Source organism: Methanobrevibacter arboriphilus JCM 13429 = DSM 1125 (assembly GCF_002072215.1).
GTDB lineage: Archaea > Methanobacteriota > Methanobacteria > Methanobacteriales > Methanobacteriaceae > Methanobinarius > Methanobinarius arboriphilicus.
The window spans coordinates 1-57671 of the sequence record NZ_JXMW01000005.1 but is presented as its reverse complement, the minus strand read 5'-3'; the positions used below and the strand labels follow the sequence as shown (position 1 = coordinate 57671).

The window sequence follows — 57671 nt, the reverse complement described above, 5'->3', positions numbered from 1 at the left end:
TTGGAGAAAAAGAAGTTAGCTATGTCTTTAAAGATACTGTATTTAAAAAGTTAATTATCTATTTCTTGAATAAAATAATAGTCTATTATAATAATGATTATAAAATAATAATCTAATTATAAAATAATAATTTATTTATTAAATATAATAATAATTTTAATTAAGGGGTGATTCTTATCACTAATAATGGTAAAAGGGATGATGGGCGAGCATATGATGAAATCCGTCCTTTAAAAATTGAAGCAGGAGTACTTGAAAGAGCAGATGGATCTGCTTATTTGGAAGTTGGTGGAAATAAGGTATTGGTGGCTGTTTATGGTCCACGTGAATCTTATATCAGAAGATTATTGAAACCTAACACAGGTGTTATTAGGTGCAGATATAATATGGCACCTTTTTCAGTTGATGATAGGAAAAGACCAGGACCTGATAGAAGGTCAACAGAAATATCAAAAATAACTGCTGAAGCACTCAGACCATCTTTAATGTTAGAAGGATTTCCAAGATCTATGGTTGATGTTTTCATAGAAATTATTGAGGCTGAAGGTGGAACTAGGTGTGCAGGTATTACTGCTGCTTCTGTTGCTTTAGCTGATGCTGGAATTCCTATGAAAGATTTAGTAGTTGGTTGTGCTGCAGGTAAAGTCAATGATGAAATTGTATTAGATTTATCTGAAAAAGAGGATAAAGAAGGTCAAGCTGATGTTCCTATAGCTATGATGCCAAGAACTGAGGAAATTACATTACTACAGAGTGATGGTGACTTATCTGAGGAAGAATTTGGAAAAGCACTTGATTTAGCTATGGAAGGATGTAGACAAGTGAATAAAGTTCAAATTGAAGCTCTTAAAACAAGGTATGCTCAAGATGCTGGATCTGATAGCTAATTTTAATGTGAGGGATTACTATGAATATTATACCTGAAATTACAAGAGAATGTATTACTGATCTAATTAATAGTAACAAAAGAGAAGATGGGAGAGATCTTGAGGAATACAGAGATATTCTTATTGAAACAGGAGTTATATCTAAAGCAGAAGGTTCTGCAAGGGTTAAAATTGGCAATAGTCAAGTCATTGTTGGTATAAAGCCTCAATTAGGTGAACCATTTCCAGATACTCCTGATGTAGGAGTTTTAATGACAAATGGTGAAATGTTACCTATGGCTGATCCGACTTTTGAACCAGGTCCTCCAAGTGAAACATCGGTTGAACTTGCTCGTGTTGTAGATAGAGGAATTCGTGAAAGTGAAATGGTAGATCTTGAAAAATTGTGTATTGTGCCTGGTAAAAAAGTATGGATGCTTTTCATTGATTTACATATAATTGATTTTGATGGAAATCTATTTGATACTGCTACCTTAGCTGTAATGAGTGCTCTTTTGAATACTAAATTACCTGTAGCTAAAATTGTTGATGATGAAGTTGTAATTGATGAAGAATCTACAACTGATTTGCCTTTGAGGGATAAAGAAGCTATGTGTACTTTCGTTAAAATAGGAGAAAAAATGGTTTTAGATCCTTCTTTAGATGAAGAAGCAATTTTAGATGCTAGACTTTCAATTGGTATAACTGAATCTGGTAGTATTTGTGCTATGCAGAAAGGTGGGGATCATCCATTAACTAAAGAAGATATTTTAGGGGCTGTTAAAACAGCTTATTCTAAGGTACCTGATTTATTAGAAAAAGTTAATAATGCTTAATAGCTTTTTTAGCTATTTCATTTTTATTTTTTCATCGAATATTATTGTTTATTTTAAAATTTAATTTTTAGCTTTATTTGATTTTTCTTTAACTTATTAACATTCTTATTTATTGATTTCTATTGAAATTTTTATTGTTTTGTTAAATAAAATATTAATAGTCTTATTAATACTCATTTGATGAAAAAAATTACTGAAAAACATTAACTTTATATACTATTTAAGACCAATTTATTATATCATATGAATTTTACTAATTAAGGAAAAATCAAAAATTTTTCATATTTATAATTTATACATATTCATAATGGTTATTTTAAAAAATAATTAATTTTAAGTTTATAAAAGTGATATTATGGCAAGAACAAAAAAAGTGGGAATTACAGGAAGATTTGGAGCAAGATATGGAAGAAAAGCTAAAAGAACTGTAAAATCCATTGAAGAAAACATGAAAAAGAAGCATGTTTGTCCTAAATGTGATAGACCAGCTGTTAAAAGACAAGCTGTAGGAATTTGGAAATGTAGTAAATGTGATACAGTATTTACTGGTGGAGCTTATGTTCCTCAAACTCCAATGCTTAAAACAGCTAACAGAAATATTAAAAGAGTAGTTGGAGGGGACTAATTGTATAAATGTTCTGAATGTGGAACAGAAATTGATCCAAAAAGTTATATGGAAAATAAATGTCCTAAATGTAGATATAGGATTCTTTTCAAAAAAGTTCCAGCTGTTAAAAGAACTATTAAATCAAGATAGCTCTTTTTATTTTTTTATCTTTTTACTACTAATTTAATTAGCTATTAAATAAGATATAAATAGTTTTATTATAATTTATTAATTATTACAAAATACATTAATTATTAGAATAATTTATTAATTATTACATCAATTATTACAATATTCTATTATTAGAATAATTTATTATTTCTATTTTTAATTATGTTTATAGTATTTTTGTAATTTTATTTTAGAGTAACTTTATTTTAGAATTTTTTAAAAATTCTTTAAATTCTCTTACTTAGATTTATATTTAAATTTATATTTAGATTTATTTTCATTGTTAAGGAATTTATTTTCATTATTAAAAAATATTTATTAAGGAATATTATTAAAAATATTTACTAAGGATTTTTTTCATGTTAATTTCAACTTCAAGAAAACCATCATCAAAAACTCGTGCTTTTTGTAAAAATCTTTCTCATGCTCTGGATACTGATTATGTTAATCGTGGAAAGATGAGTATGAGAGAACTACAGTTAAAATCTAATAGTCTTGGTTTAGATAATATAGTTCTTGTTTATGAAATGAAGGGAAACCCAAGTAAAATTACTTTTTTTTCTAATGATGGTGAAGAATTATTAGTTATTCTTGGTTCAGTTAATACAACTAATCAACGTTTGCATATAAAGACTTCTGAGTTATCTTTTAAGTCTGAAATTCCTGAATTAGATGTCCTTGGTGATATATTTCCTATAAATAATTCTAATAATGATTCTAATCAAAATCATATATATGTTGAAAAATTAGAAGACTATGATGATGAATATGATGATATTGAAGATTTCAATAAAAGGATAGGTATTATTCATTTTTATAATAGAGACGGGAATGATACTGGTCTTAAAATTAATATTAGAAAAATCATTGGTTAATGTTATTATAGTGGTTAATATTGTTATATTGGTTAATGTTCTTGTATTGGTTAATATATTGGTTAATGTTGTTCTATTGATTACACTATTATTCTTGATTAAATATTGCTATTATTAAATAGGTATTATTAAATAGGTATCATTAGATATTTATGTTTAATTTTTAGATGTTTTAATACATACTTTTTCTTAATATATATTATAATGGGTTTTAGTGGAGGTTTTTATATTTCTGAAATTTCTTTCAATGCTTTAAAGTCAGTTAAAAGTAATATTTTAATAGATTTAGAAGATGAAAAATTAGCTAAAATTGTCTTTGATTCTGTTTTATTGGAATTTGAATCTTCTCCAGATTATAGATCTAACATGTATATTAACCTAGATAATTCTAAACTTATTATAAGTATTGATTCTGAGGATGCTACTTCGTTTCGTGCTTCTATCAACTCTGCTATTAAATGGATTATTGTATCATTAGATGTTAATGATTTAATTAAATGAATATTATTATAATAAGATTATTTATAAATATAATGTAGATAATAATAAATACTATAATAAACATATTTTGTTATTATATATTTTTGTTATATTTTTTATTAAGTCTTTTATTATCTGTAAAAGTTAATTAAGATTAAATAATATTAAATATAAAGTTTATTTGTTAATAGTATTATTAAATAAAGCTAGTATTATTAAATAAAAAAATAATATTATTAATTAAACTAATAATAGACTAAAATTACAATTATTAAAACTACAATATATATTATATAAAAAACTAATATTATATATAGAACTTTTATTAAAGATAAATATGATTAGATAAAGTAATAACAATTAAATTCTTTAAACTAATTTTATTTTATTATCCTAGATTAATTTAATTATTATTCAATTATTCTAGATTAATTTCATTGTTTAATTAAACTAAAAGGTGAAAATATGGAAGTACCTCAAAATATACAACATCAATTAAATCAATTTCAACAATTACAACAGCAAGCTCAAGCTGTAACTGTACAGAAACAAAATGTAGATATTCAGATTCAAGAAACTGAAAGTGCTCTTGAAGAATTAAAGAAGAGTGACGAAAATGCAGAAGTTTTTAAAACAGCTGGAAACTTGTTAATTAAAGTAAATCGTGATGAAATTAATGAAGAGCTTGAAGAAAAACTAGAAACTCTTAAATTAAGAGAAAAAACTATGGCTCGTCAAGAAGAAAGAGTTATGAAAAAGCTTCAAGAGATGCAATCTTCAATCCAAGAAGCTATGCAAAATCAAGCTCCTCAATAAATAGTTTAAATTTTTAAATTTTAATAAAATTGTTATTTTTATTGTTATTTAAATATTTTATATTTAAATACTTAAAATATTCTTATATTTAAAAACAAATTTTTTAATAAATTTTCATTATTTATTAGCTATTTTCATTATTTATTGATTGTTTTTAATTTTTATTACTTATTTTTTATTTATATAACTTTATTTATGTAATTTTAGTTATATATCTTTATTTACATATTTTTTATTTATTAAATCTTTAATTTAATATTTTATTAGGGTGTTTTAATTTGAATAAGCTTAAAAAATTATCCCAAGAGGATTTAGACGTTATTTCACAGTATTTTTCAGATAAAGCTAATGAGATTATATTATCTAAAGTTCCATCAAAAGAAGTTTTAGACTTTGATCTTCAAATAGATGCTAGTTATGATGATGAAGAGTTGGATGTTAATATTGATGTTAATATTGCTCTTGATGAACTTTCTAAAATCAAAAATGATGATATTGAGTTAGCTATTGAGGAAGCCTATAATCAGTTAGATGTTTTTATTGATGAAAATTATAGAGAATAAAATTATAGGTAATAATAGTTAGATGGTAGCTATTCTTATTATGCAATAACGATATTATGGTTTTTATATGGGCTTAAAAATTGTTTTTACTGATGAAAATAATGAAAATTTCATTAAAATTGATCAAGAACAATCTGATTATTATAATAATCTTCTAGGATCTATTGCAATTGACTATAGGAATACTTGTCTAGATTATAAAGATCATTTTGTTGTTTTAGTTTTTGATGATGATTTGCCAATTGCATGTGGATCTTTTGTAGAATATTGTAAAGATACTGTTGAAATTAAGAACCTTTTTGTAAAAGAAGGTTATAGAAATCAAGGATTAGGAAATACTATTGTTAAAAAGTTAGAAGAAGAGAGTAAAAATAGAGGATATGATTTCATTATTTTAGAAACAAATATCCATATGCCAATAGCTATTTCTTTTTATTCTAAATTAAATTATAATTTAATTGAAAATTATCCTCCTTTTGTTGGCAATGAACTTTATGTTTGCATGAAGAAAAAATTGTGATATATTACATTATTATTGTAATTTAATCCATTTTATATATAGTTTGATTTTTAACTTGATTAACTTAGTTAAATTAATCATTAACTTATTTAGCTTAATCATTTCATTACTTAACTTAATTTTATTTTAATTTTATCAATTTCATTTTATAAAATTTCAAGTAAACTTTAAATAGTATAAAGTTTATATTATATTTATGGGTCCAACTCCTTAGTTTATCATACATGAACTGTTATATTAGATTTGGGGTTTTCCCTTATCTATTATTAATGGAGTTTTTTATTTTTTATTTATATTTTTTATTAATATTTTTTTATATTTGTACTAATTTTATTTTAATTTTCATCTATTGTTTTTATTCGTGTTTTTTATTTAATTGTATTTTTATTTATTTGTATTTTTTGTTTAGTTATAGTCATTTTTAAGCTATTTTTAAATTTTTATCTATTTTTATCTATTTTTATTTATTTTTATTTATTTATTTAATTTATTTATTGTTGTTTATTAATAAACTGTAAATTATCCAATAAATTGTAATTCATTCAATAATTATAAATCATTCATTTATTATAGAAATTATTATATAAATCTATATTATAAAAAACCTATATTATAAAAATCTAAAATTTTTTATAGTAGAACTTACAAAACTTCTATAACAGTATATTTATATTTTATACTACTAATTTTTGACGATAACTATTTTTTGTGATAAAATGAAAAGGTCAACTTTGATTACAATTATTATAGCTCTTATATTAATTTTTGGAGCATATTTATGGGGGATGACTCAACTTAGTCTTGTTGAGCCAGTTGGACGTCTTACAGTAACAAAATTAGGAAATCCCGATATGTTCCCAAATCATGGTAATGCTGAAGTACTTGGTGAGTATGCAGCTAAAACTGGTTCAAAATGTGTTTTGGTTGTTCATTATGGGGGAGATTCTAATTATCGTCAGTTTGTTCAGGAAAGTCCTTTATCTTCATCTGGAGAAGTAAAAGTTTTAGAATTAGCATTTGTTGATCCTTCGACTTATAAAACTTATGTTGATTGGGGAGAAGTTCTTTACACATTTTTATTTGGAATTCCAGAAGACAGATATACTTATAGGGCTGATGGAATATCATTCCAAACTCTTGATGAAGCTTTAGCTTATGTTGATCAAGAAGCTAAAAATTATGGTCAAGAAGGACCTATTCCTATGTTTTATCATGGAACTGTTCGAGCTGAAGGTCCTTATCTTAATCCTGGCTGTGGATTTCCACTTTATACTCAAATTTCTTGGAAACAATATGGTCGTTTCGGTGCATATTATTATGTTGCAAAAGGATTGATTTGGCCTTATTTATCTAATAGGTATTATCCTTATGAAATTAGTCATTTATCTGACTTACAAAGATTATATAATGAGGGTAATCTTGATTATACGGTTACTTAATACTTTCAGGATTAATATATCACTTTAATTGATTTTTAATAATCTTTTATAATCTTTTATAATCTTTTATAATCTTTTTTAATTTTTTATTATTTTTATATTTTTAATATTTTTTAATTTTAATATTTTTTAATTTTTTATATTTTTAATTTTTAGTATAACCTAAACATTTATATATGAGGAGATAATAATATATTATTTGTTTAGGCTTACCTAAATTTAATAGATTTTATAATACAATTTTTGTTCACCTAACTTTACCTAAAAATTTATATACTAAATACTAGAAATATAAGATTGTCTTTAGGTATTCCTAAATAAGAACTTTTATTTAGGCATTCCTAAATATAAATAAATTTAGGTATTATTAAATATATTTATTCTAAGTATGAAGATTAATTGAAATTTAATTGAAATAATAAAAATATAATGTTTAAAAATCGATTTCTAGAAATATCGATTATCATTTAGGCATTCCTAAATTTTTATTATATTGAGTAAATTAAGTAAATTTATTTTATGCTTAGACTTATTTATAATATTTTTAGATTATTTATAAATTTTTAGATAAATTTAAATCTTTAAATTATTTTTAATTAATTTAAATCAAAGTGTAAAGGTGAAAAGATGGAGGAAAAAAATATTAATTCAATAAAAACATTAAATGAACTTAAAAATGGTGAAAGAGGAACTATTGTTTCTTTTTCTGATAGAGGAGATGTTGAATTAAAAAGGCATCTTTTAGGTATGGGGTTTGTTAAAGGTTCTGAAATTACTCTAGAAAAAGTAGCTCCTTTAGGAGATCCTATTAAATTTAGATTAAAAGGATATTCAATTTGCCTTCGTAAAAATGAGGCAGAGAATATCAAAGTTCAAGTGGTGAACTGATTTTTTAATTTTTAAAAATAAAAATATATTAATTTTTTAAATAATTTAGAATAATATTTAAAATAATATTTAATAAAAAATATTTAAAAAATATTTAATAAAGAATAATATTTAAGAATATTTAAGGTAATTATTTAAAATAATTTTTAGTTCATACTTGATTTTTCCATAAATTTATCATTTTTAGTAAGGTGGAAATTAATGAATAGTATAAAGATAGGATTAGCTGGAAATCCTAATGTGGGTAAAACAACTTTATTTAATCAATTAACTGGTCTTAGACAGCATGTTGGAAATTGGCCTGGTAAAACAGTAGAAAAAGCTGAAGGTCATCTAAATTTCAATGATTCGAGAATTGATGTAATTGATCTTCCAGGAAACTATGCTCTTAGTGCTCATTCTATTGAAGAGATAGTTTCTAGGGATTTTATTGTTGATGAAAATTCAGATGTTATAGTTAATATTATTGATGCAACTAATATCGAGAGAAATTTATATTTAACTACTCAAATGATGGAACTTGGTGCAAATTTAGTCATTGCACTTAATATGAATAAATTTGCTAAAAAGAAAGATTATGATATTGATACAAATATGTTATCTGAACTTTTAGGAGTTCCTGTTGTAGAAATTGAGGCTATTGATAATACTGGAAAAGAACAATTATTAGAAGCGGTTCAAAATGCTGCTAAAAACCCTATTGATAGTAGTAAAAAATTAGTTTATGGTACAGAGTTAACTGAACATCTTAATGATCTTAAAGATCTTATTGAAAAGAATAAAGAGTTATCTGATGTTCCATCATCATGGACAGCTATAAAACTGTTAGAAGATGATGATATAATTGTTGAGAAAGTTAAAACTGCTTCAAATTTTATTGAAATATTCAATGAAGTTGAAAAATTAAAAAAACATTTTAAAAATGTTTTTGGTGAAAGTAGTGAAGAAGTAGTTGCTAATTATAGATATTCTTATATTGATGGTTTGATTAAAGAATCTGTTATTAAACCAGAAATAGAAAAACAGACAATCACTGAAAAGATTGATAGAGTAGTTACTAATAGAATATTAGGACTTCCAATATTTTTAGTTATAATGTGGATTATATTTCAAATTACTTTTACTGTTGGAGCACCATTCCAAGATCTTCTTGATAATGGATTTGTAATGCTTGGAGATGGTATATTAGCATTGATTGGTGAATCTTGGTTTTCTTCACTACTTGTTGATGGTATTATAGGTGGTGTTGGTGGAGTACTTGTATTTTTACCTCAAATATTTTTGATGTTTTTGATGATTAGTATTCTTGAAGATTCAGGATACCTTGCAAGAGCTGCTTTTGTTATGGATAGAATTATGCATAAATTTGTAGGTCTTCATGGAAAAGCATTTATTCCAATGATTTTAGGATTCGGATGTGGTGTTCCAGGAATTATGGCTACTAGGACAATGGAACATGAAAGAGATAGGATATTAACAATGATGATAATTCCTTTCATGTCTTGTACTGCTAGATTGCCGGTTTATGTTTTATTTGTCGCTGCTTTCTTTACTGCTTTCCAAGGTGAAGTTATATTCTCATTATATCTTCTTGGAATAGCTGTAGCTATTATAATCGCCGCAATTCTTAAAAATACTGCATTTAAGGGAATTACAACTCCTTTTGTTATGGAACTACCTTCTTATAAGTTACCTTCTCTAAAAGGTGTACTTATTCATACTTGGGAAAAAGGTTATGGTTTCATTAGAAAAGCAGGTACAATTATCCTTGCAGCTTCTATTGTAGTGTGGGTTTTAAGTAGTGTACCAGTTGGAGTTGATTATGGATCTCAAGAATCTGTAATTGGGCAATTGGGTACTGTTGTAGCTCCAATTTTTGGACCATTAGGATTTGGTGAATGGCAACCTGCTGTAGCTTTAATATTTGGTGTAGTAGCTAAGGAGGTGGTTGTAGGAACTTTCAGTTCCCTGTTTGGAGTTGCTGAGGAAGGATCGGGCATTGAATCGGCAATGCATGAGATTTTCACACCGCTTTCTGCATATGCATTCCTAGTATTTGTATTGTTATATGTCCCATGTTTTGCAGCTTTGGGTACTATAAAGCAAGAAACAAACTCTTGGAGATGGCCATTAGCCATGGTAGGTGTTACTACAGTAACTGCATATATTGTATCATTCATTGTATATCAAGGTGGAACCCTTTTAGGTTTTGGTTGATATAACTGGTGATATATCTTTAAAAGTTTTATAAAGGATTTATATCCTTTATTTTTATTTTAATATAAACTTATATTTTAATAAAACTTTTATTTTAATATAAATTTTTATTTTTATTTTAAAATTTTATTTTAACCAAAATTTTATTTTTATTGAAATTTTTATTTAATTTTATACTTATATTCAAATTAATTTGTGTAGATTTTTTCTTTAGTTTTAGTATATTTAAAAAATTTAATTATTATAAGTAACTTATATATTATTTAAGTGGTGGTGAGAATATGCAATGTAGAATGTGTGGCTATGAATTTGATGAGAAAATTATTGGTAGAAGCTGTCAAGGTTGTGGAAAAAGAGAATGTCAGACAGTACATTGTCCTAATTGTGGATATGGTAATTCACCAGAATACGAGACAGAATTTAAATTTATTGATTCTTTAAAAGATAAACTTAGTTTTAAAAAGAAGAAAGAATAATTTATAAACAATATCAACATCTATCATAATGTTAAAATTATATGTAATAGTAATATTATATATTGTATTATTAATAATACAATATTATAGAATTATTACAATATTATAATATATATTTTAATAATTACAATATTTATATAGTCTTTATTACTATTCATATTATATTAATAAAACTTATTTGTAAAATTCTAAAATTCAATGATATCTTTAAAATAATATAATTTACTTCAACCGATAATATGAATGTTTTAGAAAAATTTCAATCCATTATAATACTTGTTGCTATAATATTTGGACTAGTTTTTGGACAACTCACAATAATTAATAATAGTGCAGGCTATTTTATAATACCTTTTTTATTTTTGATGTTATTTGGTATATTTGGATCTATATCTCTTAAAGATTTTAAGAAGAGTTTCTCTAATTTTAAATTTGCAAAAGTTACTATTTTAATGAACTTTATTTGGACTCCTTTATTTGCTTATATCCTTGGAGCTATCTTTTTAAATCAACATATTGATATTTGGATTGGTTTTATAATGTTGATGGTAACTCCTTGTACTGATTGGTACCTAATTTTTACAGATATTGCTAAAGGAAATCTTCCTCTTTCAACTTCAATTCTTCCTTTAAATTTAATATTACAATTAATACTTCTTCCAATATATTTATTATTATTTTTTGGTGTTTTTGGTTCATTTGATTATGGAATTTTACTTGAAAGCATATTACTTATGGTTTTTTTACCATTTATTTTAGCTCAAATAGCTAGATATCTTTTTACAAATATGAAATCATTAAATAGTTTTAAAGATAATTTTTTTAGTTTTTTTGAGTCTTCCCAAATCATTTTTTTGAGTTTAGCTATTTTTTGTATGTTTGCTTCAAATGGTTATTTATTGGTTAATAATTTGTGGGTTATTTTACTTTTACTTATTCCAATGTTTTTATTTTTCATTTTAAACTTTTTTATAGGTAGACTGTTGACTAACAAATTAAATTTTTGTTATGCAGATTCAGTTAGCCTATCTATGACTACTCTTGCAAGAAATTCTCCAATTGCTTTAGCTATAGCTGTAATAGCTTTTCCAAATCAACCTTTAGTTGCTTTAGCATTAGTTATAGGGCCTTTAATAGAATTACCTGTTTTAGCTATTATATCTCAAGTTTTGCTGTTTATCAAAAGAAAAAATTTTTTATAATTTCTTAATTTTTTAACTTTCTAATATTTTTCCAATTATTCTTATTATCTTTTATTTTTAGAAATATTCATATATTAATAGCTCTAATAAAAATATATAAATGACTTGATTAACAATAAAATTTTAATGTAATCTTTAAATCTAAATTTAAATTCAATATTTAAATCTAAATTTTATGTAATTTTTAAATTTAATTTAAATTTAATGTCCTTATTCGATTATAAATATTTTAAGAAGTTTAGTAACATTGGGTGGGTGTTTATAATTAATTATCAGCTTAAAAATACTATAGGAAACATTTTTCAAGCATTATTAACAATATTTTTGTTTTTGATTATTGCAGACATAATTATTTTAGTTTTGGAGTCAATATTTCCTTTTCAACATTATAATCAACGTATTGTTGCTAGCTTTGATTTAATTGTTTCAATACTCTTAATATTCTTTTTAAGTATTAATTTTTTATTTTTTGAAAATATTAAAAAGTATTTTCCTAAATTATTAATAATTATTCTTGCAGTTATCCCATTTGAATTTATTTTTCTCTCTATTTGGGGGTATGATATGGGTGCAGGAGTTTATACAGTATTGTATGTTTTTAGAATTTTACATTTATTTGCTTTAATTTATATTTTGAAACTTTTAGGATCTAATTTTATTTCATTTTCAAAACAAAATGGACTTGGCTACGGTATAATCGCTATTACCGCTATATTTATTATAGGGTCTGTTTTATTTTATATTTTTGAGTTTAATCTTAATCCAAGTATAGGTGTATTTGAAGATGCAATTTGGTTCTCATTAGTTTCAGTAACCACTACTGGATATGGGGATATTGTGCCTTTTACCTTAGCTGGAAGAGTTACTGCTGCTTTTTTAATTGTTAGTGGAGTTTCTTTTGCTACATTTGCTACTGCATCTTTAGCAAGTTCTATATTTCAAAAATTCCGTGAAGAAAAAGTTACAAGAGATAAAAAACTTGATGAGCAAAATAAATTGTTAATAGAAAAGTTTGAAAAAACTCAGGATGAATTAAATGAAATTAAAGGTATGATTAAAAAATTAGAAAAATAGCTTTTAAATTATGTAATAATAGTTTTTAAATTATGTAATTTTCTAGAAAATTTATGTTTGGAGGGTTTTAATGTTAGAAGTAATACCTGTATTAGATTTGATGAATTCTATGGCTGTTTCTGGAAAATCAGGAAATAGGGATACTTATACTCCTCTTAATTCTATTTTTGCTTCAGATAGTGATCCTATTTCAATTGCCAATAATCTTAAAATTAATGGTGCAAAACAGGTTTATATTGCGGATTTGGATTTAATTGAAAAAAAAGGGCATAATCTTAATAAAATTAAAATGATAAATACAGTTCTTCCTGTTATGTTGGATAGTGGAATAAGGAATCTAGAATCATTTGATTTTTTCTTAGAATTTGCAAATAAGTTAATTGTTGCTAGTGAAACTCTTGAATCTATTGAAGAGTTGTATAAAGTTTTTGATAAGTATCCAAAAGAGAGGGTTGTTGTTAGTGTAGATATTAAAAATGGAGAGTTACTTTCTAAAAATTTTGAAGTTAGTTTAAATGATTTTAAAAAAGATTTGATTGAAATTGATCCTAATGAAATTATATTGTTGGATATATCTAATGTTGGAACAAAAAAGGGTTTTAATACTGAATTATTAAATAGCTTTTCTGAGTTTAAAGATAAATTAATTCTTGGTGGTGGTATAAACAAGGAAGAGATTCCTAATATAGAAAAGTTTGGTATTAATAAAGCATTAGTTGGGTCTGCATTACATAATGGAGAAATAAGAATTATTTAATTTTATATTTATTTTATATTTACTTTAAATTTATTTTTACATTCATTTATTGTATATTCATAGAACCAATATATTCATAGAACTAATATATTTATAAAATTAATATTGGTATTAAAATAATATTGGTATTATTTGCAATATTTTTATATTTTATTAAATAACAAAGTTTAGTACTATAAATGGACTTATAGCTGCTACTATAAATAATAAAGCTCCTATAATTGTTATTTTTTTCTCATTATCCATTATTCCGGATATTAAAAGTAATACTCCGAAAAATCCTAAAACTGCGGGAATTATATGTGAGAATATAAGTGTTCCTGTTGCCATTTTATCACACTATTGATTATTATCATGAAAATTTGTAATAATTATATAATTAAATGATTATTTAATATTTATTGCTTATTTAATATTTATTGATTATTTAGTAATTAATTTTAACTTTTATTTTATTCTAAAAGTTTATTTCTTATCATTATTAAACCTTTTTCTAACTATTATTTTTTATCTCTTTTTTAGAAAGTTTTATTATTAATAAGGAAAAAACTCTATATTGATTAAAGATATTTAATATTTTTAATATTTTTAATTATTTTATGACTTTTATGAAAGTTAATAATAATAAAATTAATAATAATATTAATAACAATATTAACAATAATATTAACAATAATATTAATAACAATATTTTTAATAATGTTTTTAATAATAATATTTTTATTATGATGATACGATATTGGTAATTTAAGGAGAATATTTATGAAAAAAGGAACTGATGTTTTAAAAGAAGGATTCGCAAAAATGACTAAAGGTGGAGTCATTATGGATGTTGTTAATGCTACAGAAGCAGGTATTGCTGAAGATGCTGGTGCAGTTGCAGTAATGGCTTTAGAAAAGGTACCTGCAGATATTCGTGCTAGTGGTGGAGTAGCTAGAATGGCTGATCCAAATAAAGTTAAGGAAATTGTTGAGGCAGTTTCAATACCTGTTATGGCTAAAGCACGAATTGGTCATATAGCTGAAGCTCAGATTTTAGAAACTTTAGGTGTAGATATGATTGATGAAAGTGAAGTACTTACACCTGCTGATGAAGAATATCATATTAATAAGAAAGAATTCACTATTCCATTTGTATGTGGAGCAAGAAACTTAGGGGAAGCTTTACGTAGAATTGATGAAGGTGCAGCTATGATCAGAACTAAAGGTGAACCTGGTACTGGAAACATTGTTGAAGCTGTTCGCCATATGAGAATGGTTACTTCTGAAATCCGTGAAATTCAAGGTAAAAACGAAGAAGAATTAAGAAATTTCGCTAGAATTATCGAAGCTCCTTTCCCACTTGTAAAAGAAGTTGCAGAAATTGGTAAGTTGCCTGTTGTTAATTTTGCTGCTGGTGGTGTAGCTACTCCTGCTGATGCTTCTCTTATGATGCAATTGGGTTCTGATGGTATTTTTGTTGGTTCTGGTATTTTCAAATCTGAAAACCCTGAAGAATTTGCAAAAGCTATTGTTGAAGCTACAGCAAATTATGATAAACCTGAAGTTTTAGCTGATGTTTCAAAAGGTTTAGGTGAAGCTATGAAAGGGGTTGAAATCTCTGAAATAGCTGAAAATGAGCGTATGCAAGAAAGAGGATGGTAATTACTCATTAACTAATTTTTCTTTCTTATTTTTTAAATCTTATTTTTCAGTGTTGTTTTTCAGTGGTTTTTAATTATATTCATTATTTTTTTATTCATACTTTTTTATTATTTATTTTTTCATTAAATATTGATTTATTTTTTATATTATTTAATTTATAGTTTATTTAATTCATAGGTTGTCAATCTATTTGTTATCTAATTATATTTATCTTATAGCTGAAAGAATACTGAATGAATCTTAATTATAGTAAAATATATTGTTATTTAAATATTAGATAAGTATATATGTTAATTTGATTATACTAGTTAATGCATATTTATGCAAATTAATATCTTATAGTTCAATGCTTATAGATGCCAAGAAAAAAATAAAGTAACAATCCAGTAACAATTATGATTAAAGCATTTGAACATATAATTCGATATTTAACAAAATTGAAAGGTTTGAGGAGGATATAATTTAAGAATTGATTTATGAACTTTTTGTTCATTTTCAATCATTTTTATCCTCTGAAAACTGAGATAAATTAATAAAATAGGGGTTGACCCATAATTTTTGTGTTTTTTTTCTTATATTTTTTCAATTATCTTTAATAATCCTTTATTTTTAATTTTAAGGCGGGGGGGGGGGATAGCTATTGTTTTTTATTTTTAAGGGGTAATATTTATATAGGAGTATTTTTATATTATTATCCTTGTAACATAGTGAGTATTCATTTTCATTATAGTTACATATTTTATATTTATATCTGATTGATTGGATCAGGAGGTGAAAAAACGAAAATGTTTATAATAAATAGACTTTTTAAGCCAATTATTTTTGTTGTGTGTGTTTTATTTATCTTTTTAGCTTTATCTAGTGCTAGTGCAGCTAGTTATGATTTTAATAATGCTAATAATACTGAACAGTTTCAAAGTGTTATTGATAATGATTTTGATAATGATTTGGTGATTAGTTTTGATGATGGTGATTATGATGATTGGGGTCAGCTTAATATTAGTCGTAATGCTTCTATTATTGGTAAAAGTCGTGGTGGTGCTAAATTCACAACATCTAGTGTTGATACTTTGTTTAATATTAATGCTACTAATGTAAAGATTATTAATTTAACTATTAGTGGTTATACTACAGCTATAAAATCTAATTGTAGTGATTTGACTGTTAGTGATAATAATATTACTACTTCTGGTGTTAGTATTAATTTAAATAGTAGTGGTAGTGCTAATCCTATAACGGGCGTTGCTATTAAGGATAATATTATTAAATCCAGTATATCTACTAGTTATCGTGGTGCTGTTTCTTTATTCGGTAAATCTGCTGATAAGACTGTTTTTGATGTTTTATTTAGTGGTAATAATATAACTGGTGGTTATTCTGGTGTATACTTAGGTGATAGTAGTTATGCTAGTCCTATTTCGTCTGCTAATTTGGTTTTTGAAAACAACAACATCACAGGAACAGACTATGGTGTTGATCTGTATGCAGACAGCAGCAACAACACCAATATAACCTTCACCAACAACAACATCACAGGAACACACGGCCTTGGTGTTGATCTGTCTGCATCCAGCAGCAACAACACCAATATAACCTTCGCCAACAACAACATCACAGGAACATCTGGCAGTGGTGTTTCTCTGTATGCATCCAGCAGCAACAACACCAATATAACCTTCGCCAACAACAAAATCACAGTAACATCCGGCAATGGTATTTATCTGTATGCATACAGTAGCAACAACACCAATATAATCTTAGCCAACAACAACATCTCAGGAACATCACGTGGTGTTTATCTGGAGGCGTACAGTAGCAACAACATCAATATATCCTTCGTCAATAACAATATTACTGGTGTTAGTTATTGTGTTTCTCTGTATGCATACAGTAGCAACAACACCAATATAACCTTCGCCAACAACAATATTACTGGTGTTAGTTATGGTGTTTATGTTTATTTGTCTAATGGTAATGTTAAGGGTGTTAATTTCTTGAATAATACTATTAATGTTACTAATGGTGATGGTTTTTATTTCTATACTAGTGGTGCTGGTGTTACTAATGTGACTGATTTTGTTGTTAGTGGTAATACTATTTTTGCTACTAAGGCTGGTTTGAATTTTACTGGTTTAAGTTCTGGTTCATTGGTTAATGTTACTGTTGAGTATAATCGTATTATTGCTTCTGTTGGTGTTAATATTACTGGTCATAATGATAATAGTAGTTTTGATCGTAATTGGTGGGGTCTTAATAATATAACTGGTAAAATTTTGGGCATTGATACTCTTAATCATTTTATTTTGAATATTACTAATACTTCTAGTTTGGATGGTGTTCATTTTGGTGATAATGTTAGTTTTATGTTGTTAGTTTTGAATACTACGCTTAGTAATGATGGTGTTGAATTTTTACCTGATTTTGTTGTTAATGGAACTTTCAATGGTGATGATTTTAATAGTAGTCGTGTTGATGGTTTTGTTTATAATGCAACAGCTACAGCTGGTGTTCAAACTTTAGCTGCTACTTTAGATAGTCAGAATGTGATTCTAAATTTTAACATTAATTCTAGTATAATTGTTATTAATGATCCAGTGAGTATTGGTGAGAATGTTACTATTTCTGGTCATTTAGCTGATTATGCTGGTATAGCTGGTGTTAATGTTACTGTTGATGGTAATATTTACACAGACGTCCCTGTTAATGATACTGGTGGTTGGAGTCTTAATTACAGAACTAACAAGACAGGTAATATAAAAGTTATTGTTAGTTTTAGTGGTAATGATAATTGCACTGGTTTTACTAATATTACTAGTTTTGAAGTGTTGAGGAATAGTACTAATTCTACTATTATTGTAGGTAATGTTCAAATTGGTACTAATGCTAATATTACTGGTCAGCTTGTTGGTTATGTTGGTAATGGCTCTGACACTTTGACTGTTAGTGTTGATGGTAATGTTTATGATGATGTTATTATTAATTCTACTGGTGGTTGGAGTCTTAATTACACAACTAACCGCACAGGAAACATAAATCTTAGTGTTACTTATGATGGTAATGAGAATTATACTAGTTTTACTAATAGTACTAGTTTTACTGTGAGTTTGAATGATACTAATTCTAGTATTGTTGTTAATCCTGAAACTGTGAATATTGGTGATAATATTACTATTTCTGGTCAGTTTGTTGGTTATGTTGGTAATGGCTCTGACATTTTAACTGTTAGTGTTGATGGTAATGTTTATGATAATGTTATTATTAATTCTACTGGTGGTTGGAGTCTTAATTACACAACTAATCGTACAGGAAATATAACTGTTAGTGTTATTTATGTTGGTAATGAGAATTATACTGCTTTTAGTAATAGTACTAGTTTTGAAGTTGTTAAGAATAGTACTAATTCTACTCTCATTGTTGTTCCTTCTAGTGTTAATATTGGTGAGAATGTTACTATTTCTGGTCAGTTGGATAATTTTACTGGTATGTCTGGTGTTAATGTTACTGTTGATGGTAATCATTATACAGACGTCCCTGTTGATGGTACTGGTGGTTGGAATTTTAATTACACAACTAACAAGACAGGTAATATAACTGTTAGTGTTAATTTTAGTGGTAATGATAATTATACTGCTTTTAGTAATAGTACTAGTTTTGAAGTTGAAAGGAATAGTACTAATTCTAGTATTATTGTAGCTAGTGTTCAAATTGGTGATAATGTTACTATTTTTGGTGAGCTTGAGGGTTATGTTGGTTATGGTTCTGATTTTTTGACTGTTATTGTTGATGGTAATGTTTATAATGATGTTACTATTAATTCTACTGGTGGTTGGAGTCTTAATTATACAACTAATCGTACAGGTACTATTGATGTTATTGTTATTTATATTGGTAATGAGAATTATACTAGTTTTAATAATGCAAGTAGTTTTACTGTGAATTTGAATGATACTAATTCTAGTATTGTTGTTAATCCAGATTCAGTGAGTATTGGTGAGAATGTTACTATTTTTGGTGAGCTTGTTGGTTATGTTGGTTATGGTTCTGATTTTTTGACTGTTAGTGTTGATGGTAATGTTTATGATGATGTTATTATTAATTCTACTGGTGGTTGGAGTCTTAATTATACAACTAATCGTACAGGTACTATTGATGTTATTGTTACTTATGTTGGTAATGAGAATTATACTGCTTTTACTAATATTACAAGTTTCAATGTTACTAAGTTATCTAGTAGATCTACTATTGATATTCTCGAGACTGTTAAGTTTAATCAAACAGTTTTAATTTCTGGTCTTTTAACTGATCAGAACAATAATACAATAAAAAATGCTAATTTAGAACTCATTATTGAGAATGAATCATATAACATAGTTACTGATTCTGATGGTAATTGGAATTTAAATTATACTCCAAAAAAGCCTGGAGTACTTGATTTATCTTTGATTTATCAAGGTGATAACCATTACGAAGGTTTTATTGAAAATAAGACTTTCAATGTTAGTAAATTAGCTACTAATTCCACTATAAAACTTCCTAGTATTATTAAAGTAGGTGAAACTATAACAATTAATGGTAATGCCTATGATGAAAACGGTAATCCATTAGCTAATATTACTATTACTGTTATACTTGATGGTCGTGTTTATAATTTAAGAACTGATTCTAGTGGTTTTTGGAGTTTAAAATATAAACCAACTCATAATGGTAAAACCAATATTAAATTAACTTTTAATGGAAATGAAATATATTTAGGTTTCATTAACGATTCTAGTTTTAATGTAAAAAACAGCAACACTAATAACACTAACAACACTAACAACACTAATAATACTAACAATACTAATAATACTAAACATACTAATACTAATAATAATAGTACTAGTGATTTAGTTTATGCTTCTATGAAAAAAACAGGAATTCCAATAATAGCTGTTGTTTTATTATTAGTAGGTATTTTCACAGTTACTTTTGCAAGAAAACGAAGTTAAAAATACATTTAAAATTATATTTTATTTGGGGAGAATTGATTATTTTTCTCTTTTTATTTATTTTTTTTTATAAATTTATGAATACATTTATATGTTTATATATTAATATTTAATGATAAATATTTATTATATTTATTTATAAAAATTTTTTATTTTTATAAGTTTAAAATGAAGCTTTTATTTTCATGAAAATTTAAATTGTTAGGAGAGGTTCGAATGAGGTTTAGTAGGTTTTTATTGATTGTTGGTGTAGTTGCTCTTGTGTCTGTTTTTGCAATGAGTACAAGTTTTGCAGTTAGTGCTAATAGTGAGAAATTGACTCAATATAAAGGTTCTTTTTCTTCTAATATCAATAAAAAGATTTCGAATATTGAACAAGTTTATGCATTTAAAAATAATAATTCTAAAGAATATTATAAGATTAATATTAAAAAAAATTATCAAAATAAATATAAAATCAGATCAGTAAATGTAAGATATGCTGTTGTTGATAATGAAACACATAAAATTAGGAATTTTCTTTATAAGAATTATACTGGGAAAAATAAGAAATCTTTGAAAATAGATATCTTAAATAAAGATGATACTTTCATTGATAAAGTTACCATTAATTATTTTACTAAAGGAAAGATTAAAAATGAAAGTTTCTATTCTTACTATTATACTAATAATTTTACATTAGTTAATTATTTGGCTAGTGGAAAAGCTAATGCTAAAGCAGTACAAAAAGGTGATTATAAGATTACACAACTTGGCAATATACCAATAATTAAATATCAAAATGTTAAAATCATAACTAAAAGTAAAAAATACAAAATTAAGGCAGTTAAATTAATTTTAACTAATTTTAAAGGCACTAAAACTTCTTATAAAACTTTTAAAGGATATGGAAAAAACAGTTTAAAAATTCAATTGTATGAAAATATATTTATTCGAGATATCAAAGTTTATTATTATTAATTTTTTATAGTTTTGTCTGTGTTTTTATATATTTTTAATATATTTTTAGTTAGCAAAAGATTAAAATTTTTTATTCTTTTGCTAGTTTAACTCCGAAATAATCACCATATTTATTATTTGTTGTTCCATTTTCATTAATTACTTTTTCCACTGATAATATATTAGGAAAACCACTATTAAATCCATTTCTCCACCCATAATATTTAATTTTATAGGTTCCATTAATTTTTAAGTCATTGAAAATGTCTCTTGTGTTAAATTTTTGGAATAAGAAGTTTTCTTCATTTAAAAATCCTTCTCCTTCTGTTGTAATTAACATTAATTGATCAGCATTGTCTATTGTCATAACACCTTCAGTATTGTATTTGATACCTGCTTTAGGTTGCCATTCTTGAACTGTGATTATCTTTTCTTGAACCGATGGTACTTCATAAGTATAATGCCAAAATACACTACCTACTGGCATCATAATAAGAAGTACTATAATAAAAGATATTCCTAAACTAATAAGACCTAATCCCTTACTGTCTTTTTTTCTCTTAATTATTAATCCTATGATTATTGCTACAATTAATGGTATTACTATAAATATTCCAAATTGTATTAACCATCCTTCAAACCAATTAGGCGCTACAAACATATTATCTAATTCTCCTAATAATTTTATTTTTGATTTTGTTATATGAATTTTTTGTTTATTTTATTATAGTTTTGTTTTTTATTTTAATAATATTCTCTAAAGATTTAATATTTAAATTTAACTATAACTCCTATTTAATAGATTGAAAACCAATAAAAAATAATAGAAATAATTATATACTAAATTTATAAAGGTTTATATTAGGTATTATTAAAATAATACTAAATATTTTTATCTTATTTAATAAAAATCTTATTTAATAAAAAAAGTATTTTAAAACTATCTAATGATATATAAATAATAAACATTTAATACATAACAAAAAAATATTATTACTAATAGTTTTTAGCAAAGTGTACTAATAGTTTTTAGCAAAATGTTTTAATATTCTTTTATTTTAAAAATAAATAATAATTAAAAAAATTTAAATAGAGTTGAAAAATAATTTTAATTGTTTATATTTCTCTTTTAAATTTTCTTGTTTTTATGCTTTGTTTTTTTTATGGGATGATGTGGATGATGTATATTCCAGTTTTTGCATATTTTTCTTTTATATTGTTTTTTCTCTTTTGATGGTTAGTTATTTTCATTTTTTCATTTAATATTAATAATATTACTAAAATTAGATTATTATATGTAAAAAACTTTTTAAAATTCATTTCAATAAGTTTTAATGAAAAATAGTCGATATGTAAAAGTATATATATTGATTAAATAAATATTTATCAATAGATACAAATTATATTATATAAATTATATTATACAAATTATATTATACAAATCGTATTATACAAATCCTATTATATAATTCATATTAGTATAATATTATTATAATATTAGTATATTCATACAGTAAATCTATTGAATATTTATATAAAATGTGTATTAGCTTTGAAATATAATATTATAACTCATTTCCAAAATATAAAATTCTTAAGGGTTAAAATGTTAAATTATAAAAAAAACATTATTTTAATGGTATTTATCATTTTTATATTCTTTTTCTCTTTTTCCCAAGTTTCTGCTGAAGAAAACAGTCTTCATAATAATATATCTATAAATAATAATTCATCTATTCAAAAAACTATTAATAATTCTTTAGAAAATGGTATTATAATATTGGAGCCAGGATTGTATTCAGAATCAGGAATAATTATTGATAAAAATATAACTATTATGGGCAATAGTAGTCGTGAAAATATTATCATTGATGGAAATTATTCTAATAATATTTTTATAATAAAATCTAATAGAGCTTATGTAAATTTTATTAATATTACATTCATTAATGGTAGAGTTGATGGACATGGTGGAGCTATACATAGTGAAGCTGGAAATGTATTTGTGGATAATTGTGCTTTTATTAATAATACTGCTTCTGTAAATGGTGGTGCAATTGATAACTATGGTACAGAAACAGCAGGATATTTATTTGTCAATAATTCATTATTTATAGGAAATTATGCAGGTCATGATGGAGGGGCAATAACCACATACAGAGGAAATACAGATATTTACAACTCAATTTTCGTAAATAACCATGCAAAACGTGATGGTGGCGCTATCAGGGGAGAAATCTATACTAATACAAACATATACAATTGTTCATTTGATAATAATTATGCTGATGAGTGGGGCGGTGCATTATATATTTGGACAAGCAATTCAACTATACAAAATTCGACTTTTACTAATAATAATGCAGGTACCTATGGGGGAGCGATTTTCACATCAGCTAAAACAATTGTAAAAGATTCCATATTCTTCAATAATTCTGCAGAATTTGGAGGTTTAATTTACATTGTTCAAAAACTTGAAGCTATTCCATTAAACATAATATTTAATAATAATCTTATAATTAATAACTCTGCAGCACATGGAGATGATGTTTATATGGGAAATGCTATTTATGTAGAATATTCAGCTTCAAATATCATTAACTTTGAGAATAATGATTGGGGAACTGATAATCCTGAATGGGAAAAACGTTTTTTCACAAACAATTTTACTAATTTCCCAAAAAATTGGATTAAAACAGTGAAAGATATTTTAAATCCAAGTAACAATACTACTCCATATCAAGAAAAGATAAATCAAACAAATAATCCTATCTTTAAACCATTAAGTGATATTTTTAATTTTATTACTCAAAATTATTTAAATGAGAATATTAATATAGTATCTAATAATACAAATTCAAAATCTGTTGGTTTTGATTCTTTAAAAGCTCAAAAACAAAATAGTTATGAATTAAATATAAATAAAGAAGCTAAAAAAATTTATAATAATGATTTTATTAAATATTTAATTATTTTTGTATTAATAGTAGTACTTATTGTAATTGGATATAAGCGATTTTAATAAGCTAAATATAATTGATAAATTAGATATAAATAATATAGGTAAGGATAAATAATATAGGTGGTTAAAACAGTGCAATTTAAAACAATATTCAGTATTTTAACACTTTTTTTTATTATGATTGGAGGAGTTTCAGCCGAAGAAAATCCTAATGTGACTTTTAATATTGTAGAATTTAATTTACAGAGCTTATATGCTGATTTCATTAATCAAATAAGTTTTATATTCAATAATGTTTTCATGTTTCTTTTTCCTGGAAATGGATCTCAAATAGGGTCTGTATCAGGAGATGAATCTCAAATAGGATATTAAATAGGATATTAAATAGGATATCAAATAAAATCTCAAATAGAATCTCAAATAGAATCTCAAATAGAATCTCAAATAAAATCTGGATATGGATATGGAAGTGAATGGGGCATATTAGATGCTGAAGGTGATAATCCAAAAGAATTGGAGAAGCACTTTAAAAATAGAGAAAATGTTGAAAATCTCACAAATATTATTTCTATTAATGGGATAGTGAAATAAAGAATTACGTTACTAAATTAGCTTCATCAAGAGGATATGAAATTAGTGATATATCTTCTCAAATAAATGATTTTCAGATATGGTATGCTGTAAATGATACTACATCTTTTGAAAATGTTATACAAATATTAATCCAAAACAAAACAGGGAAAGTTGTTATTTATAAGTTATATTAAGAAAAAACTCATATAAAAAATATTAATTATAAATAACATTCGTTTTACATTAATAATTCATATTTAACTTAATATTTGAAATAAATAATATTTTAGTCTTAAAATGGAAAAACCAAAAGATTTATATATTATTTTAACCAATATTAATCTGTTTAGAATGTTTTTTGTGTTTATTTTTTCACATTTTTCCCGTTCTAAATGGGGGCGTTAATATTAGGAAAAAAATATTTTCTTTAGTATTTATTTTTTTCATAGCTTATTCTTTAGTATCTGTAAGTGCAATTGATGTTGTAAAAGAGGCTAAAGAAAATAATTTAATAGCTAGTTTAGGACATTTAGAAAAAGGTAGCTATGGTCAAGAGGTTATTGATCTTCAGAATTGGCTTAAGACAAATAAATACTATAAGGGAGAAATAGATGGATATTTTGGAGTAGATACAGAAACTGCTCTTAAAATGTTTGAAAAAGACAATAATACGTTTAGTGGAGGAAAAATTAGTATTCCAACTAAACTGTCTATGGTTGAAAAAAATATAAGAAATAATGGAAGCCATGTAACTGAATCTAATAATATAAAAGATTCTATAGATGGATATCCTCGTAAAAATAGTTTAACTATAAAGATTTAAAATCTTTATATATTATTTTTTTATAGTTTCATTTTGTTTGTTTTATATACTTTTTTGAGTATTTATTTCATTGATCATTGTTTTTTTCTTGTTTTTTGTGTATTTGAGTAAAGGCTATTATTTTAATGTTTGTTTTTGTTTTTCTAATATATTTTCCTTTTAAATTTAAGAATTTTGCTGATTGTCAGTAACTTTCCTATTATACTATCTATTAGCTATTTTTTAATATGAAAATAAAAAATAAAATTATTCATCATTGTTTAGCTGTTTAAGTGTTGCTTTAATAAAAGCAGGAATATCATCTGGACTTCTACTTGAAATTATGTTGTCATCTTTAACAACTTCTGCATCAACAAAAGTAGCTCCCGCATTTTTAATATCTTGTATAATTGATTTCCATCCTGTGATTTTACGACCTTTTATAGCTTGGGCAGTGATTAAAAGTTGTGGTGCATGACATATTGCAAAAACTGGTTTACCACTTTCAACAAATTTTTTTGTAAAAAGTACAGCATCCTCATCTACTCTTAATTCATCTGGAGAATATCCCCCTGGTATAAAAAGAGCATCAAAATCATTTATTAATACATCTTTAACAGATCTCTCAATTATTGCTGATGAATTTCCCCGCTTACCTTTAACTTTTTCTCCTTTTTTAACTCCTATGATTGTCAATTCATGTCCATTTTCTTTAAAAGCTTTTGCAGGTTCTGTGTATTCTACATCTTCATACATATTTCCTAAAATAACTGCAATTTTACTCATTTAATTCCCCTCTATTTTTATCTATAAATTGACTTGTGGACAAAATTTTTCATTTATTTTGTTTAAGAATTTATTAATATCTTTTTCTTATTAATCATTTTTTAATCAAGAGATTTTTGAATATATAAAGTTCTAATATAGAAATCTATATAATAAATATAAATATATTAACCAAATTTTAGAAATCTTAGCAAAATTTTAGAAATTTAAATTTTGACCACTTATCAACATTGATAATATATTTATATTTAAAAATATTTAATTTTTTTTATAATAATTTAAAAATTTTTAAAAATTTTTAAATATTTTTCTATTTTTTTATTAAATTATTTTTTAGCTCTTCTTTTGCCTATTTTCAATAATTTTTGAAGATAAAAATATATGAGTTTATAAATTACTTATTGAATGAAGAAGTTTAACAAGAAAGCTATCAATTAACCTATAAAGAAAAAAGAAGTTTTGAAATTTATTGAATAGATTATTATTGAAAAATAAAAAATAATAAAAGATAAAAAAGTAAATTTATCTCTCAAAAATGTTTAGATTATTATTTTTTTCTAGTAATTAGTCCTAAACTAGCTAAAAGCACTAAAATTATGGTAATTATTGGTATTCCTGTTTCTTTCATAGTAGCATTAGCTACTGGATTATTACTTGTATTATTAGTATTATTATTAGGTTCAGGAGGCTCAGGCAGTACTGGTGGTACTGGTGGTACTGGTGGTACTGGTGGTACTGGTGGTACTGGTGGTATTGGTTCAGTAGCTAGTATAGTAAAACCTTGAGTTTCATAATCTAACGTAGTTGAGAAGTTTGAAACTTTAGAATCCAACTCAGTAGTTAAAGACTGGCTATTTCTACCATCAATAGTATCAATCAAAACACCATTTTTAAATATATCTACTTCAAAGTATGGGAAATATAAGCCTGCATTGGCGTTATTGTTTGTACCATTAAGTACAAAATAATAATTATAATGTAATATATCTCCAATTTCTAAAGTATTATTCAAAACACTAGTATTTAAAATCATAGTGAAATAATTACCTAGATCAAAATTGGTTACATTAACAGGATTATTAGAACCCCACCAATTATAATCAGCAGTAGAATTACCATAATTAGAAATAGTAAAATTCTGACTATCCTTATTATCAACTAATATAGAATAACTTATATCCAATGTACTATTTAGACCTGAAGCTATAGCTCCACCAATTTGAGCAGTATTATTCCTAAATATAGATCCTATAATAGAAAGTCTCCATTGAGATATTATAGCTCCTCCATAATCAGCAGTATTATTAATGAATGTTGAATTTATAATACTCATATTCCCAAAGTTAGCAATTGCTCCACCATCATCAGCAATTCCATTTGTAAAAATTGAATTACTGATATAGCTTCTTCCAAATATGTGATTGAAAATAGATCCTCCTTGAGAAGCATAGTTTTCATCGAACACACAATTGTTTACATTGAGTATACCATTATTATAAATAGCTCCTCCATAAAATCCTGCTTGATTACCAGTTAAAACACAATCACTCATAGTGACTGTACCTAGACTAGAAATAGCCCCTCCCAATCCAGTTACGCCTGAAAAACCATCTTTTAATGTGATGTTGATTAATATTAAAGTTCCAGTGCCTGTAACATTGAATAATCTATTTATATTATCTCCATCAATTATAACAGTATTTGATGGGCCGTTTCCTTTAATTGTAACTGATTTGTTAATAATTATCTGAGTATTGTTATTTCCAGAATAGACACCTGGATCAAGAATTATTGTGTCACTTGAATCGTTTGTTATTGCTCCATTAATTCCTCCAGCAGTAGAATTATTAATTGTAGTTTCAGCTGCTGAAACTGAAGTCAAACAAAAACAAAAAACAAATAAAATTATCAAGAATAAGTTTAATTTTTTAAATATCACTCTTTTTCACCTCCATTATAATAAATTATATGGATATTGGTTGTTACTAATATATAAAGTTTTTATTACAAAAAATAGGATTATATAAACTATAAACATATTTAAATATAGTTTAAATGATTAATAAATAATAATATTATACTTTTTTCATATACTCATAACTATAAAAGTATTATCAAAAATTCTTAATAAAAAGAAAATAAAATTTAAAGAGTTAATTTATTGTTTGTTTTATAGCTTCAAGATTAGCATCTATAATCTCATCTACATCACTATCAGATAGAGTCATCCATAAGTTTATAAATCCTTTAATATTGGTAAAAAGAAATAAAGCCATCTTATTTGGACTAATGTTAATATCTAATTCTTTTTTATATATAAATTCATCAACTTACTCTTTAAAAATTTTAATTACAGTATGAGTCATATTATCAAATAAATCTCTATATTCTGGATGTTGATGATAAATACTATTAAGCATTAAATAGTATTTTTTATAATCAATTGTTTCACCATTTATTTTTCTAATAGGTTTTTCATTATTCTGAATATCAATACCTATTGATCGATAATATATAAATCTTAATTTTTCAATAAATGAACCTTCAAATTCATAACAAAGATTTTTTAATTCTGTGATTTTTTCTACAAAGTATCTTTGTATCATATAGGATAAAATAGCGTCCTTATTTTTGTAATGATGATAAATAGAACTAGCTGCGATTTCAGATTTTTCTTTAATTATAAATTTAATATTCGTTTTAATATTCGTTTTTAAAATTTTTACAAAATAATTGAAATGTTAAAGTATTTTAGGGTTTTTTAGCTGCTCTTATCTAATGATATTTATTTATTAATATTTTTTTAAAATTAATTAGATAAAGAAACTTTAGATATGTCTACATACTATTGTTGGATAGTAGGTAAAATTATTGAGCTATGGTTTCTTATTCCATGATTCTATAAATACTATAAAAAAATTTATATTTAATGAAGACTTATTAAGTATTGTAAGTAATATTCAAATATAATTAAATCATATTTTAAATTACTTACTTATTCAATAATTACTTTTTAAATAGTTTATTTTTAAAAATATTAGGATAAAATTATGTTATTTGTCCTATGAAGCAATTTCTTTTATTGTAATCTGATATAATAAGAGAAATCATTCTGAAAAAGCAAATTAAAAATAAAAAAATAAAAAATAAATAAACAAAAGAAAGCGATTTTTAAATTTACTATTTTTAGGTAGGTAAGGTAACATGGAAAGGAAAAATAAGCTTATTATAGCAATTGCAATTGTAAGTGCTATTGGAATATTAGCTGTAGCATGGGGTACCTTTTTAAGTGGTCCTGATTTGTCTTTAGGCAATAAAAATATATTGGTATTGGCTAGTGACAAAGATGAACAGCCAGGTGGCGGTGTAGACATGGCGTTTATGGTTAAATTGGAAAATGGAAGTATAAAAAATTATACTCCTATATATCCTGGAGGAAAGGAGCATCCTACACAGCCGGCACCAGGTAATCTTCAAGGAAAAATGCTTCTTCATGATTCTCTGTGGAATGACCCAGAACAAGGTATGGAGTATGCAAAAGAAATTGTAGAATCAAATACTGGAATGCATGCTGATGCTGTAGTAGTCATCTATGATAAAGGATTAGATTCAGTTATAGATTCTATTAGACCACTTAAAATTGATGGAGTAGAAACCAATCTCAGTGCAACAGATATTGTGAGAGAAAACGACAACTATGCAGGTTATAATGGTAGGAGTAGTGAAATTACAGGAACTATGTCAAGAGGAGATTCGGTGATGGTACTAGTTAAAGCGCTTTCACAAGCTGCTACAGATCCAGATAAAAGAAATACAATGATTCAAACAGCTTTAAGTGAATATTCTAAAGGAAATATTTTGATGACTCCTAAAGGATCTTTCATTGGTTTAATGGGTACAAAAGGTATTGAAAACGTTATATGAGCTAAAAAACTAAAACTTTTACAAATGAGTTAGTTTTCAATAGGCTAACTTCATTTGTATATAAGTTTTAATAAAAAGTTTTATATTCTTTTAAATTAGACTATAATCCTCAAAATATCTTTTTCATGAAAAATACTGATTTTTGTAGAAAATAAATTTGTTAAAAATTAAAACAATAACTAAATGCTAAATTTTTACTATTTAAACTTATAATTATAGCTTTATTTTATGAAAACAGATTTAAATTATTTAATTTAAGTAAAAAAATATAAAATAAAGGGTTTGGAGGTATTTAAAACCATTGATCTTAAGATTAGAAATATTGAGTATTGTCTTTAATGTTTACAAGATTTTATTGTAGGTGTTTTTGTGCTGTTTATATTCATATAATCTTTATTTCTAACTTTTTAGCTGATTTTACTCTATTCTATCTTTAACTCCTTATTTTATCTTAGTTTCCTTTTTTTTCATTGATCTATTTTGTTTTCATTTTTTATTAGATCTATATAGAGATGATTCATTACAAATATTTATATACTAGTTTTATTATATTATTTATTATATTCTTATCCTCTCTCAATCCTTTTTATTAATTTTTTTGCTGTTTCAAGAGGTTTTTTCTGTGAATATGCATTAGCTATTCTTTCAATAGCTTCTAAATTTCTCACAAAATTATCTAACCATGAGAATATATCTCCAGGGTATGTTTGGATTTGATAAGTTCTTAATAATTTCCTTGAAATATCAGTAGGATCCTTTTGTTTTAGTCTTTCATTGATAATAAAATTAGAGATTTCTTTTTGTAAACAATCACAAAACGGTTTATCTTTACATTCACATCTTAAAAAATCTACTTGAATTTTTAAAAGTGCTTCTTGAAACTTTTTATCTAATTTATCTATGGTTTCTCCAGAGGAGATTATATCTAAAGTTGAATCTGAAAATAATCTTGTTGAAAAGTTTGTTTTTATTGCATTTACAATCTGTTTATGAACAACTGGTGAAAGATAAGCGTTTTCAAAATATTCTAATTGAATAGCTATATTAATTATTTCTTTATTAATATCTATTTTTTTGTTTTGTTTATTTTTAGATATTCCATTTTTATATCTTTCATTTTTAGCTTTTTCATTTTCAGATTTTTTACTATTCTTTGAACTATTAATTTTAATTATATTCTTATTTTCTTTTTTCAAGGTTTGATTTAATTTTTGTAATGATTTTTTTATAATACTCCCTTCTTGTACTGATAAGAAGGACATTGAAACAGCTTTTCCATATTTAGTAGGAATTACTTCTTCTTTATTATTTTTATTTATTATTCTAATCAGCTTTTTATCATATAGCTCATTAATAGTCATTTCTAAATCAATTGGTATTTTTATATTTTTATAGAAGCTGTGAATAGTTTCAATATCTTTTAAAGAATGAGAGCATACGTCTGCTAATACTTGTTCTAATAACTCTTCTTCACTATATTCTATATGTACATTTTCAACATCACTTTCTAAAAGTGAAATAGCTACTGATTCTTCACTTTCATTATCAAACTTATTAGCTATTTCTGGTAGTAAATATACTACTCCTCTATCATGATAAGTTGGTCTACCTGCTCTTCCAATCATTTGTGAAAATTCATTTGGTGAAATCCACTTGTTTCCCATTATTAATGTTTCAAATATTACTTGGGAAGCAGGAAAATCAACTCCTGCTGCAAGTGCTGCTGTTGTTACAACTGTTGATATTTTTCCATTTGCAAAATCTTTTTCAATTCTTTCTTTTTTAAAGTATGATAATCCTCCATGATATGCTGCTGATTTAATCCTTTTTTTTGTTAAATAATCAGAAATTTGATGAGTTTTCCTTCTGGAGTTTGTAAATACTATTGTTTGACCTGGAAATCCTTTTGAAGATTTATTATTATATTCTCTTAAAATTAGCTTTCTAATTAGGTTTCTTTTTTCTATATCACTTCTTACATAAATAAGATGTCTTTTAAGTGGAACAGGGCGTTGGTCATATTCTACCAAATCCATATTAAATTCACTTGCTAGTTGTTTTGGGTTTTTAATAGTAGCAGATAAACCTATAATTTGAGATTTAGGGTAAATATTTTCTATTCTTTTTATCATCCCATTTAATCTTATTCCCCTTTCTTCATCATCTAAAGTGTGAATTTCATCGATCAATACAGTTCCTAACTCTTTTAAAGTTGATGATTTTCCAGAGCGAAGTAAAAAGTCTATTCCTTCATAGGTTCCAACGATAATATCTGCATCATTTACTTTTGATTTTGGAAGCTTAATTTCTTCTTTTGCTTTTACTCGATTCATTCCAACTTTTATTGAAACTTTAAGTCCAAGAGGCTCATATTTCTTTTTAAAATCTCGATATTTCTGATTAGCTAATGCAACAAGAGGTGTTAAGAATATAAATTTTTTACCATTCATTGCTTTTGGAATTCCAGCTAATTCTCCTACAAGTGTTTTTCCACTTGCTGTAGCTGAAACAACAAGCAAGTTTTTATCCTTCATTAACCCATTTTTTATAGCTAAATATTGTATTGGTAATAGATAATTGTTATTATTCTCATCCAATATTTTTTTAAACTTTTTTGGAATTTTAAGTCTAAATATGGGTATTTTTGGAATTTTTGTTTTTTTAACCTTGATTTCATCAAATAAGGTTAAATTAGGATTTGATAAAGGATCGAATTTATGGTCTATTATTTTTAAAACTTCATTTAAGCTTCCAGTTTTATTTAGAATCTTTTTGAAGTTTTTATAAGATTTTTTATCATATCCTTGTAACTTTAACTCTCTTTTTATAGTATCTTCTGCACAAACTTTACAAATCAATTGATTATGATAATCATAACTAAATTTACTGTTTATTATGGTTATGTTTCCTTCATATGTGCAGTGTGAACATATTTTTGTAAAACGAGTTTTTATGCCATGGGATTTAAGGAAATTTTCTATCTCTTCATCTTTTGATGCTAGAAATACTACTTGTGTTTTAAGTAATTTCATAGCTTCTCCTGGAGGAAGTAATTTATCTTCATCATTAGGATATTTAGCTATAAACTTGTTTATTGATAATCCTTTGGAAGTTTCTTTAAATTTAAGTGTTCCTATAAATTCAGGAGTTCTTTTTGTGTTTAATGCTCCTTTAGGACTTCCAATTGGGTATATTTCCCATGATTTTTTTGCTTTTTTGAGAATTATCATTAAGTGTATCTTTTATTTTGAGATTATATATAATTAATCAAACTATTTTATAATTAGTAATATTATTTCTAAATTTTTAAAATAATGTTTTAATAAAATAATGGTTTAATTTATAGTTTTAATTTGATATAATTTTAGAAAGAATATTACTAATTTTTATTAGAATTAGTTATTTTATAATAAAATGTTATTTTTTAATATTTAATTTTTTAATAGGTAAAAATAAAAAGTAGATGAAAAATTCTTTTTATTAATAATATTAATAAAATATTAATCTTAATACTAATAATAAGAACTAAATAAGTTTTAATTTTTTAAATTAGTTTTAATTAATTTTATTAGTTTTATTAATTATTAATTTTTATTATTATCAACAGAATTTTTCTCATGTATATTAATAATATTAATAATAATTGCTGTAATTACAGAAACTATTAATAATATTATAATGTTTGTATAGATAGGCTCCAAAACTTTATTCAGCTCCATTTAGCTTTTATATTTGTCAAAATATTAATTTCAAATTTTTCATTTTTGTTTTTCATTTTTTAAACAGCTTCTCTACCATTCTCACCAGTTCTTATTCTTACAACTTCTTCTACAGGTGAAACAAATATTTTACCATCACCTATTTCACCAGTTCGAGCTGATTCTTGAATTGTTTTTAAAACTTCTTCTAGGTCTTCTTTTTTTATTACAAGTTCAATTCGTGTTTTTGGTATTAAATCTATGCAATAATTTGAGCCCCTATAACTTTCTTTGATTCCGAGCTGTTTTCCACGACCTTTAACTTCATTTACAGTCATACCTTCACAGCCAGCAGAAACAAGAGCACTTTTAACATCTTCTAGCTTTTCTTGTCTAATTATAGCTATAACTCTTTTCATATTTTATCCTCTTAATATCATTTTATATACCTTTACTTAGCCTTTGATTTACTTAACTTTACTTAGACTTTGGTTTACTTATAATTATCACTTAACTATCTTTTAATCATCAATTAAGCAAAATCTATTACTTAATTTACCATTGTGTTATAACATATACCCAGATTCTTCATGAAGGTTTGTATCTAATCCTTCAACTTCATCTTTTTCTTTTACTCTTAATCCTATGGTTAGATCAATAATTTTTGCAATTATGATAGTTACTACAAAGGCATAAGCTATGGTTGCTATGACTGCAATTATCTGGATAGATATTTGTCCGGGGTTACCATATAATAATCCTGCTGCTTCATTAATAAACGGTGCAGCAAATATTCCAGTAGCTATTGCTCCCCAAATACCAGACATTCCGTGAATTCCGAATACATCTAATGCATCGTCATATCCTAAACGTGGTTTGAGGTATGTGATTGCGAAATATGAAGCAATTGAAGCTCCAATACCAATAACTATAGCTCCACTTACATCTACAAATCCTGCTGCTGGGGTAATAGCAACAAGACCGGCTATTGCACCAGATATTGCACCAAGTACAGTTGGTTTTCCTTCTTTAATTGTATCAATACATACCCATGTAACCAGTGCAACTGCAGCTGCTATATTACTTACGAGTAATGCTGATGCTGCAAGTCCTCCTGCAGTTAAAGCAGATCCTCCATTGAATCCCATCCAACCGAACCAAAGGAATGCTGCACCAAGAACTGAGTATCCTAAGTTATGAGGTAATAATGTTTTGCTTTTTCTACTTTTAAGTATTAATACCAGAGCTAATGCAGAGATACCTGATGATATATGAACTACGGTTCCACCTGCAAAATCAAGTGCTCCCATTTGCATTAACCATCCTCCACCCCATACCCAGTGGGCAATTGGGATGTATACAGCACTAATCCATACAACAATGAATGCTATCCATGCAGAGAATTTCATTCTTCCAATTACAGCTCCTGAAATAAGTGCAGCTGTAAGTCCTGCAAAGGTTAATTGGAATGCAACAAACAGTATTGAAGGAATTGATCCATTTACATCATTTATACCAATTCCACTCATCAGTAAGTTTGCTGGATATCCTATCAATCCATTAATATCTGCACCAAATGCAAATTGGTAACCATAGATTACCCATATTATACTTACAATTGCAAATGCAATCAGAGTTAAAAACATTGTATTTAAAACATTTTTCTTCTTTGCTAATCCACCATAAAAAAAGGCAATACCTGGAATACTCATTAAAAGTACTAAAACTGTGGAAATAAGTATCCAAGCAGTATCTCCTGTGTTCAATATATCTACCATATTATCTATTTCTCTTTATCTATTTATTTTATTATTTTTAGGTTATTTTTAGGTATTAAATACCTTATTAAGTAAATACCTTATTAAATTTATTTTTAAATTTATTTTTTTTTATAGTGAAAGTTAATCATGAAGCTATGAGAAAAGAGATAATTTAATTTTATTAAATTTAATGTGAGATTTTATTAGGGTCTTAAAATATAATTTATTGATTTTTCTCTATTTTTATCTAGAAAACAATGAGGAATGATTTTATTAGTTTCTTTATTAAAAATATTTAATTTAGTTTTTTAATATTCACTTAATCTCAATATTCATTTTGATTCTAAATATTCATTTAATTCTCAATATTCATTTTGATTCTCAATATTTATCATAATTTAATAAAATTTTATCTCTTTTTCATATACTTTCACTATAGGAAATAGGAAACCCTTTTCCTATATAATTAAATTGAATCTTTTTGTATATAAATTTTTTGGTGTTTTGCCTATAAGTTATTTAAAAATAAGTATAATTGTTATAATGATTTTATGATAAATTTTTAATAATAATTAAAATTTTTAGATATTATATAAAAATAATAAGGCTTTATTAAATATTTTAATAATTTTTGTTAAATTTTGATATAATTATACTAAATTTAAGAAAATTTATTAAAATTTATTTTAAAATTACTATTTTTTTATTTTATTTAAGATTATTTTGAATTTTTTGAAAATCAGTATATTAAATTTATTAATAGTATTTATATTATTATTATTATTATTATTTGATTAATTAACTTTTTTAATAATATTATATTAGATTAATTAAATTAATTAATAATATTATAATTTTATAGTATTTACGATTTAATTTTAGATTTAAGGTTTAATGTAATAAATATAAATATTAATAAGAATAAAATTAAAGATAATAGTTAAATATTATATAAATAAAATTAGTATATTTTAATATTATTAAATTAGTAATATATATCAAAATTTAACAAAAAAAATACATCTTAACAATATACATCTTATGTAATGGTGATAAATTGACTCCAATTAAAAAAGGAAATTTTATGGTTATATTCTTAATAGCTCTTTTAGCATTTGGTTTAAGTACTGTTGCAGCATCATTTACTAATGGTGATTTGGTTTTAGGAATGTTAAATATTACTAAAAATAATGAGAGTAATGAATTAATAGCAGTAGCTGATGGAGATTTCACAGCATTAACAGCAAATCAAGTAATTATTCAAGTTAATAATAGTACTAATATTACTAATAAAACTAATAGTACAAATAATACAAATAATACAAATGTTACTAATATAACAAATGTAACTAATTTTTCTTTAGATTAGTAGTAATATTATGATTTATTATTATGATTTATTTGATTTAATGGTATTATATATTATATTTATATTATATTTATAGTATATAGTATATTTATAATATATTGGATATTAATTATGTCATATATTCATTATATTCAATTTATTGTATTAATATACTTTGACTTATTTAATTAAACTAATTTATTTTGATGAGATGATAAGATGGTTGATAAAAATGAAATCGGGGCTAAAATAAAGAATTTAAGAGAGTCTCAAGAAATTAAAAAAGAAGAATTATCTAAAGAAACTAATGTAAGCCTAGATCTTATAAACAGCATAGAAAATGGAGATGTTGTACCTTCTTTAACTCCAATTACTAAGATTGCTAAAGCTTTAGGAGTTCGTTTAGGAACATTCCTTGATGATGCTCCTCAAAATGGTCCATTAATTGTTAAAAATGGTGAAACTAATAGTGTTGTTTATTTTTCTGGTGAAGAAAATCAGACTGATGTAAGTGCTTTAGAATTTCATTCTTTAGGTGCAGGTAAAAATGATAGATATATGGAGCCATTTATTATAGATGTTCATACAGAAGATGGAGAATTTAATTTATCTTCCCATGAAGGTGAAGAGTTTATCTATGTTCTTGAAGGAGAAATCGAAGTTAAATATGGTCAAGATTCTTTTATTGTATCTAAAGGTGATAGTATTTACTATGATTCAATAATTCCTCATCATTTACATTCTTATAATGGTGAAGTCTCTAAGATTTTAGCTGTTGTTTATTCTCCTTTTTAATTATAATTAATTATAATAAATATACTAATTAATATACTAATTAATTACTAATTAATGTATTAATTAATGTACTAATTATGTATTAATTAATATATAATAGTTAATATACTAATTAATATTAATTAATGTACCTAAGTATAAGTATAATTACTAAGTAATTAAACATAATAATCTTATTTAATATGATTTTAATATAATTTTAATATGATTATGATATTTTTAATAATCATGATATTTTTAATGAATTTACCCTATATTTTAGATATAGAAGCTGACATATGGCAACTGATAAATATGGTAATAATAAAATAACTTACAATAACTAGTGATAATAATGTTTAAAGATTGTGTAACACCTAGATTTGGCAATATAGATGGATTAAAGCATGTTAATAATACTGTTGTAGCTGACTGGTTTGAAATTGGAAGAAATGGCATTTTTAGATATTTTACTCCTGATTTGGATCTTAGTTATGAGAAATGGAAATTAATAATGGTTCGTACTGAATTTGATTTTGTTTCTCAAATGTATTTTGGAGAAGATGTTGAAATTAGAACTTATGTTTTAAAAATTGGAAACTCTTCATTTACTACAGGACATGAGGCTTGGCAAAATGGTGAACTTAAATCTAAAGGTAAAGCAGTTATTGTTCATTATGATTTTATTGAGAAGAAATCTGTACCTATTCCTAATGAAATTAAAGGAAAATTAAGAAATCATTTAATTGATGAAACAGAAATTGGAAAACCTTGATATAATAATACTTTGAATAATACTTTGAGAATAATTAAATTAATTTAATAATAAAAATTAAACTAAACAAAAAAACTGTGTGATTTTATGGTATTTTCTGAAGAAACTATAGGGGGATTCTTTGAGAAACAGGTTGAAGCTCAAGGAGATCGTGAATTTTTAGTTTATCCTGATAGGGATTTAAAATTCACATACAAAGAATTTAATGAAAGAGTTGATATGTTAGCTAAAGGCCTACTTTCAATTGGTATTGAAAAAGGTGATCATGTTGGTATTTGGGCTAAAAATGTCCCTGATTGGCTAACTTTTCTCTTTGCAACAGCTAAAATTGGAGCAGTTCTTGTAACTGTTAATACTGCTTATAAAAGCCATGAATTGGATTATATATTGAAACAATCTGATATGAAAGCTTTAGCTATAATCGATGGTTTTCGTGATATTAATTACATTAAAACTGTATATGATCTAGTTCCTGAACTAAAAAAACACCCTAGAGGTAGATTAAATTCTTCTGAATACCCTCATTTGAAGTCTGTTATATATGTTGGTCAAGAAAAGCATAGGGGAATGTATAACACTAATGAGTTAATGCTTCTTGGTAAACATCAAAGTGATGATGAGTTAAATAAAGTTAAAGCTACTCTTGACAATAATGAGGTTATTAATATGCAATATACCTCTGGAACAACTGGCTTTCCTAAAGGTGTAATGTTAACTCATAGGAATATTTTAAATAATGGTCATGGTATTGGACATAGAATGAAATTCACTGAAGAAGATCGTTTATGCATACCTGTTCCACTTTTCCACTGTTTTGGTATTGTTTTAGGTGTTTTAGCTATTTTGACTCATGGAGGGACTATGGTCATGGTTGAACTTTTTGATCCTCTTTTAGTTTTATCTGCTATTCAAAAAGAAAAGTGTACTGCTGTTCATGGTGTTCCAACAATGTTTATTGCAGAGTTAACTCATCCAATGTTTGATATGTTTGATATGTCTAGTCTTAGGACGGGTATTATGGCAGGTTCAACTTGTCCAATTGAAACTATGAAAGAAGTTATGGATAAAATGAATATGACTGAAATAACTAGTGTTTATGGTTTAACTGAATCTTCTCCTGGAATGACACAATCAAGTGCTGATGATTCTATAGAAAGAAAGGCAAATACTGTTGGTGTAGCTTTTGATGATGTTGAAGTCAGAATAATTGATCCTGATACAAATATCGAATTAAAACCTGGTGAAACTGGTGAAATTTGTTGTAGGGGTTATAATGTAATGAAAGGCTATTATAAAATGCCTGATAAAACAAAAGAAGTTATTGATGATGATGGATGGTTACACAGTGGAGATTTAGCTACTGTTGATGAAGAAGGATATTATTCTATTGTAGGTCGTAAGAAAGACATGATTATTAGAGGTGGGGAAAATATATATCCTCGTGAGGTTGAAGAGTTTTTATATACAATAGATGGTGTTCAAGATGCTCAAGTTGCTGGGATAGCTGATGAAAAGTATGGGGAAATTGTTGGTGCATTTGTTATTAAAGAAGAAGGATCTTGTCTTGAAGAAGAAGATATTCGTGATTATGCTTTAGATAATATAGCTAGATATAAAGTTCCTAAACATGTTTTCTTTGTTAATGAATTTCCTTTAACTGCTAGTGGTAAAGTTCAAAAGTTTAAACTTAGTGAACTTGGATTAAAACTTGTTAAAGAAAAAGAAAAAGAAATGAGTTTGTAATTATATAAATAATTTTAGAATTTATTTATTTTAAGATAGACATTTTTAAGATAAGTATTTTTTTAAGATAGCTATTTATTTTAGAAATATACTTATTTTAATATCTATTTATTTTAGGTATCTATTTATACTATTATCAATACATATAGTTGTATTTATATATATTTATGTTATAAGTTACAAAATTTATTTTAATAATTTTTATAGGTGATTTTATGGATGAAAATAAGCTTACCTTGGTTATAGTTGTTGCTATTGCAGTAATTGTAATTGCAGGTATAGGTGTGATTATGTTCATAAGTGGTGGTTTTAATACAGCAAATACTTTAAATCAAACTAATAATACTACAGCTTTGGATACTAATAATTCTACTAATAATACTACTTCTCAAGTTTCAACACAAAGTTATAGTTCTAATGATTATAGTGGTAGTAGTGGAAGCTCACAATCAGATTCACAAAATGAACAAACTCCTAATGAAGAACCTTTACCTCCTGATTCAGATTCAGTTTCAGATTCAGGTTCTGGCTCTGATAATGGTGGAAGTTCTAGACAAGAATCTACTGGATAGATTCTATTATTAGTGATTTTTTATTTTTAATTATTCTTTATTTTAATTCTTTTTTTAATTCTTTTTTAATTCTTTTTTTAATTGTTATTTTTATTTTTTATTATTTTTTTAATTTCTAAAATGATTTTATTTTTTATTAATTTATTAAGATTAATTTAATTTATTAAGATATTCAGTTTTTAGATAATTTATTTTTCCCTTTTGTTTAATTTTTTCTTGAAAATATTTAATATTATCATTCGTTTTAAGAGCTATTTTAAAATTTACTTTTTCTTTAAACTCTTTATTTAATATATTTATATTACTAGATCTAATTTCATTTTCAATAGATTTTATATTAGAATATTCAAATAATATTTCGTATATATTATATTTTTCCATTTCAATGATTTTTGAACTTTTTATAGCTTCTAAAACAGATTTTCCATAAGCTCTAACTAATCCTCCTGCTCCAAGCTTCACACCTCCAAAATATCTTGTTACAATAGCTACAATATTGGTTAATTCGTTTTTTTTTAATATGTTTAGCATGGGTTTTCCAGCTGTTCCTCCTGGTTCTCCATCATCATCATACCCCTCATCATCAGTAACTATATATGCAGAACAATTGTGTGTTGCATCTTTATATTTTTCAGATATACAGTTTATAATTTCTTTTGCTTCTTTTGAATCTTTTGCAGGAAAAATTCTACATATAAATTGTGATCTTTTTATTTCTAATGTTATTTTGTAATTTTTATCAATTGTTCTCATTTTTATCAATTATTCTAATTTTTATCAATTGTTCTCATTTTTATCAATTATTCTAATTTTTATCAGTTTTCGTTTTTATTGTTTCAGCCAAATAATAATCTAAAAAATATTTATTAATTTACTTATAAATTTAAATGTCTATAAAATTTATAGATTAAATTATTATTAAAATATATTATTAATAATTAAACTATTATTATAATAAATTATTATTGTTAAGTTTATTATTATTTTTAAGTTGATTTAAGGGATAGTTATAAATAAAATAATATTGAATATAATTATATAATGATTTAATTTATAAGTATCATTGATTTAATATATTAATTATTTAATTAACATATATTTTATTATATTCAATTTAATACTTTTAAAATACAATTTAATACTTCTAAAATAAATTTATTTTAATAACATTATTTTAAAATAATTTGATTTTAAAATCAAGTTATTTTTGTTCAAGTGATATTATGAGTCAAAGTAGGCTAGCTAATATAGTTGTTATATTTATAGTAGCATTTGTTGCCTTTGGAGTTAGTTCTGTTGTAGGGTTTTCTACTGGAGAATTTTTTGGAATAGATTTTTCTAGTTTGGATAATAATTCAGGAGATACAAATTCTTCTAATCCTTTTAGTTTTGATCTTGCAAACAATTCAAATCAGGATTCAGGTTTATCTAATAATTATCAAGCTACTAATGAAGAAAAAAATTCTGATTCTAGCTCTAATAATGATAATAGTTCTAATAATAATCAAAACAATAATAATAATCAAAATAACAATCAAGACAATAATGATGATAATAATGAAAATGGGGAATCTAACACAGACCAAAAAGGTACATGATAAATCCCAACTTTTTTCAATATTAATAAATTATTTATTGTATTAATAATTTTATTTATAATATTAATACTTTTATTTTTATTAGTACTCTTATTTTTTAGTAATGCTCTTATTTTTATTAGTACTCTTATTTTTAGTAGTCTAATAATTTTTCTACATCAAGTAAAACTGAGTTCACTGCTAAGTTTAGTATCTGTTTTCCATAAGATACATCAAGATAAACTCCATTATCTTCTATTTCTCTGGCACCTTCTTCAATTCCAGGATCTTTTTTTCTAGCCTCTTTAAATTCGCTTAATCCAACTTCACCAAATACTTTAATATTGGATTGATTATGTAATTCATCTTCATTAAGAATTCCAAGAACTTTCCCCATGGATATTTCTCCAGAACCTCCATGAGGACCTTCATTTTCAATTACAGTATTGTTAATAATTACAATATCTAATGGAATTTCTGCTTCAATTTTATCTAAACATTGGAATAATGGGATATTTCCACCATGGGCATTAACAATAATTACTTTTTCAATATTTAAGTATTTTTTAGCCGATTTTAAGGTTTTTATTATATTTTCAGCTAACTCATTAAGAGTATAATGTATTCCATGATTTATTTCTTCGATTTCATGTGCAGGATAAATTATTCCTAAAAATTTAGCTCCGCTTTCTAAAGAAGCTTGAAAAGCTATATATGCAGCTATTTTAGCATCAGTGTCAATAGGTAATGCAGGTCCGTGATTTTCTAAATGTGAGCCTAGTGCTATTATTCCAATTTTATGAACATCTTTATTAAAAATATTTCCAGCACCATATCTTAATTCTACCATTTTTATCACTTTTAAAAACATCTTTTAAAAACTATATTTTAAGATTTAAAAATTATATTTTAAAATTTAAAAAATCATATTTATATCTCAAGATTTCAAAATTATATCTCAAGATTTAAAAATTATATCTAAAGATTTCAAAATAATTATATTTTAAGATTTAAGAATTACTATATTTCAAGGTTTCAGAAAATTATATCTCAAGATTCCAAATATCATCACCAATATAATGAATATTTTGAATAGCTTTTCCAGAATCATTATTAACCATTTCTTCACCAGTAATTTCTGCAATACCTATGGCTAATGGTTTTTTATGTGTTTCTTCAACAATTATAACAACATCATTTTGTTTGATATTTTCATCTGTTTCTACTATTCCTGGACTCATTATATCAGCACCATTTGTCACAAATTTAATAGCTCCCATATCAACAACGACTTTTTTTCCTCCAATTTCATTTTCTAAAGCAGCTTTCAATGTTGGAAATGGTTTTTCATCAATAATTATTATGTATGGCTGTCCATCAATAAGAATAAAAGGATTTGGATCTACTTCTAAATACTCTACACTAGATTTATTTGGAATTATTGTAGAGTATTCTCCTAAATCTCTTTTCAATTCTTTCAATTTCTTTTTTTTCAGATGATGTCTTTGTTTTACTTTCAAAATAAACACCTTATTCTGTATTTAATTAATATAATAATTAATTTTTAATATTATTCTGTATATAACTAATAATTAATTATTTAATTAATATTTAATCAATTCTAATACTATATTCTGTATATAATCAATAATTAATTATTTAATCGATATTTAAGTAATTCTTAATAAAGTTACTATCTATGATTTATTTAATGATAAATTAATTAATAATCTTTTTTCTTTGCTTATTATTATATATATAATTAGTTTTTTATAGTATAGATATTTTTTGAATTTTTATTAGATTTTTAAAGACAATTTTATATTTTTTATTAAACAGCTAAGCTTATTATATAGGTTATTTATAAGTTTTTATATTATAAGTTATTTTGTCATTGCATTTAGATGTGGTATTTATATATGATTGAAATACATAGAAAACTTTATATAATCTTTTACAACTATATATATTAAGTTGATAAAGTATTAATTTAAAATTTATAATAATACGGGGGTTATTATGAAAATTAATGGCAAAACTTTAGTAGGTTTTGATAAATTCATTTTAATGGCTTTATATGTTGAAGGTCCATTAAGTTTAACTCAAGTTGATGATAAAACAATTATTTTTATTTCATCGATATGGTATCAACAATGGAATGAAAAAGATAAATCTTTTTTAAATTCGATAATTGATAGTGTAGAAAGAACAAGATATTTTTTTAAAAGAGATTCTGTAGATAGTAAAACTATAATAGAGGTTGAAGCTGGAGAAATGGGTTCTCTTAACAACCTTAATCGTTTGATTAATTTTGGTTTAGTTGAGAAGATAAATGATGAAACTTATAAATTAACTGAATTTGGTCAAAAAAAGGGTAAATATCTTGTTAATGCAATGAAAAAAAGAAGTAAAGAGATTGATAAATATTTACTTAATACTAATGCTGTTGCTCGAAATAATATTTTCATAGATTTCTTTTTAGCTATTTTAAAATTATCTACAGGTTTTATTAGTGGAAGTGTTGGTCTAATATCGGATGGTCTTGATGCAACAACTGATACTATTTCTGCATTTTTTGTTTGGCTTGGGATTAAGTTTCATCATGAGTTTCTAAGTACAATACTTGTTATATTTATGTTATTTATAGCTGGATTTAGTGCTGTTTATGAATCTATAACTCGGATAATTGAAATTTTAAATAATACTGTCGACCCAATTAATCAGGTACCTTTGGTTGTTATAGTTGAAGGTATTGCTATATTATCTGCTATTGGCTTATTTGTGTACCAACGTCATGTAGGAAGATCTTTTAATAATTTAACTATTATTTCTCAATCTGTTGATTCTAAAAATCATATTTTTATAGGTTCTGCTGTTATACTTGGAGCTGTTTTATCTTTATTTAATATCTTTTGGGTTGATGCAATTGTAGGTATTTTTATTGGATTTGGAATTTTAAGAGATGCTTTTGGTCTTTTAAAAGATGCTAAATCTTCTTATGATGGTGAAGAAACTGATTTTTCTAAATATAAAACTGTATTTGGTGATTATGTTAATATTAATCATTTAGAAACATTTAGGTTGTGGATTTTATTTTCAGTTCATAATAAGGATGCTAATACTCAAGAAGAATTAGTTAAATCTTTTAATGATACATTTAAAAATAATTATATTCCTGTTATATCAGAACTTGGTTTATTACCAAACAAAGATTTAGATTTTAATAGTAATTTTGATGAGATTATTATTCATTTGATAGATAATAATTGGTTAGAAAAAGATGGAGGTATTTATAAAATAACTGAATCTGGATTAAATCATTTGGATGTTATTTTAAATGATTTTAATAATTTTGATGTTAAATTTTCAGATTCTTTACTTCTTAAATTATCTAATGAAAACTAAATTTGTGATTATATAATATTTTTAAATTTTTAAATTTTTAATTTATTAAATTTTTAATTATTATATTTATTAAATTTTTAAATTATTATTAAAATTTTTATTTATTATATTTATCACTAATTTATTATTATTAATTTATTATATTTATTAATATATTTATTAATACATTTATTATATATTTATTACATTAATTATATTTATTTAAAAGAGGATTATATAGGAGTATATAAGATTAAATAGGATTATTATTGTAACTTATCTTTATCTTAATTTATAAAAAATTATATGAGTGAAATTATGAAAACTATTTTTGAGAAAACCGATGAAGGAGATTTTGTATCTACAGCTAGTGCTGAAGCTATTACAGATGGAATTTTTGCTGTTGCTATGACAATTTTAGTTTTAGCTATTCATGTTCCACTTAAAAATGAATTGATTTCAATGCTCCAATTGAATTCATACTTACAGGGTTTCACGATTGATTTATTTTTATTTATTCTTTGTTTTTTAATTTTAGGATCTATTTGGATTGAGATAAGATTTTTACTTCATAATTTAGAGAAGATGGATAAAATATTCATGTGGTTGACATTATTAATTTTAATGTTTGTTGTTTTAGTTCCTGTTACATATCCATTGATCAGTGATTTTGGAGCAGAATTTGCAATTTTTAGATATTTATTTCATATAAATTTATTATCGATTGGTATCTTATTGTTGTCTCAATATATTTATGCAGATAAAAAAGGATTTTTCAGTGATTTTGAAGATTATAATTATAAAAAGAGGACTGCACTTTTTTTCCCATTAATCGCATTCATAGCTTTGATTTTATCCTATTTTTTCCCATCTGGTAGTAGTATTATTTATTTTTTACTATTTATCGATAATTTTATAGTTAAAATTCCAGATTATATTAAATCTGATAAATAATAGGATATTAACTAATTAATTATTCTAAAAAGACTATATTTATATAATCAAAATCTTTATATATAACTTAACAACAAATAACAATTATATTAAATAATTAAGAATAAAAGAATTATCTATAAAGCTTTTTTAGAGATTGATATTTAATAGAATTAAAAATATTCAATTATATTCTATAAATATGGATACTATCAAAATTAGATGATTTTATAGCTATTTAATAGTTAAATTTAAATATAAATTAAATTATAATTAATATGGTATAATATTTAATAGGTGATTAACGTGAGCGGACAACAAGGTTATGTTCAAAGACCACTTGATGCATTAGGAAAAGCAACCAACTCTCCAGTTTTAATAAAACTAAAAGGAGATAGAGAATTCAGAGGAATACTAAAAAGTTTCGACTTACATATGAACTTAGTTCTTAATGATGCTGAAGAGCTAGAAAAAGGAGAAGTTACAAGAAGACTTGGAACTGTTCTTATTAGAGGAGATAATATAGTTTATATTTCACCTTAGTTTTTCGACTTAGTTTTTCGATTGCTATTTATAGCTATTTGTTATTTATAGCTATTATTAGTAAATATAATTATATAAGATCGTCTTTATATTATCACATTATTATACATGAACATTTATATACAACTTTAATCAAATTTTATAATGATAAAAAGTTTGTATAATTTTCATTGTTTATATAAGTATTTTATATTTTAGAATTATATTAGCTTGAGCTATATATATCTTACATTAGTAAGTTACTTTAATTATTCTAATAAATTTACTTAGTTTTAGCTTTAAGTTAATGACTTTACAGTTTTTCTATAGATAGTTAATTCTATCTTATTTTGATTATCAAGTATATCATTAAGCATATAATATAATCAGTGTAATTAATTGAGGTAAGGAGGAGATAATAATGAAAGGAACACCTTCAATGGGTAAAAAGAATAAAAAGACCCATATACGTTGTAGAAGATGTGGAAGAAATGCTTACCATGTCCGTAAAAAAGTTTGCGCTTCTTGTGGATTCGGAAAATCTAAAAGAATCAGAAGTTACAGCTGGCAAAATAAAAAATCAATAACTGGTCAAAGATTAAGATAATCTAGTTATTTTTAATTTATTTTTATTTATATTCTTTAATATCTATTTATTTTTAATTTATTTTTAATTTATTTTTCAATATATTTTTTAATTTATTTTTTATAATTATTCTTTTTTAATTATCCTTTTTTATAATGTTTTTTTGAGTTTTTTTTTTATATTGGTATTTTTATTCTTTGATTATTTTAAAAATCTTAATATTTTAATTTTTAATAAAAAACCTATTTATATTATAAAAAATAATATTTAAATAGGTATACTAATGATTTAAATAGTTATATTAATTATTTAAATAGCATACTATATAATTAAAAATATGGTCGATTAAATGGATTTTGATAATCAGGATAATATTAGTCATATAATCCAAACTATTAATAATGAAAATATTGAATCTAAAGATTATGATTCATCAGATATTAAGTCTAAAAATTCTGATTTTAAAGTTAATAATAAATTTTCTGATTTTAAGATAAATAACAATAAGTCTGATTTTGATTTTAATAATAAAAATTCTAATGATAATAGAAGTATTTCTCAAATTAACAATCAAAAAATTGATGAAAGTGATGATCAAAAACCAGTTGATGTTAGGATTATTGTAGATGGACCTGAAGATTCAGAATTCCTATCAAAAGCTATAAAAAATATAAACTTATTTGATGATTTTAATATTATTATTTCTTCTATTATTACCACACAGAATGTTGAAATAGCTAAAAATGCTGTTTTAGGTGCAGATATTATTCTTATAGCTACTCATTCTGATGAAAATGGAAAAAATTCATTTTCAAATTTTTACAATGCTTTAAAGAATGATTTTAATTATGTTGAATATTTAAGCTTTCCAAAAGCTAGGGATATTGAGATAACTGATATAAAAAATGTTGAAAATGAGATTAAAAATTCAATTATTAGAGCAGGGCTTGCTTCTATTTTTGATATAACTAATATTAATCAGGTTAGATCAGAACTTCTTAAGTTAGGCATTGAATTTGATAAGTCAAAAGATGAAAATGAAAAGGTATCCCTTGAAAATGATATGCTTGTTAAAGAGATTAATCAACTTAAAAATGAAAATTTTGAGTTAAATAATGAAATTAAAGATCTAAATGACCATATTGATGAAATTAAACTTGATTTCACTGATTTTAAATCTAGATATTCTAATATTCATACTAAAGATTTGTTAGAAGTTTTCCCAATTACAGAATTGTGGGTTGATGTTTTTAATGTTACTTTAACCGATGATGAAGTTGAAAAGGTGGTTATAGCTACTAATAAATTTAGTCCTGAAAATATAATTGTTGGTCAGGGATATATTGGAGCTATTTCTAAGGAAGATGCAATTGATTGGCTTAAAATTGTTAAAACTGCATTAATATTTGTTGAAAATGATAATGATGAACTTCAAAGAGAAATTATAAAATACTATAAAAAGAATAATGAGAACACTGGTTATAACCAGAATAATGTTAATTCAAATAACTTTGAAAATAGTCATGATAACAAGTATATTGATAAGTCTAATAATAAATATGATGATAATAACTATAATGAGAATAGAAATGGTAGTAATAACCATCATAATAAAGATAATAACTATGATGAGGATAAATACGAGGATAATATAAATAATGAGAATAGGTATGATGAAGTTCCTAGTGAAAATAGATATAAAGAAAGTAGCTATGATAAATATAAAAATAGTAATATAAAAGATAAAAATAATAATCAATATGATGTTGATGAGAGTGATGATGATGCTGATTATGATATAACTGATCAGTTTCAGAATTTTTGGGATTAATATTTTTATTTTTTATTTTTTATTTTTTCTTTATTTTCAATTTTGAGGTCGACTCACAATTATTTTTGTTCAATTAGTATATATACTAAAATGAATAATTTTTAAAAAATTTTATTATATAATATTTTGTTCAAAAATATTTCTAAATTTAGACTTTTGTTCATTGAATTTGTAATTATGAGTCATCCTCATTTTGACAGTTTTTTTTAAGTTTTCAGCTGGTTTTTAAGTTTCTATTTGCTTTTTAAGTTTGTATCTATTGTTTATTATATTAAAATTATTATATGTAAATGTGGAATATTGTATGAAAATGATAACTAAATTAAATAACTTTAATGAATAATCTTAAAAATATTTATATTAGAAAAATAAAAATAGTATATTATAATAATTTTTATACTATAATATTCTTTTATTAATTATATTTTATAATATTTTTATTAATTATATTTTATAATATTTTTATTAATTGATATTTTTTTATTATAGTATTTTTTATTATAATAATTTTGAATATATTTTATAGTATATTTTATAATTAATTTTTATTAATTGATATTTTTTATTAATTAATAATTTTCATTAATTTATTAGATAATAACTAGATAATTAATAATAGAATATTAGTTAAATAATTAATAGTTAAATAATTAATATTTAAATAATTAATAATTGAATAATCAGACAATTAAATAATCAGATAATTATTAAATAATCTACGGAGATTGTGATTTGAAAGATAAATGTGGTATTGTGGGTATCCACTCTAAAAATTCTTCTATAGATGTTTCATCTTCTATTTATTATGGTTTGCACGCTTTACAGCATAGAGGGCAAGAATCTGCTGGAATAGCGACTTTTAATAGTGATAATATTAATGAAGACACTTATGGTGATAAAAATGGTTTAAACCATCACTGTGGTATGGGTCTTTTGATTGATGCTTTTAAAGGTGACATTATTAATGAATTAAATGGTGAAGTTGGTATTGGTCATGTAAGATATTCTACTACTGGTCAATCAAAATTTGAAAATTCTCAACCATTTGTGACTACTTTTAATGATTTTAGTATTGCTATAGCTCATAATGGGGATATAATCAATTCTGGTAGACTAAGAAGAGAATTAATAGCTGAAGGCGTTGAGTTTACTTCAGATACTGATTCTGAAATCTTATGTCATCTTATTAAGAGGGAGTTTTTAAAAACTTCTGATATGATTGAAACCTTGGAAAATGTATCTAATATAATTATGGGTTCTTATTCTCTTGTTATTTTAGTTAATGGTGATCTTTATGCTGTTCGTGATCCAGCTGCTATGAAACCACTAGCTATTGCTGAAAAAGATGATACTTTCATTGTAGCTTCTGAAACTGTTGCTTTTGATGTTATTGGAGCTAAATTTATACGTGATTTTAAACCTGGGGAAATTATTTATTTTAAAGATAATAAGATTAATTCTCATATAATTTCTAAAGCTGATAAAACTAAAAATTCTCATTGTATGTTTGAATATGTTTATTTCGCAAGACCTGATAGTACTATCGATGGAAAGAATGTTTATCAAGTTAGACTCAATATTGGTCATGCATTGTTTGATAAATTTCCAATCGATGCTGATGTTGTAATGCCTGTTCCTGATTCTTCTATTCCTGCAGCTATTGGATATTCTAGAGCTTCTGGAATTCCTTATGGTGAAGGTCTTATTAAAAATAGATATGTTGGTAGAACTTTCATCATGCCTACTCAGGAAGAGAGAGAATTAGCTGTTAAGTTAAAGATGAATCCTTTGGTTTCTGAACTTAAAGGCAAAAAAATTGTTCTTGTTGATGATAGTATTGTTCGTGGAACTACTTCTGAATCTCTGATAGAGATTATAAGAGAAGCTGGTGCAAAAGAAATTCATTTAATGATCGGTTGCCCTCCTGTTATAGCTCCTTGTTATTATGGTGTAGCAATGGCATCTAAAGATGAGTTGATTGCAGCTAATAATTCTGTTGAGGAGATTAAGGAAAAACTCGGTGTTGATTCTTTAGGTTATATTTCTGTTGATGATCTTGTTGATTCAATTGGAATTCCGGCCGAGGAACTTTGCTTAGGTTGTATAAATGAGAATTATCCTACTGAAATTCCTAGTGATTTAGAAGTAGAGAGTTATTATAAATTTTAGATTTTATATTTATTTAATTGTTATTCTCATTTCAATTTCTATTTTTATTCTATTTTATTCTATTTTATGCATTTCTTGTTCAATTTATTGATCTTATTCATATTTTTATCTTTTATTTTTATATTACTATTTTTATTTTATTCTATTTTTATTTCTATTTATTTGAATTTTATTTTCATAATCTTTATTTTTATAATCCTTATTTTTATGATTTTTTATAATTTATTTTATTTTTATTAGATTTTTAAAGTTATTACTTTATTTTTGTAGTTATTATTTTATTTACAATTTATTATTGTAATTAAATTCTTATTTAATACAATTTTTTCTTTATAAAAACAATAGCTATTTATATAACTAAGTTATATATTTTATAATCAATATTAATGATAAATTCATTTGTATATTAAAACATATTATATTAAAACATACTATGTTAAAACACATATTATGTTAAAAAATAATATGTTAAAATATTTGTTAGGTAAAATATTTGTTATATTGATATATTAAACAGAAAAACCTTTTAAAAATAAAATGGAATAGTTGGTGGCAAAAATGCTTACATCTGTACAAAAAGAGATCCTTCAAACACTAATCAACTTGTATCAAACTTCCGATGGAAAATCTATAAAAGGTGAAGATATAGCTGAGGTTATGAATAGGAATCCTGGGACTATACGTAATCAAATGCAATCTTTAAGGAGTTTGAGTCTAGTTAAGGGAGTTCCTGGTCCTCGTGGAGGATATAAACCTACTATTGAAGCTTATCATACTTTAAATATTTCGGTGACTGACAATGAGTCTAATGTTCCAATGTTTAAGGAAGGAAATCCTGTTGAAGGAGTTTCAGTAGCTAAAATTGAATTTACTAGTATTCCAAATCCTGGGGAATGTGAAGCAGCTATAAAAGTTTTAGGTAGTATTAAAGATTTAAATCTAGGAGATACTGTTCGTATTGGTCCAACTCCTGTTAATAATTTGGGGATTATTGGAGAAATCGTTGGTAGGGATGATATGGATAATATACTTCTTTTAGATACAACTACTATTAGAAGTATTCCTAAAAAAGTTGTTAAAGAGATTGCATCATTAGATTTAGTCTTTTTAAATCCTGATGATACTATTAAAGAGGCATCTATGCTTCTATCTGAAAAAGTTATTGATGGAGCTCCTGTAATTGAAAATAATAATATTATTGGAATTTTAACTTTAAGTGATATTGTTTGGGCATTAGCTCAATCTAAAGAGTCTTTAACTGTTAAAGATATTATGCAAAAAGACGTTGTTACTATTAATCAAAATTTAAGGGTAGCTAATGCTGTTGAAACTATGTATAATAAAAATATTGGTAGGTTAATTTTGGTTGATGATGATGGAATTCCAGTTGGTATTGTTACAAAAACTGATGTTGTAAATTCAATTACTAACTTAGAAGATTTTCCATTGATTAAATTAAACAAGTAATTCAATTTTAATACTAAATCATTTTTAAATTAATAAATCATTTTTAAAATTATATTATTGAAAAATGGTATTATCTATTTTTTATAGGTAAACTATGGTATTCTCTATTTTTTTATAGGTAAACTTAATGATTTTTATAAGGTTTATCTACCAAAAAATTGATTTTTTATAAGATATTTTAATATTATGGTTATAAGTGGTTAAAATGGATATTAATAATGAAGTAATTAAAATTCTTCAAAATAATAATATAAAACCTATTTTATCAGGAGATCCAAGATTTCTTGCTACAATTAGAATTTATGAAGATGAAAACATTGAAAAGGTTTTAAATGAATTAAAAACTCTTTTTGGAAATTTTAAAAACTATTCAATAAATTCTTCTCATATTGATCCTTGTTGTTCTCCATCATTTGAAGAAATAAGATTTAAAATTACTTTATAATTAGATTATATTCATAGAATATTTATAACTATATATTTATAGAATAATCAAGATTAATTTTATAAGGTTATTATTTATAGTAGAAACAACTAATTAAAATTATGAAAATAGGAGTGAGTTTTCTCTCTTTAATATTATAATAAAATGGATTGATTAGTTTATGATGATTGGATTGATTTCAGATACCTTTATTCCAGATAAAGTAAGTAAATTGCCGTTAGAAGTGTTGAATATTTTTGAAGGTGTGGATCTTATTATTCATGCTGGGAATTTAGCTTCTATGGATGTTAAAAAAGATTTGGAAAAGATTGCTCCAGTTTTAGCTGTTCAAGGAGATAGGGACAGAGAATATGGTTTAGATCTTCCAAAAACTATTATAAGAACTGTTGAAGGGTTTAAAATTGGGGTTAATCATGGTGAAGTTCATCCAAAAGGAGATACACAGCAGTTATATTATTTAGCAAAAGAACTTGGTGTAGATGTTTTAATTAGTGGACATACTCATCAACCATTAATTGAAAGAATTGATAATATTCTTCTTTTAAACCCTGGAAGCCCTACAGCACCAATTTTTAGTATTCCTACTGTAATGATATTAAAATTTGAAAATAATGAATTAGATGTTGAAATGAAAAAAATCACATCAGAATAAGATGTTATAGAAAATTTCATTTTTTTTAATTATTTTTAATATTCCTTTAATTTTAATTTAAAGGTGGGGGGGGGGGGGTAGCTATTGTTTTTTTCTTTTTACTGTGTTTATTCATTCATATAAGTTATTTTTGTCTTATTTATCATTTTTTAGTTTTTAATTTTTTTATTCTTTTAATGGCATTTGGGTTGTTTTTTGTTTCTGAATAGGAAGTTTTTTATAGTAGTTTTTTTATATTATAAATTATTGTGGCGTAGTGAGTGTTCTCATTGTGCTGTATTTTTATATACTGAATCATGAGGTGAAAAACGAAAATGTTTACAATAAATAAATTTTTTAAGCCAATTATTTTTGTTATATGTGTTTTATTTATCTTTTTAGCTTTATCTAGTGTTAGTGCAGCTAATCATAATTTTACTACAGCTAATACTACTCAACAGTTTCAAAATGTTATTAATAATGATAATGATAATGAGTTATTGATTAGTTTTGATGATGGTACGTATAATGATTGGGGTCAGCTTAATATTAGTCGTAATGCTACTATTGTTGGTAAAAACCGTGGTGGTGCTAAATTCACAACATCTAGTGGTACTTTGTTTAATATTACTGCTACTAATGTAAAGATTATTAATTTAACTATTAGTGGCTATGCTACAGCTATAAAATCTAATTGTAGTGATTTGACTATTAGTGATAATGATATTACTACTTCTAATGTTAGTATTGGTTTAAATAGTAGTGGTGGTGCCAATCCTATAACAGGCGTTATTATTAAGAATAATATTATTAAATCCAGTATATCTACTGATTATCATGGTGCTGTTTCTTTATTCGGTAACACTTATATGTATGATATGTCTGTTTTTGATGTTTTATTTAGTGGTAATAATATAACTGATGGTTCTTCTGGTGTATACTTACGTTATAGTATGGCTGCTAATTTGATTTTTGAAAACAACAACATCACAGGAACAGACTATGGTGTTTTTATATTTAAAAGTGGAGGCGACAGCAACTACGCCAATATAACCTTTGCCAACAACAACATCAGAGCAACATCCGGCGATGGTGTTTATATGAGTGTATCCGGCAGCAACAACTCCAATATAACCTTTGCCAACAACAACATCACAGGAAGTTCCCGTGGTGTTTATCTGTCTACATCCGTCAGCAACAACTCCAATATAACCTTTGCCAACAACAACATCACATCACGTTCCTATTGTGTTTATCTGCCTATATCCAACATCAACTACGCCAATATAACCTTCGCCAACAACAACATAATCAGCATCGCCTCAGAATCAGCATTAAATAGTTTTTATCTGGATGCATCCAGCAACACCTGCAACTACATCAATATAACCTTTGCCAACAACAAAATCACAGGAAAATCAGGCTATGGTTTTCATCTGGATCTAAGATACAGCCACTACATCAATGTAACCGTTGCCAACAACAACATCACAGACACAGTAATAGAACGTGGTGTTTATTTGGTCTACGGCAGCATCTTCAATGTAACCGTTGCCAACAACAACATCACAGGAACAGCACATGGTGTTTATCTGTATTCATCCAGCAACAACTCCAATATAACCTTAGTCAACAACAACATCAGAGCAACATTCGGCCGTGGTGTTGATCTGGAGGCATACACCACCAACAACACCAATATAACCTTTGCCAACAACAATATTACTTGTGATAATTATGGTGTTTATGTTTCTTTCAGTAGTGGTAGTTTTAAGGATTTTAATTTCTTGAATAATACTATTAATGCTACTTATGGTGATGGTTTTTATTTCTATGGTGGTAATAATGTTAGTGTGACTGATCTTATTATTCGTGGTAATAATATCATTGCTCATGGTGCTGGTTTGAATTTTACTGATTTTTATCCTGATGCTCATGTTAATGCTACTGTTGAATATAATAGGATTATTGCTCCTGTGGGTGTGAATTTCACTAATATTAATGATAATAGTAGTTTTAATTTTAATTGGTGGGGTGTTAATAATATAACTGGTAAAATTTTGGGTGTTGATACTCTTAATCATTATATTTTGAATATTACTAATACATCTAGTTTAGATGATGTTCATTCTGGTGATAATGTTAGTTTTATGTTATTAGTTTTGAATACTACGCTTAATAATGATGGTGTTGAATTTTTACCTGATTTTGTTGTTAATGGAACTTTTAATGGTGATAAGTTTAATAGTAGTCGTGATGATGGTTTTGTTTATAATGCAACAGCTACAACTGGCACTCAAACTTTAGCTGCTACTTTAGATAATGTAAATGATAATGTAGTTTTTAATGACCCATTAGCTACTAATTCTACTATTATTGTTAATCCAGATCCTGTGAATATTGGCAACAATGTTACTATTTCTGGTGAGCTTGTTGGTTATATTGGTAATGGCTCTGATTCTTTGACTGTTAGTGTTGATGGTAATGTTTATGATGATGTTATTATTAATTCTACTGGTGGTTGGAGTCTTAATTACACAACTAATCATACAGGAACTATAACTGTTAATGTTACTTATGCTGGTAATGATAATTATACTGCTTTTATTAATAGTACTAGTTTTGAAGTTTTAAGGAATAGTACTAATTCTACTATTATTGTTAATCCAAATCCTGTGAGTATTGGTGAGAATGTTACTATTTCTGGTCAGTTGGATAATTTTACTGGTATAACTGGTTTTAATGTTACTATTGATGGTAATCTTTACACAGATATTTCTGTTAATGGTACTGGTGGTTGGAATCTTAATTACACAACTAACAAAACAGGTAATATAACAGTAATTGTTAGTTTCACTGGTAATGAGAATTATACTAGTTTTAGTAATAGTACTAGTTTTGAAGTTTTAAGGAATAGTACTAATTCTAGTATAGTTGTTGTTCCTTCTAGTGTTAATATTGGTGAGAATGTTACTATTTCTGGTCAGTTGGATAATTTTACTGGTATAACTGGTGTTAATGTTACTATTGATGGTAATCTTTACGTCGTGG

Annotated in this window: 51 protein-coding genes; 39 read left to right on the top strand and 12 right to left on the bottom strand. The window is 24.8% G+C overall.

Annotated features, from left to right (window positions below):
• The first annotated feature begins 176 nt into the window (after nucleotides 1-176).
• The 16 genes from rrp41 to MBBAR_RS03470 all read left to right on the top strand — a co-directional run bounded on the left by rrp41 (nucleotide 177) and on the right by MBBAR_RS03470 (nucleotide 13787).
• Nucleotides 177-887: an exosome complex exonuclease Rrp41 gene (gene rrp41, locus MBBAR_RS03545; protein ID WP_080459953.1), complete on the top strand. Its 711-nt coding sequence runs from the start codon at nucleotides 177-179 to the stop codon at nucleotides 885-887.
• 20 nt (nucleotides 888-907) lie between these two features.
• The gene (gene rrp42, locus MBBAR_RS03540; RefSeq protein WP_080459888.1) at nucleotides 908-1702 is read left to right on the top strand and encodes an exosome complex protein Rrp42; all 795 of its coding nucleotides are present in this window, start codon (nucleotides 908-910) and stop codon (nucleotides 1700-1702) included.
• A gap of 355 nt (nucleotides 1703-2057) precedes the next feature.
• Nucleotides 2058-2327, top strand: a complete 270-nt coding sequence (gene rpl37A / locus MBBAR_RS03535) for a 50S ribosomal protein L37Ae (protein WP_042704065.1) — start codon at nucleotides 2058-2060, stop codon at nucleotides 2325-2327.
• The gene (locus tag MBBAR_RS03530; RefSeq protein ID WP_042704063.1) at nucleotides 2328-2459 is read left to right on the top strand and encodes a DNA-directed RNA polymerase subunit P; all 132 of its coding nucleotides are present in this window, start codon (nucleotides 2328-2330) and stop codon (nucleotides 2457-2459) included.
• Between the two features lie 380 nt (nucleotides 2460-2839).
• Nucleotides 2840-3355: a hypothetical protein gene (locus tag MBBAR_RS03525; RefSeq protein ID WP_080459887.1), complete on the top strand. Its 516-nt coding sequence runs from the start codon at nucleotides 2840-2842 to the stop codon at nucleotides 3353-3355.
• A 204-nt stretch (nucleotides 3356-3559) separates the two neighbouring features.
• Nucleotides 3560-3856, top strand: coding sequence for a KEOPS complex subunit Pcc1 (locus tag MBBAR_RS03520; protein ID WP_225370719.1), 297 nt, complete (start codon nucleotides 3560-3562; stop codon nucleotides 3854-3856).
• A 444-nt stretch (nucleotides 3857-4300) separates the two neighbouring features.
• Nucleotides 4301-4651 (top strand): prefoldin subunit beta, encoded by a 351-nt coding sequence (locus tag MBBAR_RS03515; RefSeq protein ID WP_080459886.1) that lies wholly within the window; start codon nucleotides 4301-4303, stop codon nucleotides 4649-4651.
• A 278-nt stretch (nucleotides 4652-4929) separates the two neighbouring features.
• Complete coding sequence (locus MBBAR_RS03510; protein ID WP_158082518.1) at nucleotides 4930-5214, top strand: DUF3194 domain-containing protein; 285 nt, start codon at nucleotides 4930-4932, stop codon at nucleotides 5212-5214.
• 67 nt (nucleotides 5215-5281) lie between these two features.
• The gene (locus MBBAR_RS03505) at nucleotides 5282-5734 is read left to right on the top strand and encodes a GNAT family N-acetyltransferase (protein WP_080459884.1); all 453 of its coding nucleotides are present in this window, start codon (nucleotides 5282-5284) and stop codon (nucleotides 5732-5734) included.
• Between the two features lie 716 nt (nucleotides 5735-6450).
• A complete protein-coding gene (locus MBBAR_RS03500; RefSeq protein ID WP_080459883.1) occupies nucleotides 6451-7173 on the top strand; it encodes a hypothetical protein in 723 nt (240 codons plus the stop codon).
• Nucleotides 7174-7800: 627 nt separating this feature from the next.
• Complete coding sequence (locus MBBAR_RS03495; RefSeq protein ID WP_080459882.1) at nucleotides 7801-8061, top strand: FeoA family protein; 261 nt, start codon at nucleotides 7801-7803, stop codon at nucleotides 8059-8061.
• A 201-nt stretch (nucleotides 8062-8262) separates the two neighbouring features.
• A complete protein-coding gene (gene feoB, locus MBBAR_RS03490) occupies nucleotides 8263-10278 on the top strand; it encodes a ferrous iron transport protein B (RefSeq protein ID WP_080459881.1) in 2016 nt (671 codons plus the stop codon).
• 281 nt (nucleotides 10279-10559) lie between these two features.
• Nucleotides 10560-10754, top strand: coding sequence for a hypothetical protein (locus MBBAR_RS03485; RefSeq protein WP_054835676.1), 195 nt, complete (start codon nucleotides 10560-10562; stop codon nucleotides 10752-10754).
• A gap of 239 nt (nucleotides 10755-10993) precedes the next feature.
• Nucleotides 10994-11956: an arsenic resistance protein gene (locus MBBAR_RS03480; RefSeq protein WP_080459880.1), complete on the top strand. Its 963-nt coding sequence runs from the start codon at nucleotides 10994-10996 to the stop codon at nucleotides 11954-11956.
• A gap of 255 nt (nucleotides 11957-12211) precedes the next feature.
• Entirely contained in the window at nucleotides 12212-13030 is an 819-nt protein-coding gene (locus tag MBBAR_RS03475; RefSeq protein ID WP_158082517.1) for a potassium channel family protein, read from the top strand.
• Between the two features lie 70 nt (nucleotides 13031-13100).
• A complete protein-coding gene (locus MBBAR_RS03470; protein ID WP_080459878.1) occupies nucleotides 13101-13787 on the top strand; it encodes a HisA/HisF family protein in 687 nt (228 codons plus the stop codon).
• Nucleotides 13788-13940: 153 nt separating this feature from the next.
• Here MBBAR_RS03470 and MBBAR_RS10400 read toward each other — a convergent pair whose 3' ends face one another.
• Nucleotides 13941-14117 (bottom strand): hypothetical protein, encoded by a 177-nt coding sequence (locus tag MBBAR_RS10400; RefSeq protein ID WP_169835748.1) that lies wholly within the window; start codon nucleotides 14115-14117, stop codon nucleotides 13941-13943.
• Nucleotides 14118-14549: 432 nt separating this feature from the next.
• On the opposite strand from MBBAR_RS10400, the gene pdxS reads away from it, so the two are divergent.
• The 3 genes from pdxS to MBBAR_RS03455 all read left to right on the top strand — a co-directional run bounded on the left by pdxS (nucleotide 14550) and on the right by MBBAR_RS03455 (nucleotide 21379).
• Nucleotides 14550-15431, top strand: a complete 882-nt coding sequence (pdxS, locus tag MBBAR_RS03465) for a pyridoxal 5'-phosphate synthase lyase subunit PdxS (RefSeq protein WP_080459877.1) — start codon at nucleotides 14550-14552, stop codon at nucleotides 15429-15431.
• Nucleotides 15432-16216: 785 nt separating this feature from the next.
• Nucleotides 16217-20419, top strand: a complete 4203-nt coding sequence (locus tag MBBAR_RS03460) for a beta strand repeat-containing protein (RefSeq protein ID WP_080459876.1) — start codon at nucleotides 16217-16219, stop codon at nucleotides 20417-20419.
• A gap of 216 nt (nucleotides 20420-20635) precedes the next feature.
• Nucleotides 20636-21379, top strand: coding sequence for a hypothetical protein (locus MBBAR_RS03455; RefSeq protein WP_080459875.1), 744 nt, complete (start codon nucleotides 20636-20638; stop codon nucleotides 21377-21379).
• Between the two features lie 70 nt (nucleotides 21380-21449).
• On the opposite strand, the gene MBBAR_RS03450 is transcribed toward MBBAR_RS03455, so the two are convergent.
• Nucleotides 21450-22019 carry a DUF1523 family protein gene (locus tag MBBAR_RS03450; RefSeq protein WP_080459874.1) on the bottom strand — a complete coding sequence of 190 codons (570 nt, stop codon included), beginning with the start codon at nucleotides 22017-22019 and terminating at the stop codon, nucleotides 21450-21452.
• A gap of 945 nt (nucleotides 22020-22964) precedes the next feature.
• Here MBBAR_RS03450 and MBBAR_RS10040 point away from each other — a divergent pair.
• The 3 genes from MBBAR_RS10040 to MBBAR_RS03435 all read left to right on the top strand — a co-directional run bounded on the left by MBBAR_RS10040 (nucleotide 22965) and on the right by MBBAR_RS03435 (nucleotide 25716).
• Complete coding sequence (locus tag MBBAR_RS10040; protein ID WP_225370457.1) at nucleotides 22965-24380, top strand: hypothetical protein; 1416 nt, start codon at nucleotides 22965-22967, stop codon at nucleotides 24378-24380.
• Nucleotides 24381-24452: 72 nt separating this feature from the next.
• Nucleotides 24453-24692 (top strand): hypothetical protein, encoded by a 240-nt coding sequence (locus tag MBBAR_RS03440; RefSeq protein WP_080459873.1) that lies wholly within the window; start codon nucleotides 24453-24455, stop codon nucleotides 24690-24692.
• A 559-nt stretch (nucleotides 24693-25251) separates the two neighbouring features.
• Nucleotides 25252-25716 carry a peptidoglycan-binding domain-containing protein gene (locus MBBAR_RS03435; protein WP_158082516.1) on the top strand — a complete coding sequence of 155 codons (465 nt, stop codon included), beginning with the start codon at nucleotides 25252-25254 and terminating at the stop codon, nucleotides 25714-25716.
• 246 nt (nucleotides 25717-25962) lie between these two features.
• On the opposite strand, the gene MBBAR_RS03430 is transcribed toward MBBAR_RS03435, so the two are convergent.
• The 4 genes from MBBAR_RS03430 to MBBAR_RS03420 all read right to left on the bottom strand — a co-directional run bounded on the left by MBBAR_RS03430 (nucleotide 25963) and on the right by MBBAR_RS03420 (nucleotide 29087).
• Nucleotides 25963-26481: a type 1 glutamine amidotransferase domain-containing protein gene (locus tag MBBAR_RS03430; protein WP_080459871.1), complete on the bottom strand. Its 519-nt coding sequence runs from the start codon at nucleotides 26479-26481 to the stop codon at nucleotides 25963-25965.
• Between the two features lie 547 nt (nucleotides 26482-27028).
• Nucleotides 27029-28420: a hypothetical protein gene (locus MBBAR_RS10395; RefSeq protein ID WP_080459870.1), complete on the bottom strand. Its 1392-nt coding sequence runs from the start codon at nucleotides 28418-28420 to the stop codon at nucleotides 27029-27031.
• A 214-nt stretch (nucleotides 28421-28634) separates the two neighbouring features.
• On the bottom strand, nucleotides 28635-28757 hold the full coding sequence (locus MBBAR_RS10600; protein ID WP_263641345.1) for a hypothetical protein: 123 nt from the start codon (nucleotides 28755-28757) through the stop codon (nucleotides 28635-28637).
• Between the two features lie 54 nt (nucleotides 28758-28811).
• Nucleotides 28812-29087 carry a hypothetical protein gene (locus MBBAR_RS03420; RefSeq protein ID WP_080459869.1) on the bottom strand — a complete coding sequence of 92 codons (276 nt, stop codon included), beginning with the start codon at nucleotides 29085-29087 and terminating at the stop codon, nucleotides 28812-28814.
• 598 nt (nucleotides 29088-29685) lie between these two features.
• Here MBBAR_RS03420 and MBBAR_RS03415 point away from each other — a divergent pair.
• On the top strand, nucleotides 29686-30405 hold the full coding sequence (locus MBBAR_RS03415) for a DUF4012 domain-containing protein (protein ID WP_080459868.1): 720 nt from the start codon (nucleotides 29686-29688) through the stop codon (nucleotides 30403-30405).
• A 566-nt stretch (nucleotides 30406-30971) separates the two neighbouring features.
• Here MBBAR_RS03415 and MBBAR_RS03410 read toward each other — a convergent pair.
• From MBBAR_RS03410 to MBBAR_RS03400, 3 genes are all read right to left on the bottom strand, one after another.
• Nucleotides 30972-33635 (bottom strand): DUF5814 domain-containing protein, encoded by a 2664-nt coding sequence (locus tag MBBAR_RS03410; RefSeq protein WP_080459867.1) that lies wholly within the window; start codon nucleotides 33633-33635, stop codon nucleotides 30972-30974.
• Between the two features lie 548 nt (nucleotides 33636-34183).
• Entirely contained in the window at nucleotides 34184-34522 is a 339-nt protein-coding gene (locus MBBAR_RS03405; protein WP_080459866.1) for a P-II family nitrogen regulator, read from the bottom strand.
• Between the two features lie 147 nt (nucleotides 34523-34669).
• On the bottom strand, nucleotides 34670-35881 hold the full coding sequence (locus MBBAR_RS03400) for an ammonium transporter (RefSeq protein WP_080459865.1): 1212 nt from the start codon (nucleotides 35879-35881) through the stop codon (nucleotides 34670-34672).
• A gap of 1039 nt (nucleotides 35882-36920) precedes the next feature.
• Between MBBAR_RS03400 and MBBAR_RS03395 the strand changes: the two genes are divergently transcribed.
• The 5 genes from MBBAR_RS03395 (at nucleotide 36921) to MBBAR_RS03375 (ending at nucleotide 41075) form a co-directional block, all read left to right on the top strand.
• Nucleotides 36921-37232: a hypothetical protein gene (locus MBBAR_RS03395; RefSeq protein WP_080459864.1), complete on the top strand. Its 312-nt coding sequence runs from the start codon at nucleotides 36921-36923 to the stop codon at nucleotides 37230-37232.
• A gap of 198 nt (nucleotides 37233-37430) precedes the next feature.
• The gene (locus tag MBBAR_RS03390) at nucleotides 37431-38006 is read left to right on the top strand and encodes a helix-turn-helix domain-containing protein (RefSeq protein ID WP_080459863.1); all 576 of its coding nucleotides are present in this window, start codon (nucleotides 37431-37433) and stop codon (nucleotides 38004-38006) included.
• A 334-nt stretch (nucleotides 38007-38340) separates the two neighbouring features.
• The gene (locus MBBAR_RS03385; protein ID WP_080459862.1) at nucleotides 38341-38760 is read left to right on the top strand and encodes an acyl-CoA thioesterase; all 420 of its coding nucleotides are present in this window, start codon (nucleotides 38341-38343) and stop codon (nucleotides 38758-38760) included.
• Between the two features lie 87 nt (nucleotides 38761-38847).
• The gene (locus tag MBBAR_RS03380; protein WP_080459861.1) at nucleotides 38848-40503 is read left to right on the top strand and encodes an AMP-binding protein; all 1656 of its coding nucleotides are present in this window, start codon (nucleotides 38848-38850) and stop codon (nucleotides 40501-40503) included.
• A gap of 215 nt (nucleotides 40504-40718) precedes the next feature.
• Nucleotides 40719-41075 (top strand): hypothetical protein, encoded by a 357-nt coding sequence (locus tag MBBAR_RS03375; RefSeq protein WP_080459860.1) that lies wholly within the window; start codon nucleotides 40719-40721, stop codon nucleotides 41073-41075.
• A 150-nt stretch (nucleotides 41076-41225) separates the two neighbouring features.
• Here the strand turns inward: MBBAR_RS03375 and MBBAR_RS03370 are convergent, their stop codons facing one another.
• Entirely contained in the window at nucleotides 41226-41828 is a 603-nt protein-coding gene (locus MBBAR_RS03370) for a YigZ family protein (RefSeq protein WP_080459859.1), read from the bottom strand.
• A 470-nt stretch (nucleotides 41829-42298) separates the two neighbouring features.
• Between MBBAR_RS03370 and MBBAR_RS03365 the strand changes: the two genes are divergently transcribed.
• Nucleotides 42299-42673: a hypothetical protein gene (locus MBBAR_RS03365; protein ID WP_080459858.1), complete on the top strand. Its 375-nt coding sequence runs from the start codon at nucleotides 42299-42301 to the stop codon at nucleotides 42671-42673.
• A gap of 133 nt (nucleotides 42674-42806) precedes the next feature.
• On the opposite strand, the gene arfB is transcribed toward MBBAR_RS03365, so the two are convergent.
• Nucleotides 42807-43502, bottom strand: a complete 696-nt coding sequence (gene arfB / locus MBBAR_RS03360; protein WP_080459857.1) for a 2-amino-5-formylamino-6-ribosylaminopyrimidin-4(3H)-one 5'-monophosphate deformylase — start codon at nucleotides 43500-43502, stop codon at nucleotides 42807-42809.
• 193 nt (nucleotides 43503-43695) lie between these two features.
• Nucleotides 43696-44172: a DUF1947 domain-containing protein gene (locus MBBAR_RS03355; RefSeq protein ID WP_080459856.1), complete on the bottom strand. Its 477-nt coding sequence runs from the start codon at nucleotides 44170-44172 to the stop codon at nucleotides 43696-43698.
• Nucleotides 44173-44671: 499 nt separating this feature from the next.
• Here MBBAR_RS03355 and MBBAR_RS03350 point away from each other — a divergent pair, with 499 nt between their 5' ends.
• From MBBAR_RS03350 to MBBAR_RS03305, 10 genes are all read left to right on the top strand, one after another.
• Nucleotides 44672-46057 (top strand): cation diffusion facilitator family transporter, encoded by a 1386-nt coding sequence (locus MBBAR_RS03350; protein WP_080459855.1) that lies wholly within the window; start codon nucleotides 44672-44674, stop codon nucleotides 46055-46057.
• 297 nt (nucleotides 46058-46354) lie between these two features.
• Nucleotides 46355-46990 (top strand): TMEM175 family protein, encoded by a 636-nt coding sequence (locus MBBAR_RS03345; protein ID WP_158082515.1) that lies wholly within the window; start codon nucleotides 46355-46357, stop codon nucleotides 46988-46990.
• 285 nt (nucleotides 46991-47275) lie between these two features.
• The gene (locus MBBAR_RS03340) at nucleotides 47276-47512 is read left to right on the top strand and encodes an LSm family protein (protein ID WP_042704005.1); all 237 of its coding nucleotides are present in this window, start codon (nucleotides 47276-47278) and stop codon (nucleotides 47510-47512) included.
• 397 nt (nucleotides 47513-47909) lie between these two features.
• Nucleotides 47910-48098, top strand: coding sequence for a 50S ribosomal protein L37e (locus MBBAR_RS03335; RefSeq protein WP_225370704.1), 189 nt, complete (start codon nucleotides 47910-47912; stop codon nucleotides 48096-48098).
• A gap of 328 nt (nucleotides 48099-48426) precedes the next feature.
• The gene (locus MBBAR_RS03330; RefSeq protein WP_080459853.1) at nucleotides 48427-49908 is read left to right on the top strand and encodes a hypothetical protein; all 1482 of its coding nucleotides are present in this window, start codon (nucleotides 48427-48429) and stop codon (nucleotides 49906-49908) included.
• A 711-nt stretch (nucleotides 49909-50619) separates the two neighbouring features.
• Entirely contained in the window at nucleotides 50620-52077 is a 1458-nt protein-coding gene (gene purF / locus MBBAR_RS03325) for an amidophosphoribosyltransferase (RefSeq protein WP_394334520.1), read from the top strand.
• Nucleotides 52078-52635: 558 nt separating this feature from the next.
• Nucleotides 52636-53544, top strand: coding sequence for a CBS domain-containing protein (locus tag MBBAR_RS03320; protein ID WP_080459851.1), 909 nt, complete (start codon nucleotides 52636-52638; stop codon nucleotides 53542-53544).
• A 205-nt stretch (nucleotides 53545-53749) separates the two neighbouring features.
• Nucleotides 53750-53989, top strand: coding sequence for a hypothetical protein (locus MBBAR_RS03315; RefSeq protein WP_080459850.1), 240 nt, complete (start codon nucleotides 53750-53752; stop codon nucleotides 53987-53989).
• 160 nt (nucleotides 53990-54149) lie between these two features.
• Nucleotides 54150-54641 (top strand): YfcE family phosphodiesterase, encoded by a 492-nt coding sequence (locus tag MBBAR_RS03310; RefSeq protein WP_080459849.1) that lies wholly within the window; start codon nucleotides 54150-54152, stop codon nucleotides 54639-54641.
• Nucleotides 54642-54955: 314 nt separating this feature from the next.
• Nucleotides 54956-57671 (top strand): beta strand repeat-containing protein (locus MBBAR_RS03305; protein WP_143746125.1); only part of this gene is annotated, 2716 nt, incomplete at its 3' end.

Excerpts from the sequence above, each read along its gene's own strand:
- rrp42 (WP_080459888.1), top strand. The coding sequence starts at position 908 with ATGAATATTATACCTGAAATTACAAGAGAATGTATTACTGATCTAATT.
- rpl37A (WP_042704065.1), top strand. The coding sequence starts at position 2,058 with ATGGCAAGAACAAAAAAAGTGGGAATTACAGGAAGATTTGGAGCAAGA.
- MBBAR_RS03525 (WP_080459887.1), top strand. The coding sequence starts at position 2,840 with ATGTTAATTTCAACTTCAAGAAAACCATCATCAAAAACTCGTGCTTTT.
- MBBAR_RS03520 (WP_225370719.1), top strand. The coding sequence starts at position 3,560 with ATGGGTTTTAGTGGAGGTTTTTATATTTCTGAAATTTCTTTCAATGCT.
- MBBAR_RS03515 (WP_080459886.1), top strand. The coding sequence starts at position 4,301 with ATGGAAGTACCTCAAAATATACAACATCAATTAAATCAATTTCAACAA.
- MBBAR_RS03505 (WP_080459884.1), top strand. The coding sequence starts at position 5,282 with ATGGGCTTAAAAATTGTTTTTACTGATGAAAATAATGAAAATTTCATT.
- MBBAR_RS03500 (WP_080459883.1), top strand. The coding sequence starts at position 6,451 with ATGAAAAGGTCAACTTTGATTACAATTATTATAGCTCTTATATTAATT.
- MBBAR_RS03495 (WP_080459882.1), top strand. The coding sequence starts at position 7,801 with ATGGAGGAAAAAAATATTAATTCAATAAAAACATTAAATGAACTTAAA.
- feoB (WP_080459881.1), top strand. The coding sequence starts at position 8,263 with ATGAATAGTATAAAGATAGGATTAGCTGGAAATCCTAATGTGGGTAAA.
- MBBAR_RS03485 (WP_054835676.1), top strand. The coding sequence starts at position 10,560 with ATGCAATGTAGAATGTGTGGCTATGAATTTGATGAGAAAATTATTGGT.
- MBBAR_RS03480 (WP_080459880.1), top strand. The coding sequence starts at position 10,994 with ATGAATGTTTTAGAAAAATTTCAATCCATTATAATACTTGTTGCTATA.
- MBBAR_RS03470 (WP_080459878.1), top strand. The coding sequence starts at position 13,101 with ATGTTAGAAGTAATACCTGTATTAGATTTGATGAATTCTATGGCTGTT.
- MBBAR_RS10400 (WP_169835748.1), bottom strand. The coding sequence starts at position 14,117 with ATGGCAACAGGAACACTTATATTCTCACATATAATTCCCGCAGTTTTA.
- pdxS (WP_080459877.1), top strand. The coding sequence starts at position 14,550 with ATGAAAAAAGGAACTGATGTTTTAAAAGAAGGATTCGCAAAAATGACT.
- MBBAR_RS03460 (WP_080459876.1), top strand. The coding sequence starts at position 16,217 with ATGTTTATAATAAATAGACTTTTTAAGCCAATTATTTTTGTTGTGTGT.
- MBBAR_RS03455 (WP_080459875.1), top strand. The coding sequence starts at position 20,636 with ATGAGGTTTAGTAGGTTTTTATTGATTGTTGGTGTAGTTGCTCTTGTG.
- MBBAR_RS03450 (WP_080459874.1), bottom strand. The coding sequence starts at position 22,019 with ATGTTTGTAGCGCCTAATTGGTTTGAAGGATGGTTAATACAATTTGGA.
- MBBAR_RS10040 (WP_225370457.1), top strand. The coding sequence starts at position 22,965 with ATGTTAAATTATAAAAAAAACATTATTTTAATGGTATTTATCATTTTT.
- MBBAR_RS03430 (WP_080459871.1), bottom strand. The coding sequence starts at position 26,481 with ATGAGTAAAATTGCAGTTATTTTAGGAAATATGTATGAAGATGTAGAA.
- MBBAR_RS10600 (WP_263641345.1), bottom strand. The coding sequence starts at position 28,757 with ATGGCTTTATTTCTTTTTACCAATATTAAAGGATTTATAAACTTATGG.
- MBBAR_RS03420 (WP_080459869.1), bottom strand. The coding sequence starts at position 29,087 with ATGATACAAAGATACTTTGTAGAAAAAATCACAGAATTAAAAAATCTT.
- MBBAR_RS03415 (WP_080459868.1), top strand. The coding sequence starts at position 29,686 with ATGGAAAGGAAAAATAAGCTTATTATAGCAATTGCAATTGTAAGTGCT.
- MBBAR_RS03410 (WP_080459867.1), bottom strand. The coding sequence starts at position 33,635 with ATGATAATTCTCAAAAAAGCAAAAAAATCATGGGAAATATACCCAATT.
- MBBAR_RS03405 (WP_080459866.1), bottom strand. The coding sequence starts at position 34,522 with ATGAAAAGAGTTATAGCTATAATTAGACAAGAAAAGCTAGAAGATGTT.
- MBBAR_RS03400 (WP_080459865.1), bottom strand. The coding sequence starts at position 35,881 with ATGGTAGATATATTGAACACAGGAGATACTGCTTGGATACTTATTTCC.
- MBBAR_RS03390 (WP_080459863.1), top strand. The coding sequence starts at position 37,431 with ATGGTTGATAAAAATGAAATCGGGGCTAAAATAAAGAATTTAAGAGAG.
- MBBAR_RS03385 (WP_080459862.1), top strand. The coding sequence starts at position 38,341 with ATGTTTAAAGATTGTGTAACACCTAGATTTGGCAATATAGATGGATTA.
- MBBAR_RS03380 (WP_080459861.1), top strand. The coding sequence starts at position 38,848 with ATGGTATTTTCTGAAGAAACTATAGGGGGATTCTTTGAGAAACAGGTT.
- MBBAR_RS03375 (WP_080459860.1), top strand. The coding sequence starts at position 40,719 with ATGGATGAAAATAAGCTTACCTTGGTTATAGTTGTTGCTATTGCAGTA.
- MBBAR_RS03370 (WP_080459859.1), bottom strand. The coding sequence starts at position 41,828 with ATGAGAACAATTGATAAAAATTACAAAATAACATTAGAAATAAAAAGA.
- MBBAR_RS03365 (WP_080459858.1), top strand. The coding sequence starts at position 42,299 with ATGAGTCAAAGTAGGCTAGCTAATATAGTTGTTATATTTATAGTAGCA.
- arfB (WP_080459857.1), bottom strand. The coding sequence starts at position 43,502 with ATGGTAGAATTAAGATATGGTGCTGGAAATATTTTTAATAAAGATGTT.
- MBBAR_RS03350 (WP_080459855.1), top strand. The coding sequence starts at position 44,672 with ATGAAAATTAATGGCAAAACTTTAGTAGGTTTTGATAAATTCATTTTA.
- MBBAR_RS03345 (WP_158082515.1), top strand. The coding sequence starts at position 46,355 with ATGAAAACTATTTTTGAGAAAACCGATGAAGGAGATTTTGTATCTACA.
- MBBAR_RS03330 (WP_080459853.1), top strand. The coding sequence starts at position 48,427 with ATGGATTTTGATAATCAGGATAATATTAGTCATATAATCCAAACTATT.
- MBBAR_RS03320 (WP_080459851.1), top strand. The coding sequence starts at position 52,636 with ATGCTTACATCTGTACAAAAAGAGATCCTTCAAACACTAATCAACTTG.
- MBBAR_RS03315 (WP_080459850.1), top strand. The coding sequence starts at position 53,750 with ATGGATATTAATAATGAAGTAATTAAAATTCTTCAAAATAATAATATA.
- MBBAR_RS03310 (WP_080459849.1), top strand. The coding sequence starts at position 54,150 with ATGATGATTGGATTGATTTCAGATACCTTTATTCCAGATAAAGTAAGT.